This window comes from Microbulbifer maximicatervae (SeqCode), assembly GCF_052467385.1.
Genome location: NZ_CP174311.1, coordinates 4,382,501 through 4,440,171 on the forward strand (window position 1 = coordinate 4,382,501; position 57,671 = coordinate 4,440,171).

The 57,671-nt window shown below is 51.0% G+C and carries 48 protein-coding genes (2 of these 48 running past the window's edge); 15 read left to right on the forward strand and 33 right to left on the reverse strand.

The genetic code is table 11. The features are described 5' to 3' along the window. The 3 genes in view from ilvC to ACJJIR_RS18715 are tightly spaced (at most 22 nt apart) and all read right to left on the reverse strand, a layout consistent with a single transcriptional unit that may run on beyond the window. Positions 1 to 284, reverse strand: the beginning of a protein-coding gene (gene ilvC / locus ACJJIR_RS18705; protein ID WP_444906452.1) for a ketol-acid reductoisomerase. Its footprint begins 742 nt before the window's first position; only the first 284 of its 1,026 coding nucleotides appear in the window; its start codon is at positions 282 to 284; its stop codon lies off the left edge, out of view. Positions 285 to 306: 22 nt separating this feature from the next. Beyond that, positions 307 to 798 carry an acetolactate synthase small subunit gene (gene ilvN, locus ACJJIR_RS18710; RefSeq protein ID WP_282934340.1) on the reverse strand — a complete coding sequence of 164 codons (492 nt, stop codon included), beginning with the start codon at positions 796 to 798 and terminating at the stop codon, positions 307 to 309. An 11-nt stretch (positions 799 to 809) separates the two neighbouring features. Next, positions 810 to 2,546 carry an acetolactate synthase 3 large subunit gene (locus tag ACJJIR_RS18715; RefSeq protein WP_413664326.1) on the reverse strand — a complete coding sequence of 579 codons (1,737 nt, stop codon included), beginning with the start codon at positions 2,544 to 2,546 and terminating at the stop codon, positions 810 to 812. A 451-nt stretch (positions 2,547 to 2,997) separates the two neighbouring features. Between ACJJIR_RS18715 and ACJJIR_RS18720 the strand changes: the two genes are divergently transcribed. Continuing rightward, entirely contained in the window at positions 2,998 to 3,471 is a 474-nt protein-coding gene (locus ACJJIR_RS18720; RefSeq protein WP_444906453.1) for a DUF4124 domain-containing protein, read from the forward strand. A gap of 24 nt (positions 3,472 to 3,495) precedes the next feature. Here ACJJIR_RS18720 and ACJJIR_RS18725 read toward each other — a convergent pair whose 3' ends face one another. Both ACJJIR_RS18725 and ACJJIR_RS18730 read right to left on the reverse strand, forming a co-directional pair. Next, positions 3,496 to 4,575: a DUF4785 family immunoglobulin-like domain-containing protein gene (locus tag ACJJIR_RS18725; protein ID WP_444906454.1), complete on the reverse strand. Its 1,080-nt coding sequence runs from the start codon at positions 4,573 to 4,575 to the stop codon at positions 3,496 to 3,498. Between the two features lie 30 nt (positions 4,576 to 4,605). Beyond that, positions 4,606 to 5,823 (reverse strand): hypothetical protein, encoded by a 1,218-nt coding sequence (locus tag ACJJIR_RS18730; protein WP_413664323.1) that lies wholly within the window; start codon positions 5,821 to 5,823, stop codon positions 4,606 to 4,608. Positions 5,824 to 6,078: 255 nt separating this feature from the next. Here ACJJIR_RS18730 and ACJJIR_RS18735 point away from each other — a divergent pair, with 255 nt between their 5' ends. Further along, positions 6,079 to 7,143, forward strand: coding sequence for a helix-turn-helix domain-containing protein (locus ACJJIR_RS18735; RefSeq protein WP_444906455.1), 1,065 nt, complete (start codon positions 6,079 to 6,081; stop codon positions 7,141 to 7,143). Between the two features lie 16 nt (positions 7,144 to 7,159). Here ACJJIR_RS18735 and ACJJIR_RS18740 read toward each other — a convergent pair whose 3' ends face one another. The 5 genes from ACJJIR_RS18740 to rluD all read right to left on the reverse strand — a co-directional run bounded on the left by ACJJIR_RS18740 (position 7,160) and on the right by rluD (position 16,243). Further along, on the reverse strand, positions 7,160 to 10,225 hold the full coding sequence (locus ACJJIR_RS18740) for an efflux RND transporter permease subunit (RefSeq protein WP_444906456.1): 3,066 nt from the start codon (positions 10,223 to 10,225) through the stop codon (positions 7,160 to 7,162). A gap of 18 nt (positions 10,226 to 10,243) precedes the next feature. Beyond that, positions 10,244 to 11,350 carry an efflux RND transporter periplasmic adaptor subunit gene (locus tag ACJJIR_RS18745; protein WP_444895247.1) on the reverse strand — a complete coding sequence of 369 codons (1,107 nt, stop codon included), beginning with the start codon at positions 11,348 to 11,350 and terminating at the stop codon, positions 10,244 to 10,246. A 207-nt stretch (positions 11,351 to 11,557) separates the two neighbouring features. Next, the gene (gene clpB / locus ACJJIR_RS18750; RefSeq protein WP_413664319.1) at positions 11,558 to 14,161 is read right to left on the reverse strand and encodes an ATP-dependent chaperone ClpB; all 2,604 of its coding nucleotides are present in this window, start codon (positions 14,159 to 14,161) and stop codon (positions 11,558 to 11,560) included. A 285-nt stretch (positions 14,162 to 14,446) separates the two neighbouring features. Continuing rightward, a complete protein-coding gene (pgeF, locus tag ACJJIR_RS18755; RefSeq protein ID WP_444892744.1) occupies positions 14,447 to 15,214 on the reverse strand; it encodes a peptidoglycan editing factor PgeF in 768 nt (255 codons plus the stop codon). A 75-nt stretch (positions 15,215 to 15,289) separates the two neighbouring features. Beyond that, complete coding sequence (rluD, locus tag ACJJIR_RS18760; protein WP_444906457.1) at positions 15,290 to 16,243, reverse strand: 23S rRNA pseudouridine(1911/1915/1917) synthase RluD; 954 nt, start codon at positions 16,241 to 16,243, stop codon at positions 15,290 to 15,292. 100 nt (positions 16,244 to 16,343) lie between these two features. Here rluD and ACJJIR_RS18765 point away from each other — a divergent pair, with 100 nt between their 5' ends. Continuing rightward, positions 16,344 to 17,294 carry an outer membrane protein assembly factor BamD gene (locus ACJJIR_RS18765; protein WP_444906458.1) on the forward strand — a complete coding sequence of 317 codons (951 nt, stop codon included), beginning with the start codon at positions 16,344 to 16,346 and terminating at the stop codon, positions 17,292 to 17,294. Between the two features lie 57 nt (positions 17,295 to 17,351). Here the strand turns inward: ACJJIR_RS18765 and ACJJIR_RS18770 are convergent, their stop codons facing one another. Then, a complete protein-coding gene (locus ACJJIR_RS18770; protein ID WP_444906459.1) occupies positions 17,352 to 18,980 on the reverse strand; it encodes an NAD+ synthase in 1,629 nt (542 codons plus the stop codon). Positions 18,981 to 19,072: 92 nt separating this feature from the next. Between ACJJIR_RS18770 and ACJJIR_RS18775 the strand changes: the two genes are divergently transcribed. Continuing rightward, positions 19,073 to 20,653, forward strand: coding sequence for a sensor histidine kinase (locus ACJJIR_RS18775; RefSeq protein ID WP_444906460.1), 1,581 nt, complete (start codon positions 19,073 to 19,075; stop codon positions 20,651 to 20,653). Between the two features lie 116 nt (positions 20,654 to 20,769). Next, the gene (locus tag ACJJIR_RS18780) at positions 20,770 to 22,164 is read left to right on the forward strand and encodes a sigma-54-dependent transcriptional regulator (RefSeq protein WP_444906461.1); all 1,395 of its coding nucleotides are present in this window, start codon (positions 20,770 to 20,772) and stop codon (positions 22,162 to 22,164) included. Positions 22,165 to 22,239: 75 nt separating this feature from the next. On the opposite strand, the gene ACJJIR_RS18785 is transcribed toward ACJJIR_RS18780, so the two are convergent. The 6 genes from ACJJIR_RS18785 to ACJJIR_RS18810 are packed head-to-tail and all read right to left on the reverse strand — an operon-like array spanning position 22,240 to position 28,847. Then, a complete protein-coding gene (locus ACJJIR_RS18785; protein WP_444906462.1) occupies positions 22,240 to 22,671 on the reverse strand; it encodes a type IV pilin protein in 432 nt (143 codons plus the stop codon). Between the two features lie 13 nt (positions 22,672 to 22,684). Beyond that, the gene (locus tag ACJJIR_RS18790; RefSeq protein ID WP_444906463.1) at positions 22,685 to 26,173 is read right to left on the reverse strand and encodes a pilus assembly protein; all 3,489 of its coding nucleotides are present in this window, start codon (positions 26,171 to 26,173) and stop codon (positions 22,685 to 22,687) included. Positions 26,174 to 26,197: 24 nt separating this feature from the next. Next, positions 26,198 to 26,752 carry a pilus assembly PilX family protein gene (locus ACJJIR_RS18795; RefSeq protein WP_444906464.1) on the reverse strand — a complete coding sequence of 185 codons (555 nt, stop codon included), beginning with the start codon at positions 26,750 to 26,752 and terminating at the stop codon, positions 26,198 to 26,200. A gap of 14 nt (positions 26,753 to 26,766) precedes the next feature. Further along, positions 26,767 to 27,828, reverse strand: coding sequence for a PilW family protein (locus tag ACJJIR_RS18800; RefSeq protein ID WP_444906465.1), 1,062 nt, complete (start codon positions 27,826 to 27,828; stop codon positions 26,767 to 26,769). An 11-nt stretch (positions 27,829 to 27,839) separates the two neighbouring features. Then, the gene (gene pilV / locus ACJJIR_RS18805; protein WP_444906466.1) at positions 27,840 to 28,277 is read right to left on the reverse strand and encodes a type IV pilus modification protein PilV; all 438 of its coding nucleotides are present in this window, start codon (positions 28,275 to 28,277) and stop codon (positions 27,840 to 27,842) included. Positions 28,278 to 28,286: 9 nt separating this feature from the next. After that, complete coding sequence (locus ACJJIR_RS18810; RefSeq protein WP_444906467.1) at positions 28,287 to 28,847, reverse strand: GspH/FimT family pseudopilin; 561 nt, start codon at positions 28,845 to 28,847, stop codon at positions 28,287 to 28,289. Positions 28,848 to 29,045: 198 nt separating this feature from the next. Here ACJJIR_RS18810 and ACJJIR_RS18815 point away from each other — a divergent pair, with 198 nt between their 5' ends. Then, a complete protein-coding gene (locus ACJJIR_RS18815) occupies positions 29,046 to 29,558 on the forward strand; it encodes a GspH/FimT family pseudopilin (protein WP_444906468.1) in 513 nt (170 codons plus the stop codon). Between the two features lie 43 nt (positions 29,559 to 29,601). Here the strand turns inward: ACJJIR_RS18815 and ispH are convergent, their stop codons facing one another. The 6 genes from ispH to murJ form a co-directional block, all read right to left on the reverse strand. Further along, positions 29,602 to 30,534: a 4-hydroxy-3-methylbut-2-enyl diphosphate reductase gene (ispH, locus tag ACJJIR_RS18820; RefSeq protein WP_444906469.1), complete on the reverse strand. Its 933-nt coding sequence runs from the start codon at positions 30,532 to 30,534 to the stop codon at positions 29,602 to 29,604. Positions 30,535 to 30,577: 43 nt separating this feature from the next. Next, positions 30,578 to 31,018 carry an FKBP-type peptidyl-prolyl cis-trans isomerase gene (locus tag ACJJIR_RS18825; RefSeq protein ID WP_282934364.1) on the reverse strand — a complete coding sequence of 147 codons (441 nt, stop codon included), beginning with the start codon at positions 31,016 to 31,018 and terminating at the stop codon, positions 30,578 to 30,580. A gap of 6 nt (positions 31,019 to 31,024) precedes the next feature. After that, positions 31,025 to 31,552, reverse strand: a complete 528-nt coding sequence (gene lspA / locus ACJJIR_RS18830) for a signal peptidase II (protein WP_444892732.1) — start codon at positions 31,550 to 31,552, stop codon at positions 31,025 to 31,027. Then, the gene (gene ileS, locus ACJJIR_RS18835) at positions 31,545 to 34,349 is read right to left on the reverse strand and encodes an isoleucine--tRNA ligase (protein WP_444906470.1); all 2,805 of its coding nucleotides are present in this window, start codon (positions 34,347 to 34,349) and stop codon (positions 31,545 to 31,547) included. Before ileS ends, lspA begins: the two co-directional genes overlap by 8 nt. 51 nt (positions 34,350 to 34,400) lie before the next feature. Further along, entirely contained in the window at positions 34,401 to 35,381 is a 981-nt protein-coding gene (gene ribF, locus ACJJIR_RS18840; RefSeq protein WP_444906471.1) for a bifunctional riboflavin kinase/FAD synthetase, read from the reverse strand. A 99-nt stretch (positions 35,382 to 35,480) separates the two neighbouring features. Beyond that, positions 35,481 to 37,091 (reverse strand): murein biosynthesis integral membrane protein MurJ, encoded by a 1,611-nt coding sequence (gene murJ, locus ACJJIR_RS18845; protein WP_444906472.1) that lies wholly within the window; start codon positions 37,089 to 37,091, stop codon positions 35,481 to 35,483. 468 nt (positions 37,092 to 37,559) lie between these two features. On the opposite strand from murJ, the gene ACJJIR_RS18850 reads away from it, so the two are divergent. From ACJJIR_RS18850 to rpsT, 4 genes are all read left to right on the forward strand, one after another. Continuing rightward, positions 37,560 to 38,246 carry an OmpA family protein gene (locus ACJJIR_RS18850; RefSeq protein ID WP_108731695.1) on the forward strand — a complete coding sequence of 229 codons (687 nt, stop codon included), beginning with the start codon at positions 37,560 to 37,562 and terminating at the stop codon, positions 38,244 to 38,246. 211 nt (positions 38,247 to 38,457) lie between these two features. Then, entirely contained in the window at positions 38,458 to 39,147 is a 690-nt protein-coding gene (gene pdsR / locus ACJJIR_RS18855; RefSeq protein WP_108735148.1) for a proteobacterial dedicated sortase system response regulator, read from the forward strand. Between the two features lie 35 nt (positions 39,148 to 39,182). Continuing rightward, positions 39,183 to 41,207, forward strand: a complete 2,025-nt coding sequence (locus ACJJIR_RS18860; RefSeq protein WP_444906473.1) for an ATP-binding protein — start codon at positions 39,183 to 39,185, stop codon at positions 41,205 to 41,207. 143 nt (positions 41,208 to 41,350) lie between these two features. Then, a complete protein-coding gene (gene rpsT, locus ACJJIR_RS18865) occupies positions 41,351 to 41,617 on the forward strand; it encodes a 30S ribosomal protein S20 (RefSeq protein ID WP_108731693.1) in 267 nt (88 codons plus the stop codon). Between the two features lie 67 nt (positions 41,618 to 41,684). On the opposite strand, the gene proB is transcribed toward rpsT, so the two are convergent. The 4 genes from proB to rplU form a co-directional block, all read right to left on the reverse strand. Beyond that, complete coding sequence (gene proB / locus ACJJIR_RS18870; RefSeq protein WP_444906474.1) at positions 41,685 to 42,821, reverse strand: glutamate 5-kinase; 1,137 nt, start codon at positions 42,819 to 42,821, stop codon at positions 41,685 to 41,687. A 70-nt stretch (positions 42,822 to 42,891) separates the two neighbouring features. Continuing rightward, positions 42,892 to 44,100: an Obg family GTPase CgtA gene (gene cgtA, locus ACJJIR_RS18875; RefSeq protein ID WP_413664300.1), complete on the reverse strand. Its 1,209-nt coding sequence runs from the start codon at positions 44,098 to 44,100 to the stop codon at positions 42,892 to 42,894. 189 nt (positions 44,101 to 44,289) lie between these two features. Continuing rightward, complete coding sequence (gene rpmA, locus ACJJIR_RS18880) at positions 44,290 to 44,547, reverse strand: 50S ribosomal protein L27 (protein WP_073277572.1); 258 nt, start codon at positions 44,545 to 44,547, stop codon at positions 44,290 to 44,292. Between the two features lie 17 nt (positions 44,548 to 44,564). Beyond that, positions 44,565 to 44,876, reverse strand: a complete 312-nt coding sequence (rplU, locus tag ACJJIR_RS18885; RefSeq protein WP_413664299.1) for a 50S ribosomal protein L21 — start codon at positions 44,874 to 44,876, stop codon at positions 44,565 to 44,567. Positions 44,877 to 45,125: 249 nt separating this feature from the next. On the opposite strand from rplU, the gene ACJJIR_RS18890 reads away from it, so the two are divergent. Together ACJJIR_RS18890 and ACJJIR_RS18895 are read left to right on the forward strand one after the other, a co-directional pair. Then, complete coding sequence (locus ACJJIR_RS18890) at positions 45,126 to 46,088, forward strand: polyprenyl synthetase family protein (protein WP_444906475.1); 963 nt, start codon at positions 45,126 to 45,128, stop codon at positions 46,086 to 46,088. Between the two features lie 256 nt (positions 46,089 to 46,344). Next, positions 46,345 to 46,974, forward strand: coding sequence for a hypothetical protein (locus ACJJIR_RS18895; protein WP_444906476.1), 630 nt, complete (start codon positions 46,345 to 46,347; stop codon positions 46,972 to 46,974). 91 nt (positions 46,975 to 47,065) lie between these two features. Here the strand turns inward: ACJJIR_RS18895 and ACJJIR_RS18900 are convergent, their stop codons facing one another. Next, positions 47,066 to 48,412, reverse strand: coding sequence for a phosphohexomutase domain-containing protein (locus ACJJIR_RS18900; RefSeq protein ID WP_444906477.1), 1,347 nt, complete (start codon positions 48,410 to 48,412; stop codon positions 47,066 to 47,068). Then, positions 48,409 to 49,260 carry a UTP--glucose-1-phosphate uridylyltransferase GalU gene (gene galU / locus ACJJIR_RS18905; protein WP_413664295.1) on the reverse strand — a complete coding sequence of 284 codons (852 nt, stop codon included), beginning with the start codon at positions 49,258 to 49,260 and terminating at the stop codon, positions 48,409 to 48,411. The genes ACJJIR_RS18900 and galU overlap by 4 nt, the downstream gene beginning before the upstream one ends. 317 nt (positions 49,261 to 49,577) lie before the next feature. Between galU and fabA the strand changes: the two genes are divergently transcribed. Together fabA and fabB are read left to right on the forward strand one after the other, a co-directional pair. After that, positions 49,578 to 50,102, forward strand: coding sequence for a 3-hydroxyacyl-[acyl-carrier-protein] dehydratase FabA (gene fabA, locus ACJJIR_RS18910; RefSeq protein ID WP_444906478.1), 525 nt, complete (start codon positions 49,578 to 49,580; stop codon positions 50,100 to 50,102). Positions 50,103 to 50,169: 67 nt separating this feature from the next. Continuing rightward, positions 50,170 to 51,393, forward strand: a complete 1,224-nt coding sequence (gene fabB, locus ACJJIR_RS18915) for a beta-ketoacyl-ACP synthase I (protein WP_413664294.1) — start codon at positions 50,170 to 50,172, stop codon at positions 51,391 to 51,393. Between the two features lie 59 nt (positions 51,394 to 51,452). Here the strand turns inward: fabB and ACJJIR_RS18920 are convergent, their stop codons facing one another. The 4 genes from ACJJIR_RS18920 to ACJJIR_RS18935 form a co-directional block, all read right to left on the reverse strand. Next, positions 51,453 to 52,301: a sugar nucleotide-binding protein gene (locus ACJJIR_RS18920; protein WP_444906479.1), complete on the reverse strand. Its 849-nt coding sequence runs from the start codon at positions 52,299 to 52,301 to the stop codon at positions 51,453 to 51,455. Positions 52,302 to 52,316: 15 nt separating this feature from the next. After that, positions 52,317 to 52,940 (reverse strand): single-stranded DNA-binding protein, encoded by a 624-nt coding sequence (gene ssb, locus ACJJIR_RS18925; protein ID WP_444906480.1) that lies wholly within the window; start codon positions 52,938 to 52,940, stop codon positions 52,317 to 52,319. A 172-nt stretch (positions 52,941 to 53,112) separates the two neighbouring features. Next, positions 53,113 to 54,264, reverse strand: coding sequence for an MFS transporter (locus ACJJIR_RS18930; RefSeq protein WP_444906482.1), 1,152 nt, complete (start codon positions 54,262 to 54,264; stop codon positions 53,113 to 53,115). Between the two features lie 90 nt (positions 54,265 to 54,354). Further along, positions 54,355 to 55,761: a mannose-1-phosphate guanylyltransferase/mannose-6-phosphate isomerase gene (locus tag ACJJIR_RS18935; protein ID WP_444906483.1), complete on the reverse strand. Its 1,407-nt coding sequence runs from the start codon at positions 55,759 to 55,761 to the stop codon at positions 54,355 to 54,357. A 159-nt stretch (positions 55,762 to 55,920) separates the two neighbouring features. Between ACJJIR_RS18935 and uvrA the strand changes: the two genes are divergently transcribed. Next, positions 55,921 to 57,671 carry the 5' portion of an excinuclease ABC subunit UvrA gene (gene uvrA / locus ACJJIR_RS18940; protein ID WP_444906484.1) on the forward strand. The gene runs 1,075 nt beyond the window's last position, so the window shows 1,751 of its 2,826 coding nt (coding positions 1–1,751); its start codon is at positions 55,921 to 55,923; the stop codon falls past the right edge of the window.

Sequence of the window (57,671 nt, forward strand, 5' to 3'; positions counted from 1 at the left end):
GCAACTTGCTCTTTGTAAATGTTCGCCTGGTATTCATCCGGAGCGAGAATCATAACCACGTCGGCATCTTTCACCGCATCGACAACTTCAGCTACCTTCAAGCCCGCGCCTTCAGCCTTTTTCCAGGAAGCAGACCCCTCGCGTAACCCAACAACAACATTTGCTACACCAGAGTCTTTCAGGTTATTGGCATGGGCATGACCTTGAGATCCATAACCAATAATGGCTACTGTTTTTCCCTGAATTAAAGAAAGGTCACAATCTTTGTCGTAATAAACTTGCATCGCTCAATTCCTGCTTTTTGCTCTATACACTTAATACTTTTTCACCGCGGGCAATCCCGGAAACTCCGGATCGCACCACTTCCATAATTGTGTGCTCCCCCAGCGCCTGGAGGAACGCATCGAGTTTTTCGCCAGTTCCTGCCACCTGTACCGTGTACATACTGCTGGTGACATCGACGATCTGCCCGCGAAAAATATCGACACTGCGCTTCACCTCATCGCGTTGGGCACCATTGGCTCGCACTTTCACCAATAGCAGCTCCCGCTCGATATGAGAGCCTTCAGTGAGGTCCACCAATTTCACAACGTCAATAAGCTTGTTTAGGTTCTTGGTAATTTGCTCAATCTTGTGATCGTCACCAATCGTCACCAAAGTGAGACGCGATAAAGTCGCATCCTCAGTAGGCGCCACGGTGAGGCTTTCAATGTTGTAGCCACGCTGGGAAAACAAGCCAACAACACGGGACAATGCCCCAGGTTCATTCTCCATCAGAACCGAAATTATTCTACGCATCGCCCTACCCTTTAAGTTCTCTCAGTTTTGCTCAGCCACATGTCACGCATGGAGCCATTTGGTAGCACTTGCATGGGATAGACATGCTCAGATGGGTCGACGTATACGTCGATAAATACAGTGCGATCCTTAATTGCAAAAGCTTCTTGCAACTTGTTGTGCAGGTCTTCACGACGCTCCACTTTCACCCCGACGTGACCGTATGCCTCGGCGAGTTTCACAAAGTCAGGCAGCGATTCCTCGTAAACACTATTGGAAAGCCTTCCTTCATATTGCATCTCCTGCCACTGCTTCACCATCCCCAGAGCCTGGTTGTTAAGGCAGAGGATTTTTACTGGCAGATGATATTGGGTAGCCGTAGAAAGCTCCTGAATACACATCTGGATACTTCCCTCGCCAGTTACGCACACAACCTCTTTATCCGGGTGGGCTATTTTCACCCCCAAGGCTGCCGGTAAGCCGAAACCCATAGTCCCCAGCCCACCGGAGTTAATCCAGCGGCGCGGCTTATCAAACAGGTAATATTGCGCAGCAAACATCTGGTGTTGCCCTACATCGGATGTCACAAAAGCATCACCCTCAGTAATGTCATACACCGCCTTGATCACATCCTGCGGCATTATCAGAGCACCATTAGTCTGATAACGAGGAGCCGTGTAGAGCCCGTGACGCTCACGCCAATCATCGATTTGGCGCCACCAGTCAACTATCGCGGAGTGATCCGGCTGCTCATCGTTGGCTTTCAACGCTTCGAGCATCTCCCGAAGGACAGCCTGGACCGTGCCAACAATCGGGATATCGGCAACAATCGTTTTAGAGATCGAAGCCGGATCGACGTCGATATGAATAATTTTGGCACCCGGGCAGAATTTGCCTGGAGTATTAGTCACCCGGTCATCAAAGCGTGCACCTACAGCCAGAATAACGTCGGCGTGATGCATGGCTGTATTTGCCTCGAAAGTGCCGTGCATACCGAGCATTCCCAAGAAACGCCTGTCACTTCCAGGAAATGCTCCGAGCCCCATCAAGGTATTAGTCACCGGGTAGTTCAACTTTCTAGCCAGCTCGGTGAGAAGCTCGGCGCCGCCACCCTGCACCACTCCCCCGCCGGCATAAATCACCGGGCGGCGAGCTGATAGCAACATAGCAATCGCTTTGCGAATCTGGCCGCTATGCCCCTTACCTGCTGGGGTATAGGAGCGCATCCGCAATTTTTCAGGGTAGTGGTAGGGGAATCTCTCCGCCGGGTTGGTTACATCCTTTGGAACATCGATCACTACGGGACCGGGACGGCCAGTATTGGCGATAAAAAATGCCTTTTTGACGATCGTAGGAATATCTTCAGCATTTTTTACCAAAAAGCTGTGCTTCACGATCGGTCGCGAGCAACCGACCATATCTGTTTCCTGAAACGCATCCTCACCGATCTTATCCCTGGGTACCTGGCCAGATATCACCACCATAGGGATAGAATCCATATAGGCCGTTGCGATGCCAGTAATCGCGTTCGTAGCACCGGGACCAGACGTCACCAGTACCACACCCGCCTTACCAGTAGACCGTGCATAGCCATCGGCAGCATGGGTCGCACCCTGCTCGTGACGCACGAGAATATGCTTTATCGACTTCTGCCGAAAAATAGCATCATAGATATGTAACGCTGAGCCGCCCGGGTATCCAAAAATCAGATCCACCCCTTCATCCTGCAGCGCGCGAACCAACATATCGCCGCCGGAAAGTAATTCCACTTGAGTCTCCTCAATTTTCCTGTTTTATAGGATAGCCATCACCGAAAACGTATAAAACGCCTACTAGCAAGAATGCCAGGCAGCAATTATAGGGGAAAATGGTGACAAATATCAGCCTGTTGCGTGTTTAGCTGCCGATTTTTAGGATGAACTGATCGCGCATAAACACCCAACCCCAAGTAAATCTACAAAGGTTCACTACGGGGTTAGCAGGCCTCCAGGGGTGGGGAGGGCCACTCAGTGGAATTTCGATGGAGGATGTTCCACCAGGGTTAGACTCAAAACCACGGGTTTGCGGTGAAATCTAGTCACTGAGTAAACCCCCGATTTTGCCAATTGAGTCCTAGCTGTCAATAGGTGTCTGCGAAAGTGTTAAGACAGTTACAGGAAAACCCGCCAGTACCGGTACAATAAGGGGACGGAAGGAACATCAACACAAGGGGTAAGCACCATGCGCATCTTACTGGCGCTATTGATTGCAGTAACAGCTACGACCACTCAAGCCGACGGCATCTATAAATGGGTAGATGAGAATGGTGTTGTCCACTTCGGTGAGCAACCTCCAGGAGACGCTCAAGTGGACGTGATCAAAAAGCCCAAGTCAGAGCGCTATAAGAAATGGGAAGCTGAACAAAATGCGATAGCCGCACGTGAAGCACAGAAAAATGCACCTCAAGTACCTCAACAGTCAAAGGAAGAACAGCTGCCCGACGCTGAGCACCAGAGACAACAAGAGGCCAGAGCTAAAGAAGAGGCAGCAAAACGAGCAGAGCTCTGTGTCGCGTACCAAAAGAACCTTAAGAGCCTGACCACACACGCGAGAGTGCGCGAAAAAGATAAAGATGGAAACTATCGCAGGCTCGGAGAAGATGAGCGGCAAGAACGCATTACCAAAGCCCGGGAGCAAATCAAGAAAAACTGCTAGTCGCCCCTCTGACGATACCTATTCCTAAGGCTCACGGTAGGGACTATCAGTAAATTGATCCAGGCTATAGCGTTCAGTGTAATAGCCTGGTTCAAAAGCACTATCCCTGGCCATAGGTACCGTCACCCTGGCAATACTCAATTGCTTCACCAGATAGGGGCCGTCCTGCCCGGCATCGCGAATTAAGAGCCCGTAAAACTCCAGGGGAACCCAGTGCCGCCCCGCCGTTAACTCAAGAGCATTTTGCGTTGTGCCTATCGGGGATTGCTCATCGTTATAAAGGGAGCCCTGAAAATAGTAGCGCCCCTCTCTGCTGATATCGACTTCCGCCTCAATTAATAAATTGCCATCGGCGGTAACGGAATCCCGCAACGAGCCCGTATAGCTTCCCGTATCTTCAGATAGGGTGAATGCTGCCGCATCTCGGAGACCATCAATATCCGTATCCACAATGACCTTAAAAATGCCCGCTTCCAGCACCTGGCTATTAAAGGAGCCCGCCTCCATCAATACTTCGTAGACTAAGTCTCCATCCGAATCACTAAAAGCCAAGGTACCCACGACTTGTTGGTCTTCGTAAACCAACAGCGCAGTCAGGTCAGCACTGACCCGATCTCCATCACTATCGGCCTGATAGGCAAAAACCCGAATAGTATCCCCACGCAAATAAAACTTTTCATCTGTCCATATAGTCAGAGAATCCCCTTCCTCACTGTGAGTGGTTCTTTCATCCACCGCAAATGTCTGAGTAATCGGGTCCTGTTCAGGAGTTTTAATTGCTCGGTTTTCTGGCGGATAGCGATGAAAGCGGGCCAGATCCGAGAGAATGGATTCGTGTAACTCAGTCTTGTTGGGCAGGGACTGAATTCCCTTCCATAGTTTTACAGACTGATCCTCTTCCTCTTGCTCCAGTTCCGCCGGCTTAACGTTATCAGGCTTGCGGCTTCGGATAGATTGCTCTTCAGCTTTTGCTTTGGCTACAACAGCGGGCGTCGCCTCTTCACCACCAGCCAGGGCCCAGTAACCCACCAATCCAGTAACTACGGCCAGTACACCCCAGCCTGCCAGCCGGGCCTTTGAGCGATCTTTGCTTGATGTGGACATCAATACCTCCGAAGCCTTTTATTTTTTTAGTTAATTTGTGCAGGCTGAGATTCTACCCGCGCTGTTCTTTCCTGAACCACAGTCCAGTCCATCGGGAATAGAATCATAATCGGGGGATAGAATACCACCGTTACGCTGCGCATCATGATCTGTATAGATACTGGCCAAATTGTAAGATCGAGCAGTGCCTTTACTGTCGTTATCACAAGAGAAAATCGCGCTGCCGTAAGCTACGCCAAACAGGGTTTCATATTCTTTGAGATTCGACCACAGGTTGCGCTTGGCAGATCCGGAACAGTTCATTTGCGAAGCCAAATTAATGTAACCGTCATCCTCACCATTCAGCAGCATGGAGGTAGCACTTTCCACACCTGGGAAGCCCGCATAACCCCCAATGGTGTACACCGGCGCACCGAGATTAGTCCCTACATAATTTCTCACAGTGTAAACATCATTAGTCTGCATATAGCGAACCGCCGAACACTCACGCCCAAGAAATAGTGCATTGACCAAATCGTCATACCAGCTTCCATTACATATCCGATCAACGCCTTCAGTACCGGTAATTGCACCTCCTGTGGTGAATATTGCAGCAACACCGCTGATAGCCGCATCAAAATCAACGCTCACTGCGTAGCTCTCGTTAAGCCCGGCAACTCGAACTTCTTCTTCAACCGTTTTACAGGATTTACTGCCATACCAAGTCGTGGAACATTTTTTTACTTCTTGAATTTCTGTATTGCTATCGAACTGGTTGTAGGCGCGATTGTAGTATGGAGATCCTTCAACAGCGTTACCCGCGATATACATCATTTGAGCGGCACCCTGGCTGTGGGAAATAATCCAGAAAGTGTCCTCTGCTGAGCACTGGTTTTCGTGTTCAAACCGATCTCCCTGGCCAGAGCGGATCTCTATAATTTGACGAGCAATTTCACCCGCAGTCTCATCATGCCAATAGGGAAATTCACCTTCATCAGTTGAGTTATAACCGACAACGCCGTAATTGCCGCCATCAACTAACAATTGCTCAATAAAATCACTGCTAGAATATTCGTCGAAAACCGCCTCACTCCAATAGTCCAGTGCTGGCTGCACTAAACTCCCATCATTACTTTCACTTGTAGTGTGTCCTTCGACTCCGTGTCCATGAACCAGGATATAGCAGTTTTCCGCTACCGCTGATGAAGCTCCAATTATCGCCGAGAAAAAAATAGACAGGCTTGTACCCAGCCTTTTAGACAGTGCCATTGTTATTTTCCTTTATTGTTTTAGTAAGTGGTAACTCTTGTGACTGAAGAGTTTTAAAAAATCTGAATAACGCAATGTACAGCAGACGACTAAAACTTATCCTTTACGCTCTATTAGGGAATAGGATTAAAGGCGCCAGAGGGGGGTCGAATCCGCCACGCGAAGCGACCAATTCGTCATATTCCTCAATTTATACTCGTGCTTTGAGGCGCCTTTGCTATGATGCCGGCAACGCCACCCGGACGGCAGTAAGTCATGAGAGACCAAAATAAAAATATGTCCGGCCATGCCGGCGTGCCCAAGATATTTGCGCCTTACTTTGTGGTTGCCGCCGCCAGGCTCGGCATCCCCACCGAGACGCTAATTGAACGATTGCCATTCTCATTTAGCTGGAATCCAGGAGAGAGTGAATGGCTCAATTACAGTGAATTCAATGCTCTAATTGAAAGCATACTGGCGCTATCCCCTGTTACCTCACCAGGCCTCAGCTTTAGTCGCTTCCCAATTATGCTTTGGCTTGAAGAAACTATTATCGAAGCTCAGCCCTCCTTGAGACGGCCGAGGGAGATCTTTCGCCCTGCAGAAATTGTGCTCTCACAAACTCTGGCCCCCCTCCTGCGGTTCCAGACTTACCAGGAAGCCGATGCGGAAGTGCTCACACTCAACTGGCAGCAGGAACTCTTTAGCGCTCCGGTCAATCATTTTATTGCTGAAATGCTGATGAGTCGTGGAGTAGATCTCTTGCGCACTCTTAACCCCAGGTTTCCCGAGGTCCAGGGATTAAAGTTACGCAGTGAAAAACCAGAAGATGACTCTATCCACAAGAGGATTTTCCAGTGCCCAATTGAGTTTTCCGCTGATGAAAATGCGATTATCCTGGGCTCCCAGATACTGGACTTCCCTATACCCAGTTACCATAAAATCATTCGCAGCCAAAGCCGAAATATATTAAAAGCAGTTCTACACAACACTTTAACCAGCTATAACCTGGCAGCCAGTTTGCGAGCCTGGCTCGAGAAGCACTTGCTCAGTGAAGAAATCACTATCAAACAAGCCGCAGCCCACTTCCGCACCAGCGGCCGCACTTTACAGCGCAGATTGAGAGAACAGGGAGTAACATTCCAGCAGCTTAAAGACAGTGTTACGCTATCTCTGACCAAGAAACTCCTTCTCTCAACCAAGGATTCCGTAGAAAGTATTGCGGTACAACTTCATTTTGCCGAACGAGCGGTATTTACTCGCTTCTTTAAAAAACATGAGGGAGTCACCCCTTCCGAGTTCCGTCGCAGCAATGTCGACAGAGATATTTTCGAAGCGTAAATAAGTGTAAAGAAACTCAGGAGGCCGCTACAGCCTCCGCCTCAAAATTCCGCCCAAGATACATATACATCGCCGGCACGACAAATAAAGTAAATAACGTTCCAATTGTCATACCGGTCGCCACTACCAAGCCCATTGCAAACCTTGCTCCTCCTCCTGGCCCCGACGCTATTAACAATGGAACCATCGCCAAAACCAGAGATGCGGTAGTCATTAAAATCGGTCGCAAACGGATTGAAGTGGCCTGCTCAATCGCTGATCGCTTATCAAGCCCTGAGAGCTGTAACTTATTGGCAAACTCCACTATCAGAATGCCGTGTTTGGAAATAACCCCAATCAGGGTAACCAGGCCCACTTGCGTGTAAATATTGAGAGTCGTCAATCCTAGACTGACAAAAATCATCGCTCCGCAAACACTCATCGGTACGGTGACCAACATAATCAAGGGATCGCGCCATGATTCAAATTGAGCAGCCAGCACCAAATAAATTACTATCAAGGCAAAGAAAAAGGTAACCACCAAATCTGATCCTTCAGTTTTGAATTGTCTGGACTGCCCCGAGTAGTCCACAGAATACTCGACCGGTAAGATTTCTTTTGCCGCATTATCCAACACCATCAGTGCTTCACCCAACGTAATTCCAGGGCGTGGCACACCCGAAATAGTGACGGCATTTAACTGTTGAAATCGCTTTAGTTGCTGTGGTTCAACAGTTTCCGTGAGCCTTATCAAAGTACTCACAGGAACCAACTTGTCGTTTACCGCCCGAATATAATATTGCTCCAACTGATCAGGGGTTAGGCGGTCAACTCTCTCGACTTGAGGGATAACTTTATAACTGCGATTATCCAGGGAAAAACGGTTGACATAAGCTCCGGATAACATCGCACCTAAGTCACGACTCAAGTCCACCATTTCCACACCCATACTGGCCGCTTTATCACGATCAATTTCTATTACAATTTTTGGTTTATCAATTTTCAGATCAGAATCGAGAAAAATAAATTTTCGACTCTCAAGAGCTCGGGTCATAATATCGCTTGCCACCGATGCCAGATTCTCCATGGGCTCTGTAGAACCGATAACAAATTCAACCGGAAGCTGCCCTCCCGCAGTTGGCAGACTTGGTGGCACCACTACAGCTATTTTTAGCCCGGCTATTTGCTGCACATCACTGCTAATCAACTCCTGCATCTTTTCCGTATCTCGGTCTCTCCCTTCCCAGGGAGCCAAAACAAACCCGGCTACCGCATTATTAACACCACTACTGAAGGTGCCCGCCCCATTAAGCAGAAAAAGATTTTCAACCTCAGTAAATCTCTCAGCAATGACATTAAGTTCACCACTGTACTGTTCAACATAATCTAAAGTTGCGTAAGCATCGGCAGTAGAAATTGTAAGAACAAGCCCCCTATCCTCTGTAGGTTCAAGCTCTTGAGGGGACGTCACAAATAAGAAGTAACAACTTATCAATACAATTAAGCCGAAAACCAAAATAACTCGGCGCTCATCAAGAGAAGAATGGAGCGATTTTTCAAATCTCGTCTGAAGTCGATTAAATTGGCGTTCCAGCCAAATTTCAAACCGGGTACTTCCACCATCGCGAGGCTTTAATATTTTCGAGGCCATCATGGGGGATAAAGTAAGAGCGACCACTCCAGACAGTAATACGGCGCCAGCTAGGGAGAATGCAAACTCTATGAATAGGGTCCCGGTTAAACCACCGAGAAAACCAATAGGAATATACACTGCAATTAGCGTCGTAGTCATAGCCACTACAGGCCATGCCAACTCTCGAGCCCCTACGATCGCAGCCTCTTTTGGAGGCAAGCCCTCTTCTATATGTCGATGGACATTTTCCAAAACAATGATGGCATCATCAACAACAATTCCGATAGCCAGAACCATGCTTAGCAATGTGAGTAAATTGATGGAAAATCCCATTAAAAACATTAAAAAGAATGCACCGACGAGAGAAAGCGGCAGTGCAATTGCTGGAATCAATACGCTGCGAACTGACCCCAGAAACAAATAAATCACCAAAATTACTATAAATACTGCTTCAACAATTGTTTTGACGACTTCTTCAATGGAGTCCTGAATATATTCAGTACTGTCGTAAGGAATCTCGCCTAGCATACCCTCTGGCAACTGTGGAAAAATTTTCTGCTCCAACTCCTCGCGTACTTTTTTAATAACATCAAGGGAGTTCGCATCGGGTGCCACCTCAATAGCAATAAAAGTGGCCGATTGTCCGTTAAAAGTCACAGAGCTGTCATAGGATTCAGCTCCTAACTCTATCTCCGCCACTTCACCTAGACGAACCAACTTATCCCCATCGGCTCTAACCACTAGCTTGCGGAAATCCAATTGACGTGCAATATCTGTATCCGCACGTATTTCCAGTGCCACACGGGTTCCCTTTGTCGAACCAACTGCCGACAGAATATTATTATCCCTAAGCGCATCAGAAATATCTGCAGGTGTGACTTCCAATGCCGCCATCTCTGTCGGCTTTAACCAGACTCTCATTGCAAAAGTACTGTCACCCAAAAGGCGAGCTCGCTGCACACCAGCTATAGTCGCCAATTTAGGTTGAACAACGCGTGTCAGATAATCCGTAATTTGATTATTAGCGAGAATATTTGAGGAAAAAGAAAGGTACATTGCAGCAGTGGTTTCTCCCTGCTGCATTTCCACGCTGGAATCCTCTGATTCATCAGGCAATTCACTGCGCAGCTTATTTACCTTGGCAACGACCTGAGTTAACACTTCATTTGGATCGTAATCAAAACGTACATAAACGTTTATCGTCGAGAGACCTTGCACGCTGGTGGAGACCATGTAATCGATACCATCTGCAGTAGCAATCTCTTGCTCAAGCGGCGTAGTAATAAACCCCTGCACTAGATCTGAGTCGGCACCGACATAAACGGTGGTTACTGTAATAACTGCATTTTCAAGTTCCGGGTACTGCCTGACATTTAATTCCGTTAGCGACCTTAAACCCAATAGAAAAATAAATAGGCTGACTACGCAGGCCAACACTGGCTTTCGAATGAAAATCTCTGTGAAATTCACAACCTATAAATTCCAGGTTTAACTATTTTCCGGTGTGGGGTCTGCGCTTTCTGGGGGTTGATTCTGATTATTGATAACCGCTTTCTCTCCATTGCGAAGTTTGAGTAGTCCGCTGCTAGCCACTATGTCCCCCACCAAAAGTCCTTGTGTAATTTCAACTAGATCCCCACGCTCCTCACCAGTTTTCACAAACCGTTTAACTGCGATCATATGCTCGCCATCTTTATCGGGCTCCAACACAAAAACCGCCACCCCATAGGGAGCAAAAGCCAATGCGGTTCTGGGAATAACGAGCACTTTTCGCTGTGCACTTATCTTTACGGATACCTGGGCAAACATCCCAGGACGTAAATCGTGTTGGGGGTTTTTCAGAGTAGCTTGAATCAGAAAGTTCCTACTTGCACTATCCACCTGAGGGTCAACAGCAGTAATTCTTCCTTCGTAGGTATTTTTAGGGAAAGCATCTGTTGTCAACTGAATAGCAAGCCCAGCCTTAACCAAGGCATATTTTTGTTCAGGGAGGGAAAAATCAACAAAAATAGGATCAAGTTGCTGTAGAGAAACAACAGACTCCCCCGGGCTTACATTCTGCCCAAGATCGATTTGTCGAATTCCCAGTACTCCACTAAAAGGCGCCACGATAACTCGCTGATCCACCCTGGCCCGCTGCACTTCTATATTGGCAACCACCTGGTCCAAAGTACTGCGAGCGCTATCCAAATCTGCTTCGGTTGTTACACCTCGCCCCAGCAGAGTCTTGATCCGCACGTAATTACGACGGGCCAAGCGAAGCTCTGCATCCAACACCTGCAACTGCGCCTTTTCCGGTTCAGCAAAAATTTCCGCCAATAAATCGCCCTTCCTAACATGCTGGCCCGACTTGAAGTGAATAGCGCTGATAACCCCCTGAGCTTCGGTAGTAACCTCTACACCATTAACAGCTCGAATGGTGCCTATTCCTCTCAGGTCTTCCTTCCAATATTGAAACTGGGCGGTTGCTGAAGTCACTGTGGCCGCAGGCAGGGCTAAGTTGTCTATGAACTGATTCACCATATGCCTGCCAATTAATTTATAAGCAAAAATTCCGCCGAAGAGCAAAAGGCATCCCAGCAGCATTAGCAACATACGCTTACTGATATCAGGCCCCCGTAAGGTGTCGTCAATAAAAACTATAAACTGATACTTGCAAGGGAAACTATGCGCTACGGAGGGGTGCCCCTCTACGTAAATATCCGAACAAACGGATTAGCGCACCTGTGAGTATAGATATGGAGAGAGTGAGGAATCGGTGGGAGTTTAGGGGTGCACTATATGGCACCCCCAAGTGATTTTTTATCGGAATACGGCTTTATCGCCTTCAACATCCGCGTGGATCGTTGCTCCAGGGGAAAACTTACCGGCGAGAACATCTTGCGCCAGCGGGTTCTCCAGCCATACCTGAATAGCACGCTTTAATGGCCGTGCACCATAAACGGGATCGAACCCAACTTCTGCTAATTTATCCAGCAGACTTTCAGATACCTCTAATTTCAGGTCCCTCTCTGTCAGTCGACGGCAAAGTTGTTGCAACTGAATTTCGGCAATAGAGCGTACTTCTGCCTTATCCAGTGGATGGAAAACAACCACTTCGTCAATACGATTTATGAACTCTGGCCTGAAATGGTTCCCCACCACTTCCATCACCGCACTTTTCATCTGTCGATAACGAATTTCAGCGTCCAGGTCATCACCATTTTCAGCTGTGGCGTATTTTTGAATTAAATCTGAGCCAAGGTTTGAAGTCATTACGACAACGGTATTACGAAAGTCTACCGTGCGCCCCTGGCCGTCGGTCAGGCGGCCATCATCAAGAACCTGTAAAAGAATATTGAATACATCGGGATGCGCTTTCTCCACTTCGTCTAATAGCACAACAGAATAGGGTTTTCTCCGCACCGCTTCAGTCAGGTATCCCCCTTCTTCATAACCTACATATCCGGGAGGTGCGCCAATCAGTCGGGCCACAGAGTGCTTCTCCATAAATTCCGACATATCGATACGCACCATGGCGTCTTCTGTGTCAAACAAGAACTGAGCCAATGCCTTGCATAATTCCGTCTTACCCACACCGGTTGGGCCGAGGAACAAGAATGAGCCATTGGGTCGGTTGGGATCAGCTAGCCCCGCCCTCGAGCGGCGTACGGCATTAGCAACCGCTTCCACCGCTTCCCCCTGTCCGATGACCCGCTTGTGTAACTCATCTTCCATTCGCAGTAGCTTTTCACGCTCACCTTCGAGCATCTTAGATACAGGAATACCCGTCCAGCGAGATACCACTTCAGCCACCTCTTCATCGGTAACCCGATTGCGCAGCAGGCGGGGTTCTTCAGAAGCTTCAGCGGTAGCGGCACTTTTAAGCTGTTGTTCAAGTTGTGGAATTACACCGTACTGTAATTCAGACATTCTATTGAGATCACCTGCACGCCGTGCGGACTCCATATCGAGCTTGGCCTGCTCGAGCTTTTCCTTGAGGTCATGGCTGCCGGCAAGCTGTGCCTTCTCCGCCTTCCAAACCTCTTCAAGGTCGGAGTATTCCCGCTCCAGTTGTAGAATCTCTTCTTCCAGTTTCGACAGGCGTTTTTTAGTCGCCTCATCATCCGTATCCTTTTTTACTGCCTCACGTTCAATCTTTAATTGAATTAAACGGCGCTCCAATTTATCCATGGATTCCGGTTTAGAGTCGATCTCCATGCGTATCCGGCTGGCGGCCTCATCAATAAGATCAATCGCTTTATCTGGTAATTGACGATCAGTGATGTAACGCTGCGATAATTTTGTCGCCGCAATAATTGCAGAGTCGGTAATATCAACACCGTGGTGTACTTCGTAGCGTTCTTTTAATCCGCGCAGAATCGCAACCGTATCCTCTTCAGTTGGTTCATCAACCAGCACTTTTTGGAAACGCCGCTCAAGCGCTGCATCTTTTTCAATATATTGCCGATACTCATCCAGAGTGGTTGCACCGACACAATGTAATTCCCCGCGGGCCAAAGCGGGCTTCAGCATATTTCCCGCATCCATGGCCCCCTCAGCTTTACCGGCACCCACCATCGTGTGGATCTCATCGATAAAGAGAATAATGCGACCTTCCTGTTTGGATAATTCGTTGAGTACCGCTTTTAATCGCTCTTCAAATTCTCCACGAAATTTTGCGCCCGCCAACAATGCCCCCAAATCCAGGGAAAGAAGACGTTTGTCCTTTAACCCTTCCGGCACTTCACCATTGACGATACGTTGAGCGAGCCCTTCAACAATGGCAGTTTTACCAACACCCGGCTCACCAATTAGCACAGGGTTATTCTTGGTACGCCGCTGTAAGACTTGAATCGTCCGCCGTATTTCATCATCGCGGCCGATCACCGGGTCAAGCTTGCCGGCCAGAGCCCTCTCGGTCAGGTCGAGAGTATATTTATCCAGCGCCTGGCGCGCTTCTTCCGCATTGGGGTCATCCACTTTTTCGTCGCCACGCACTTTTTGAATTGCCGCCTCTAATTGTTTAATGTCGCCGTTGGCATTTAGGATTTTGGAAATCTCTCCCGCCGCAGAGTCGAAAGCCGCCAGTAATACAGTTTCACTGGAAATAAAACTGTCACCATTTTGTTGGGCTCGCTTGTCCGTGAGATTCATTAAGCGCATTAATTCCTGGGACATCCCCACATCACCCGTGGGGGAAGTCACCCGCGGCAGGCTATCCAACCGCTTGGCAAGGTCATTGCGCAACCCGTTTAGGTTAAATCCCGCCTGTGACAGGAATGCGGGTACGCTTCCGTTGTTCTGGTTAAGCAGTGCCAGAATCAAGTGCTCGGGATAAATCTGGTTGTGGTCGCGCCCTACCGCTAGGGATTGCGCATCAGCAAATGCCGCCTGTAGCGGGTTTGTCATTCGGTCAATTCGCATGAACGAAACCTCTTTTACTCGATTTTTTCAGAAGCGCTGCAATAGTGGCACTAATTTGCCTTTTACATTCGCTATGGTACTGACAAGTAAAATAGGGGCGCAGGAAGGGTTTTCAATGATTTAAATCAATAGCGGCATTTATTCTATGCAAAGTGGTTTTGCGGCAAATCTATCTCTTATAATTTTTTACAGCCCAGTCAACGCCCAGCCTTGTAATTGCCCAAGCTGCCCCAATATTATCGAATGGCTTACACAGAAAAAAAATAAGCCATCTAGAAATTCAGTTCAGTCTTTATCTCGCCATATCAAAGTTGCCATACGACCGGTTTCAGACTCCCTGCGGTAGGAAAAAAACTTCTCAGGTTCTGACATTGTGCAGAGCCCCCCACCGTACACCTCGCCAATCCCCAGCTCTGCCAACTCCGCGCGAGCCAGGGCGTAGATATCTGTTAAAAAGTGCAGTGGTTTCTTAGTGTGTGGGCGGAAACAGCTAGCGATTTTTTCTGTGTGTCGACTGCTAATTGCATTTTCAAAGAATGCCTCGAGGACATCGATTCCGGTTTCAAAGGCCTCCGGACCAATCGCTGGACCCAACCAAACCATCAACTCCTCAGGATCACACTTCATCGCGCGTACGGTGTTGCGCAATATACCACCGGCCAATCCGCGCCACCCGGCATGGGCTGCTGCTACGCGGTTACCACTCTTATCGCTTAGCAAAACAGGCAAACAGTCTGCGGTTAGCACGGCACAGACAACACCTCTTTTCATACTAAAGCAGGCATCTGCGGTTCGAACTAAGGCGTCATCACTTGCCTCGACTACTTTGTCGCTATGGATCTGCTCCAGCCACTGCGGTTCTGAGGGCAACTCAAGCTCCTCCCTCAACTGTTGGCGATTGGCAGTAACAGCTGACTCCTTGTCCCCCACGTGAGCAGCCAGATTAAAGGAGGAGAAATGGCCACAACTTTGGCCCCCAGTGCGTAGCGTCGTCGCCGCCCTCACCCCTGCGGGTGCGGGCCAATCGGGTATCAGGTAGTGGTTACTTGGCATTGAGATATCTTGCTTTGCGAAATTGTCCTTTCGAGAACCGGCGATAGGTGCCCAGGCGAATTTATAACCGGTACTTCAGGGCTCATCAGCGCGCAACTGATCGAGCAGTGCTTGCATGTCAGCAGGCATTGGCGCACACCAATGCATGTCCTGTCCACTGGTGGGATGTACTAGAGCTAGTTCAGCCGCATGCAGAGCCTGCCGAGGGAAGCTCTGGAGAGCTTCAACAAGGTCTGCCGAGGCCTCTGGAGGCAACTTTGGGCGGCCTCCGTAGAGTGGATCTCCCACGAGCGGGTGCCTGATATGGGCCATGTGTACCCGAATCTGATGAGTACGACCGGTTTCCAGCTTGCAGCGTAAGAGCGTGTAAGCGCTGTAACGCTCCTGTACACGATAATGAGTGATCGCCTCTTTGCCGCCAAAGTCCAAAACAGCCATCTTGAGACGATTTTGACGATGCCGACCGATGGGCGCATCAACACGACCCGCAGTGGTGATATATCCTTGGACCAAGGCATCATACTGTCGACTCACCGTTCTCTGCTTTAATTGATCCACGAGATGGGTCTGAGCGGCCAAAGTCTTAGCCACAACCATCAGGCCACTGGTGTCCTTATCCAGCCGGTGAACAATACCGGCTCGGGGTATCAGCTCCTGGGCTGGATTGTGATGAAGCAGGCCATTGAGCAGAGTGCCGTCGGGGTTACCGGCAGCGGGGTGGACTACGAGGCCCGCGGGCTTATTGACCACCATCAGGCAGTCATCTTCGTACATAATATTGAGGTCGAGGTCCTGGGCAGCCCAGCTACCTTGGGGTTCCAGCTCTGCGCGAAGCTGGATAAGCTCGCCGCCAAAGAGCTTTTCCTTGGCCTTAGCTGGGGCTCCGTTTAAGGTGAGCTGGCCGCCTTTGATCCACGATTGGAGGCGCGCGCGCGAAAAATCGGGAATTAATTCGGCTGCGGCCTGGTCTAAGCGTCGACCAGCCATATTGGCAGGAATTTGGATATCTAGTTTTAGGTGTTCAATCATCAATCAATTGCAAATACTTTGGGCAGCTCCGCGACTGTGGTTAAATGTCCGACGCGCCAGGTTAATACTGGTGGGTAGTTTAATAAGGTAGAGTGTAAGAATGATAGAGCGAGGGGCTATGCAGACCTGGAAAATGCTGTGGCTGGCCTTGGTGTCCGCAATATTGGTTGCCTGCGCCAACACAGATGATTCGGAAGTGGGCCTACCCACAGGTTCACGTACAGAGCAGGCATACTACGAGATGGCCCAGCGACAGCTGCGAACCAGCCAGTGGGATCTTGCCATCAGAAACCTGCGAGCCCTGGAAGACAACTTCCCATTCGGCAACTACGCGGAACAGGCTCAGCTTGAGCTGATCTATGCCTACTACCGCAACTATGAAAACGATGCTGCTATCGCCGCTGCAGACCGCTTTATCCGCCTACACCCCCAGCACCGCAATGTCGACTACGCCTACTACATGAAGGGCCTCTCCTCCTTTACTGAGGGCACAGGCCTGTTCGAGCGCTTTATGCCTACCGACTTGACCAGTCGCGATCCAGGATCGGCTCGAGAGTCATTCGCTTATTTCTCCCAGTTAATGGCCCGCTACCCTGAAAGCCGCTACGCTCCAGACGCGCAAAAGCGCATGATCCACTTGCGTAACCTGCTGGCCCGCTATGAAGTTCATGTGGCTAACTACTACTTTAAGCGCGGCGCCTACCTCGCAGCAGCCAATCGCGGTCGCTACATTGTGGAAAACTTCCAGCAGACACCCGCAATCCCCGATGCCCTGGCAGTTATGGTTCAAGGTTACCATTTGATGGAAATGCAAGATCTCGAGGCTAATGCCCTGGATGTACTGCGCAATAACTATCCAAAGCACCCCGCTTTTAACGAAGATGGCACTTTCAACTACGACTTTTACAAAGGTCCGAGCGGCCGCAGTCTAGTGCACAGGGTTACCCTGGGCCTGTTTGAAAAATCTGACCCGCGGGGCTTTGACAGCCGGGAACTCTATAATCCCGAATACAACCGGGACGAGACTCCCCTGCCTCCAGAGCTTCTGTAACTTATCACTTAAAAATAGAAACGGCGCCATTCGGCGCCGTTTCTATTTTCAGGATGGCTAGTCACCCAGCTTCCAGCCATTGGTGATGGGATAGCGGCGATCCCTTCCAAATCCGCGCTCAGAAATACGTACCCCGATGGCTGCCTGGCGCCTCTTGTACTCATTGCGTCCCACTAACCTGACCACACGCTCTACATCCTCTTTCTGGAAGCCACGCTGAATGATTTCCTCAGCGCTGTGGTCTTGATCGACATAGAAATTGAGAATTTGATCCAGGATCTCATAAGGTGGAAGGCTGTCAGAATCCACCTGGTCCGGGGCCAGCTCAGCACTGGGGGGGCGGGTAATGACCGTTTCAGGAATCACTTCAGAAATTGTGTTGCGGTAACGGGCCAGCTCGAATACCAATACTTTGGGAACATCCTTCAGGGCATTGAATCCGCCTACCATATCCCCGTATAAGGTTGCGTAACCAACGGCCATCTCACTCTTGTTACCGGTGGTCAGGACCATCGCGCCCTTCTTATTGGAGATAGCCATCAAAAGAACACCACGAGAGCGGGCCTGCAGGTTCTCTTCAGTGGTATCCCTCTCACTGCCAGCAAATTCTTCAGCGAGAGCTCCCATAAACGAATCAAAGATGGGCTCGATACTAATTTCCCGATAGTGAACCCCCATTCTTTCCGCCTGATCGGCCGCATCGCCTTTACTCAGATCCGAGGTATAGCGAAACGGCATCATTACAGCCTCAACACGCTCTTTACCCAACGCATCGACCGCAACTGCCAATGTCAGAGCAGAGTCGATTCCACCCGACAACCCCAGCACAACGCCGTTGAAACCATTCTTATTAACGTAGTCGCGCACCCCGAGTACCAGGGCTTGGTACACAGAAGCCAAATCGCCTTGAGGAGAAGCAATTTCCCCAGGGACTAACGTCAAATTCTGTCCCTGCAGAGTTATGGAAGCTGGCAGCAACTGCTCTATAAACTCTTCAGCCCTGGCACATACCTCTCCCTCAGCGTCAACAACGATTGAGCCGCCGTCAAAAACCAGCTCGTCCTGACCACCGCACCAGTTTACATAGGCAATGGGAACCCCGGCATTCTTTGCCTGCCTGGAAACCAATTCCAGCCTCTGCTGAGCCTTGCCCCGATGGAAAGGTGATGCATTGATGTTGAGAATCAACTTGGCCCCAGCATCGACTGACTGCTTGATGGGCTCTGGAAACCAAATGTCCTCACAAACACTCAGCCCCACAGGAACTCCCTTGATATGCACTACACAAGGAGATTTACCCGGTTTGAAGTAACGCTTTTCATCAAAGACCTGATAGTTAGGCAGCTTCTGTTTGGCATATTCTGCGATTAACTCTCCCTCAACTACTACCCCCGCCATATTGAACATGACGCCATCAAGCAACTTGGGGTAACCCACAACAATGGCACAGGGCAGTTCTGCAGCTTTGAGCTGATCCAATGCCGCATCAATGCGAATCTGCATACTGGGTCGCAACAACAAGTCTTCAGGAGAGTAGCCGCACAGGGTCAGCTCCGGAAAAAGTACCAAGTCAGCACCCAGTTCCTGGTACGCTCGGCGCGTAATTTCTATCACCTGCTTGGTATTCCCTGGAATATCTCCCACCAGGGAATTGATTTGTGCCAGCACTAACTGCAAAGTAGACATCGTTGAACCTCGGACAAGACAGGCCGCTATTGTAACCTTATCGGGGTAACAACAGCAGCGGCTCACCACTACAAGAATACCGGGCATCTACAGTGAGCAGTTCCCAAACATCCCCCCAACAGCACCATGAGCTTTTGCGCATAAGCGCAATCTACCGAGTAGCAATAGCCCTAGTTCTGCTAGGAGTATTCTACTCCGACATAGGTGGAGGCTCACTTGGCACGTACTTGCCAACACTATTTATATATACAACATCTTCCTATGCCCTTCTGAATGTGGCGTGGTTACTATTTTTACGCCAGAAGGCTTACCAGACAAATAGCAGCCAAGTTGGGATTATTTTGGGCTGTGACATTCTGGTTTTCTTGTTATTGATCGAGGCTAGTGGAGGGCTAAACTCTGGACTCGGTTACTTACTGCTTATCAGTTGTTCAATCGGTGCCATCCTACTTGATAAGCGCCTCAGTGCATTTTTTGCGGCCATTGCTAGTTTGGGTGTTATCGCGCTCCAGCTTTACCATTTACTAACTGAATCGGGTTCTAGCCAGGAGATTGTGTCTGCTGGCGGGCTAGGTTTACTACTATTTGTAACCGTAAGTGCCATCCAGTACCTATCGGAACGTATTCGCAAAGCTAATATTCGCGCAGACAAACAAAGCCGCCAGGCTGCACACCTTCAACGCCTGGCTCAAGAAATCATTGAAAGAATGAATACCGGTGTATTAGTTTTAGGCCCTACTTACAAGCCAGAACTGATCAATAAATCAGCAAGAAGATTACTAGAAAACCAAATCGATACAGCACATGACTACCATGCAGAGCTGAGGCAAAAGGTTAAGGAATGGCGCAGTCATAAGAGTCAAAATAATGTCCTTATCCCCGCAAAAAATGGAGACGAGCTTCATGCAAACTTTTCAGAATTGCACCATGATGCAGGTCATAGCACGTTAATTTTTGTCGAAGATAACCGTAAGCTGGCAGAAGCTGCCCAAAAGCTCAAGCTCGCATCCCTCGGCCAACTAACAGCCTCTATTGCGCATGAGATACGTAATCCTTTAGCCGCTATCAAGCACGCTGCACAGCTGTTGTCGGAGTCTCCGCAATTGAAAGAGGAAGACAAAGAATTAACTGACATAATATGCCGCCAAAGCCAACGCATTAATCAGATTGTTGAAAATGTTATGCAGCTTTCGCGGAGACGTGCCAACTCAGCCCAGAAATACGATCTTAAAACCTGGCTCAAACAGTTTTTAATAGATTTTAATACCGGTAAAACCGACAACATTATCAAGCTAGATATCACAGAACAATCATTGCCAGCATACTTTGACTCTGCACAGTTGGCTCAAGTAGTCACCAACTTAGCTGATAATGCTTTACAACACTCTCAAGTAACTACTGGAACAAACCATGCTACTATTTGTGCCTACTACAATAAGGTGCATAGGAAAACAGTTCTGGAGGTCAAAGATTTAGGCGCAGGCGTACCCGAAGAACTCCTCGATAAAATATTTGAACCATTCTTTACAACAGGTCAAAACGGGAATGGACTAGGGTTGTATATCGCACGGGAGCTTTGTGAGACCAATAACCTTAGCCTTTATCATTGCCGTAGCAACGACGACAAAAGCTGCTTTAGAATCGAGTTTGCCCACGATGAGGACGTTACTTGATCTACCGCAGGGACATTTTTTGATCTACAAGCCATTATGGTTTTCAGATTTCTGACATAATTACAATTGATATACTACTTACTAATTTCAACACAACAAGAAAAGACAGAGAAATAATGCGACCTCTGGCACTGGTTGTTGACGACGAACCAGATATTTGTAACTTAATTAGCCTAACACTCAAGCGTATGAATGTGGACTGCCACAGTGCAGGTACACTCTCACAAGCGAAGGAGTTACTACACAACAATAACTATCAATTTTGCTTAACGGATTTACGCCTACCTGACGGCGATGGATTGCAACTGGTTGAACATATTCAAGAAAGTGTCGAGTCACACTTACCTATAGCTGTTATTACTGCTCATGGGAATATGGATAGTGCAATTAAAGCCTTAAAATTAGGCGCGTTTGACTTTGTCAGTAAACCCGTAGATTTGGAGCGGTTGAGAAATTTATCCCAGCTTGCTCTCCGGTTGAATCACCAGCAAATCAGCGAATTAGCCCAAAGTGACACAGAACTACTACTGGGCGACGCTGACAACATGCAGATTTTAAGAAGTCAACTGACAAAAGTCGCACGTAGTGATGCCCCTATATATATCAGTGGCGAATCCGGGTCCGGAAAAGAGCTAGCGGCTCGATCTATTCACCAACAAGGAGCTAGAGCCGAAAAACCTTTTGTTCCTATTAATTGTGGCGCTATCCCAAATGAACTGGTGGAAAGTGAACTTTTTGGACATCGAAAAGGTAGCTTTACCGGGGCCTACAAAGATAAAACTGGATTGTTACAAAGTGCTGAAGGGGGAACTTTATTCCTCGATGAAGTTGCAGACCTTCCCTTAGACATCCAAGTTAAGTTACTTAGGACTATTCAGGAGAAAACGATCCGACCAATTGGCTCAAATCAGGAGGTCTCCATTGATGTCCGAATTTTAAGTGCCACCCATAAGGACTTAGCTAAGGAGGTGGCAGAGGGGCGCTTCCGTAGCGACCTTTATTATCGAATCAATGTTATAGAAATCTCAATCCCACCACTGCGCGATCGTATTGACGATATTCCGATTCTTGCACATGTAATAATGCAAAGAATAGCGCGGAAATCTGGCTCTTCCAGGCCTAAAATAGACTTCCAAGCTATGTCAGCGCTCAAAAAATTTCGTTTCCCTGGCAACGTTCGGCAGCTGGAAAATATTCTAGAAAGAGCTTTCACTTTATGTGACAAAGGGGTGATAAAAGAGTCAGACCTCAAGCTTGAGCCAAATACAATATCAGCCAAAGAGACACGCAACTTACCCCAGAGTTCTTCGCCAATCAATATTCCCGCTAGAGAGTTATTTGAATCCTCTGCACACGAAACGATTGATGATTTTCTACAGGAAATTGAAAAAGAAGTGATACAAAACGCTCTTAGTAAAACCAGATGGAACAGAACTGCAGCTGCAGAGCGACTTGGAATCAGCTTTCGTTCGCTTCGCTACAGGTTAAAGAAGCTAGGCCTAGAAACTTAGATATACAATAAGAGTAGCCCTGTATAAATTCAGGGCCACTCAGCAATCAATTTACTGCAACAAACTCAAAAGTTCTTACCAACAGTCGGCAGTATCAGAGCCAGTGGCTCCTCTAACACCGGCATGAGTGAGCGTAAAACTTGTGCAATCACTATCCTTAATTTGTGTAGAGCCCGATTGAGGAGAAGCAGTTAATGTATATGTTGTCGCCGTAAGAACACCTGAAATTGAGTAATGATTATTCTCTGAGGAAATGGTACTTCCACCAGAAATATCATTTGCTGCTGCGCAATTTCCATCGTTGTAAGCGCTATAAGCAGTAAAACAGCGTTGTAATCGGTGAGCTATATCGTTCATCTCGACCTTTGCTTCTGTACGATTACTGGTGCGAACATACTCCATATAAGATGGAAAAACTATCGCTGCAAGTATGCCCACAATCACAACAACAATCATGACTTCTATTAAAGTGAAACCATAATATTTGCTAGTACTTAAATTTTTCAAGAGGCTCTTCCTTTTAGAATTTCCGCCAAGAAAGTCGTTGACTTCCCCTTGTCAGTTCACCAGGCATATTCCCATATTCTCCTGAAGTATCTGAATATGGAATATATACTTTCCGACCCGCCTGGATGACATCCGAATAACCCGTAGTAGCACTATCCTGCTCTGTGTTGGGCTCGTCCAAAATACTTTCATTTACATATCGAGGATCACCTAACCCAACAAGCTCCATGGTCCAGCCTGTAGCACCATAAGCACAGGGGTCTTCTGACGGAGTTATGGTCGGGAAAATCAGGCGATCTCGAATCAACAATGGCTTGCTAATAATTCTCTCGCCAGTTGTATCAGCAGTGGAGCCAGTTTCAGCAGGGATTTCTCCAAAATCTAAATACCACCCCTTTTTGGTATCCCACCAAGAAGTGTCACTGTCCCCTTCAATAGTTCTCACACCCCCAGACTCTGAAATAGTCTTTTCGAACAGATCTGATCTATCTGTAGATGCAATACTTGTTCCATTATCGATAATGCCATAGAAGCTATGAATCACATCACCTTCATCATCATCAGCTGATGACAAGTAGCTACCTGTACCAAAGTACACCATGATAGCTTCATCGACCTTTGAGTTGGCCCCCAGAGTTGGCGCTGCCGTTATAGGCTGAGAGCTTCCATTAACGTCCTTTGCGATAAATAAGGGGGTCGGCGATGAATCTGTGCCAAATGCAATCTCCCAGCTAGTCTCAGAGTTGCCACTCAAATCAAATTTCCACATATTGCCATAAATATCTCCGGCATACGCAGTTTGTACGACGCCATAAATATTGGGTAATAGCGACGGGCCTGCAAGGCCATTACCGATTGAGCTACCGGCCTCTAATACTACGATGTCACTAGGGTCAGCCAAGTCAACAATTACTAAAGCAGCAGTATCGTTTGTAGAGTTATATCCATTTCCGAAGATCAACTTCCATCCTGCGGGTGTTGGAGCAATAACTGGCTGACCAATTATGTGGCCAATACTGTCATTATCTGAACTATCTAGCTCAAACAAAACCTTCGGATTTGAGGGGGCAGTAACATCCAAAACAAACAACCCTTCAGAGCCAGCACCATAAGTACCAACTAAAATATTCCTCCACGACTCACTGCCGCCCTTTTTAAAGTAAGCATCACTCACATATAACGGCCCATCCACAATATATTCATGTGGATTTGACTCAGTACCATAGTCAGTAGCTGTTAAATCAGCGAGTTTTTCATACGCACCTGATGGGATGTATGCAAATTCCTCGACTCCTGAAGAGGAGTTAAATCCATGCAGCATTCCATCATTTGCACTCACATAGAGAATTTCTTTTGAACGAACCTGCTTAGTATCAGATAGGTAAGTAGCATAGGTATCACCTCCAAGGTTAGAAGGAAGATACGAAAAGTTCATATCACTATTATCCGCTAATGCTGGGCTGCTATTGACAACATCACCCAACAAATAAGTACGGCTACGCATCCCGGTGACGCCCTCTCCCCACAACCAATCCAAACGCTCCTCTCCAACAGAGTCATCGTCGGTACCTTTTAGAGCTGACTTCTGTTCGTCCGTCAAATTACTCCAAACAAAACTAACCGTATCGGTACCATTGTAAGTAAGCATCGTACGACCAGAAGTTGGTATTTTTCCCGAAGAGGAAGTACTCCACTTAGAGGTATTACTTAAGCTTCCATCCGCATCCATCTCAATGGCTTTAACTTCACCACTCCAGTCATTTGAGTCAAATAAAGCTTGGAAAATTAATGTATCAGTTCCGAGGCGGGTAGAGTTAGCTGCAACAGCTGATGCCGATCCGGATCGACCGCTAATATCACTTAACACTGCCGTTAACTGATCTGCGAAAGTTGTAGAATCGCCAGCGCTATAGAAGCCTCCGCGACTATTAAGTGAGGCATGCAGTAGATCATCTAGTTTATTCGAATCGCTAGAATCGGGGTTGCCCCAGGAAATAGCGGTAGCCGTATCAATAGCATCAAAGGCTGTAGTCGAATCGACGTTACCAGTCACTCCCAGTGCGACACCAAAAGTCACCATATGCTGCCAAGTAGCAGTATCAATACTATCTTCCGCTTGGTTTACATCGTCTGATAAATTTGTATTTAAATCCGTTTTCCAATAGTGCATAGCAATATCTGCCAGCGTATTGGAGTACGAATCAGAAAAAGGTGAGCCATAGGCCCCATCTACATTTCCGTAGCTGCTAAAATCATCATAATCATTACCATAACCATCTGTCATCAAAATGGTATAGCTGGATCGGCATGCAATATCAGAGCTAGTACTGCCGCTATTACCGGGGGTCGAAGACCAAGGACCCTTACTATCGGTCCTGCTATAATATTCACCCGAGGCCTGTAATGCTCCTAACAATGGCGTACTATTTCTCGATATAGTGGTATCATATAAATTACTAAAGAAACCTTCTCTGTCAGTATCTTTAAAGGTACGTACTCCTGTAAGAATTACATCAGTACTAATTCCATCCAGAGATCCATAACCAGTATTCAGTGTACCAAAGCCTACGCGCAGCCCTTCACCCTGAGCCGAGAAAGCATGTCCAATTCCCGCTCGAGACATAAGTACTCGGGAGCGATGGTAACTATACCAGTTGGCAAAATTCTGTATTTCTTCTTCATAGGTACACGCACTTGTATCTTCACAGTCAGTTCGCGCACTACCACCTACATAGGTACTTCCATCATCCCTGATTTCGACTCGAGTATAGCTACTGGAGAAATAAACGTCGCCAGTACCATTGTAGTTAAAATAAGTTGCGGGATAAAAGCTTAGGCTCCCGTTATCACATAGATTATTTTTTGAGTTGACAGAATCTTTTGTGGCGCTGTCTCTTATCCAGCATTTCGCACTTTGCGTATTATTGACCGTAAGGTTCCTCCACCCCTTAGAAGTGTCATAAGGATTATGGTAAGCCTTCTCGGGATCTGCATCTTTAAAAGTGTTACCGCTTTCATCTTCTTCGGCCCATGGAAGATAAAGAACCTTAGGATCATAATAGGATTTATTATTATCAGAGGAGCGAAAATAGGCTGCCCATTTATTATCACTATCAAATTTTGCTATAACCTGCCTATCACTATTATTATTCCAGTAGTCACAGCCAGATGTTGAAGAGCCACTATACGGACAAGGAGTTAATTGGACATCAGTATTACTACTACCGGCTTCAGTCTGGGGATATACATAATAAACGGGATAACTTCTAGAGCCATTATTATGAGCGGCATAGAAGTATCCAGCTATTTCTGAAGGAGTCACCTCCCATTGCATTGACCCAGAATCATCCAAAACAAACATAATATTTGGATCGACAGAGGTGCTTAGAAACAGTGGCTGCTGAGAAAGATCAAGGGAAAATGCGCTATGCGCTACCCCCAAGCTAAGTAGTGCGGCCGTAAGTGTCGAGGCGCTTTTAAAATTTCTTAAAAAACTAATCATAATCATTATTCCAAGCGCAGGTTATCAAGGATCCGAGGTTGAATGAAGGATTACTACGGCGCTATCGGTACCGCCAACACCGCGACTGGTAATACGATAATATTGGGGTGCTTCATCATCAGCGGATGAAGCAAAATCGATAGCACCACCATCATTAGCATTCCATGCCGTTCCCTCAATTCTTTCGACTACATAGACCGGTTGGCTCGCAACTCCTTTTAAACCAAGAGCGGTCGAAACTGAAGCACCCTCCCAGTCATAGACCAGCCAAAATTCACTCGCAGAAGAACCATCCATCTGCTCACCAACTCCAGTTGTACTGCCGTCAAAGAGTGTAGTTATCTCGTCTTCGGATTCCGAGGCGCTATCAAGCCGAGCCTCTGCAACCCGTAAAGCGGCTTCAGCAGCCTGAAGCGCAAGCTGGCGATCGCGCATGTTACCAGCCATTAATTCCTGCATTCCACTACCGCGAATTGCCGCTAATCCAATAAAAGTCATTAGCAATAAAATAACAAGCCCAACAAGAAGTGTTGCCCCGCCTTGCTTTTGTAGGCTTTTAACATAAAGCCTTTTTTTCATCTTTCTCTCTCCAATTACGGCATTCGATTTCGGATAGCCATAGTGCTACTGAAAACTTGCCTCAGGCGCTTATCCCCAGGATTCTGATCAACCTCGCCATTGAAAGTGTATAGCTGTGTATCTTCAAGAACATTGTCATCATCGGAAGATACCAACAACTCAACTCTAATACTGGTTAAAATCCCCCAATCTGTAACATCTTTTGCTGCTTTATAATCCTCTGGAACAGCATCACCATCAGCATCCAATCCATATGTGATTTGCATTTTTTCAACTCCAGTAAGGAGTTCTTGAGACTCGCCATTAATCTCTCTGAATAAGCTCGGGCGGCCAGAAATACCATTATCAATGTAATAAAAGGTGCTGGTAGTCACAAACACTTGCGCATCACTAAAAAAAAAGTTATCTCTTTCCGTCGCATCATCATCAAAGGTTACTTCCCCTTTTTGGTTTCCCGGTGTGAAACCATCAGCATCAGAATGCAATAGCCCGATTCTCTCTGAAGTACTATCACCCTCAAATCCCGTGACTTGAAAAGCTCGCGCTTTTGTACAATCAGCAATGACTACAATATCTTCTAGGCAGATGCCACTGTATTCATCCTTACCCTCATCACAGCCATCATCTTCCACTCCAGTATTTTCGATATAGACACGGTCAGACGCACTGTAACCACTTGCAGCCACAGAAGTACCATTGGCACTTCTCAACAACAAAACATCCGACTCACCGGAGTGGCTAGGGTAACTTGCATTGATTTCGTCATTATCGATCCCCTCTGCGGGAAGGGCAAAATTGTAAAGGGGAGTCTCACTATTATTTAACAAGTTTTTAAACGCACCGTCATCCGAGACGTTGGCGACACTCATACAGCCAACATAACCAGCCATACGTACATCCTCACTTATAAAATCAATAGCAAGACGCCCCGTTTCTTGTACCCTTGCCATAGCCTGCTGAGTCGTAAATGTGACTGCGCTCGATAAAAAAAGCTGCGATACCCCTGCCATCAATACCAAACCAACAGTCATAGACACCATAAGTTCTACAAGAGAGATTCCTCGCTGATTAAACATTACGACCCCCACTAAATTCTTGTCATATATTGAAAGCTACTGGTACCCGCATCATTTCCCGTGCCAGTCGAATCTTCTTCTCCCCACTGAACGGTAACTGTGCACAAATTATCGGCATCACAGGCTATTTGGCCTGTTCCTTCCGGAAGTCGTTGCGATAACAACCCCCTCCACTCTGCCAAATCAGTCTGGGCATGACTTGAACCACCAGTCGGTGTGTCGTCATCAAGAGCTATTTCATACTCAGATAATTTTTCACGATTTGCTCTTAAGCGCTCGAAAATATCCTGAGCTAAGATATTTGCTTGGGAACGCATATAAGCACTGTGGTTATACTGCAGCGCTTGGCTTTGTAGTGCAGCCAAACCAAGCAGAGATGTGGAAAGAATTAAAACGGTTACCATAACTTCGATTAACCCCACCCCACGCTGGGAATTTAGTAATTTCACCTCGCCCCCTTAGCAATCTGTTTTAGCAATTGTTATTAGTCCAGCTGCGCCAACTGTCATTGTCCTTTCACTGCTACCAGTACAATTAGAGTTTTTCAAAACTATGGTGGTATCAGTAAAACGCCCTAGTGTGCCTAGATCGGTATAACGGATGAAATTTGTTACTGCCGCTTGAGCAACTACAACAGAAGCATCCGCATCATCAATATCCCAAGCCCTAAGAACCTGGGTAATAATGGGGGCACCGGCGTTATCGGTAGCGGCGCCATCAACAAATACTATCCACCCTTGATCCCAAGTATCAGCCGCTCCACAGCTAGCCCCATCCGTACTCGCACATATTGAAACTCTTCCACCACGTCTGATAGCCTCCGCACGAGTGTAATTAAGGGCTCCTGCAAAATCCTCAGCCAATGCCACTGATCGGTTGTTGTTGATCATATCTGTAAAACTTGGGACTGCAATGCCAACAAGTAAAGCCAATACAACAAGACTGACCATCATCTCTATCAGGGTAAACCCACCCTGTCGCCAACCCCTGCGGCCCTGACCAGTATTCCTAATTTGCATCTATTTCTAACGCCTGTGCCAATAATTCAGTGTTCACTTTACCGCCAAACACCTAGAAAGAGAAAAAGACTGTAGATATATTCACGAAAGTAGCATTTCACTGAGCTTACTCACCAGATCAAACCGACTAGTGGCCATTTCAGCAGATTCAATGGTCAACAAAATGAGACCTGCGTCTAAAAACCCCAGGAGGGGACCATGACTCAACGGGGCTTAACACTACTCGAGTTGCTAATCAGTCTTTGTATTTTATCGATTCTCTTATTTATTGGTCTGCCAAGCTTTACGCAAATCATTGAAAAGACACAGCTGGAACTTGTGGGGGATGATTTCTTTAGCGCTATACAGCTAACAAGAAATACAGCTGTCGGGAAAAATCAGCGTGTCACTATGCGTAACTTTGGAACCTGGGATCTAGGATGGGAAATTTTTATCGATACCGATCATGACGGTATACGCGATGACAATGACTCTTTAATAATGTCCGGGTCTAGGGTAGAGAAAGTACAGATTCTATCCAACTCTCCAGTTAAAGATTACATATCTTTTATTGGAACTGGTGAGAGTCGTAAGACAGGTTCCCCCCAAGGAGCATTACAAATGGGGAGCCTCTATGTTTGTAACCTTGATGGATCACAGGGCCTGGCCCTGATATTGTTTCACAGCGGTCGTTTGAGGGTCGAAGAGGCGGACCAAAACCAGTGTTCTTAGCCCCCAAAACCAAGGCTCAAGGGGCACAAAAGAATCTAATTGATTACCTCAACTCTTTAGGCAGGGAGAAGCGTATATTTTCAGCCCTTCCATCCATTTCTTCAGGAAGGCTCGCACCAAGTTGTTGCAGTCGGTCAATCACTCCTTGCACCAAAACTTCCGGCGCCGAGGCTCCTGCAGTTATTCCAATGGACGACTTCCCCTGAAGCCAATCTGCATTGATATCATCCGCACCATCGATCAATTTAGCAGCAGCTCCACAGCGTTCAGCGAGTTCACGCAGGCGGTTAGAGTTAGAACTATTCGGGCTACCAACAACAAGAACCAGGTCACTTTCCAGAGCCAGCTGCTTTACCGCATCCTGGCGATTCTGGGTCGCGTAACAGATATCATCTTTTCGAGGCCCACGGATTTCAGGGAAACGCACTCTCAGGGCATCAATGACTCGAGCGGTATCATCCATGGATAGTGTTGTCTGGGTAACATAGGCGAGATTACTCTCGTCTTTAACAGTTAACTTCGCAACATCCTCTTCGTCTTCAACCAGGTAAATGGCACCGCCAGCAGAGTTGTCATACTGCCCCATTGTGCCCTCCACTTCCGGGTGCCCGGCGTGGCCGATAAGTATGCACTCAGCACCGTCGGTGCTGAACTTACTCACTTCAATATGCACCTTGGTAACCAGCGGGCAAGTAGCATCGAATACACGCAGGCCGCGCTCTTCAGCTTCGCGCTGCACAGCTTTTGAAACACCGTGAGCACTGAAGATAACGATAACATCATCGGGCACTTCATCGAGTTCATCGACAAAGACCGCACCGCGCTCTTTCAGGCTCTCCACCACAAACTTATTATGCACCACTTCATGGCGGACATAGATCGGCGCACCAAATACATCCAGGGCGCGATTCACAATATCAATTGCCCGGTCAACACCGGCACAAAAGCCCCGGGGGTTAGCCATTCGGATTTGCATGTCTACTTCAGTACCCTACTTGCTACAAAGAGGGAACCCGACCCTATTGGATCGAATCCACCGCAATAATTTTCACATGGAAATTTAAGGTTTGACCGGCCAATGGATGATTAAAGTCGACGGTAACATCGTCCTCACCAATCTCACTGATTACTCCGGGGAGTTCGCCGCTGCCATTGTCAAAAGAGACTACCAATCCGCGCTCCAGCTCCATATCGGGAGAAAAGGTATCCCGGCGCACCTTTTGCAGGTTTTCCGGGTTGCGCTGACCAAATCCTATCTCCGGCGGTATCTCGATCTCGGCTTCATCCCCCGCTTTTAAACCAAAAAGCGCTTTTTCAAAGCCCGGCAGCAAACTGCCATCGCCAACACTGAAAGAGGCTGGGTCACCTTTGAAGGTTGAATCCACCTCAGTGCCATCGTCCAATTTCAGGCTAAAGTGCAGTGTCACCCGGCAGTGTTCACCGATAACGGCATTACTCATAGTTCGTTAGACTTCCACGTTATTTTTTGCTTTGCCACTTTCTTTTTCTGCAAAAAAAAGTAGCTCAATAACCAGCATTGCAGCGCCGATACTAATTCCCATATCCGCAACATTGAATACCGGGAAGTGCCAGTTGCCGTAATAGACCGAAATAAAATCCCTTACGTAACCCAGCAGCACTCGATCCCAAAGGTTGCCCAAGGCCCCCCCCAGAATTAGCGCCAGGGCACAGGGTTCCCAGCGCTTTGTTGTCGGCAGGCGCCATAGCCAAACACTGACAACAACGCTAAATACAAAGGCAATAATTCCGAAAAACCACCGCTGCCATCCCCCAGCATCAGACAGGAAGCTAAAGGCAGCACCGTAGTTTTCGGCATAAGTAAATTGCAGCAAGCCGGGAATAATTTGCATTGAAGGGCCGTGCATAAACATATCCACGGCCCAGACTTTGCTGGCGATATCGAGGACAACCACCACCAGCGCCAGCCAGTACCAGCGCCATGGATGCCCCCAAACAGGGTTGGAACTAGGCATAGTGCCTCACTTCTCCTTCACCAGAAACGTTTTCCACGCAGCGCTCACAAATGTCTGGATACTCTGCTGATACACCCACATCGGCACGGTAATGCCAACAGCGCGCACACTTGGGGTGATCCACTTTGCTTACGCTGACTTTCAATCCTTCCAGCTCTGTGGACTCTGCACCGGCAGCATCGCTGAGCGGCTGCACAGAAGTGGAGGAGCAAATCAAAACAAAGCGCAACTCGTCTTCGAGCTCCAGAAGCTTTTCGCGCAAGTCATCTTCGGCGAACAGAGTCACCGCTGCTTGCAGGGAGCCGCCAATAGCACCAGCTCCACGCTGCTCTTCAAGCACCTTGTTTACCGCAGTTTTTACTTCGGCGATGGCGGCCCAATAGTCCGCACCTTTAACCGAGTCTGCTGGCAGCTTCGGCAGCGAATACCACTCTTCAATAAAGATGCTGTCCGCTTTGGCACCGGGAATAAACTGCCACAGTTCTTCTGCGGTAAAGCTCAGGATAGGTGCAATCCAGCGAACAAATGCCTGAACAATATGATAGAGGGCCGTTTGCGCAGAGCGGCGTGCAGTACTGTCCTCTTTAGTGGTGTACTGGCGATCTTTGATGATATCCAGGTAGAAGCCACCCATTTCCACGACACAGAAGTTATGTAACTTCTGGTAGATTTGGTGGAACTGGTAGTTATCGTAAGCCGCGATAATTTCATCCTGTAGACGCGCAGCCTTATCCAGCGCCCAGCGATCCAGCGCCAGAAGTTCACTCTCCGGCAACAAATCTTTTTCCGGGTCAAACCCAGCCAGGTTGGACAGGAAGAAACGAGCCGTATTGCGCAAGCGACGGTAAGAGTCCGCTGTGCGTTTCAGGATCTCATCGGAAACCGCCATTTCACCACTGAAGTCTGTGGCGGAAACCCAAAGGCGCAATACATCTGCACCCAACTTGTTGATTACATCCAGTGGTGCAACGGTATTGCCGATGGACTTGGACATTTTCCGTCCCTGTGCATCTACCGTGAAACCGTGGGTCAATACTTGCTTATAAGGGGCACAATCGTTGATGGCGATGGAGGTCTTCAGTGAAGACTGGAACCAGCCTCGGTGCTGATCAGAGCCCTCAAGGTACAGATCTGCCGGGAAACGCAGGCCGTTGCGGCGCTCCAGTACGGCGTAATGAGTCACACCTGAATCGAACCAGACATCCAGGGTGTCGGTAACCTTTTGATATTGGTCTGCCTCATCTTCCAGAAGCTCCTGCGGGTCCAAGTCAAACCAAACGTCCATACCCTCGGCGTCGACCTTTTCAGCCACTTTGTCCATCAAAGCGGGTGTGTCCGGGTGGATTTCATGGGTCTCTTTGTGAACAAACAAAGCGATGGGCACGCCCCAGGTGCGCTGGCGGGAAATACACCAATCCGGGCTGCCGTCGAGCATGGCATCGATACGAGCCTTGCCCCAACCGGGGATCCACTGAACTTCATCCGCTGCCTTCTGTGCATTCTCCAGAAGGTCATTCTGCTGCATGCTCACAAACCACTGCGGAGTTGCGCGGTAAATAAGCGGCGTCTTGGTGCGCCAGCAGTGAGGGTAGCTGTGCTCCATCTTACCCTGGTGCAGAAGTACTCCGCGCTCCTGTAACAGGGCCACGATTTTGTCGTCCACCTTGTAGACGTGCTCACCGGCAAACAGCGGTACCATATCGCGGTACACGCCATTGTCATCGATATAGTTCAGGGTATCGATGCCGTAGCGCTTGCCCACCTGGAAGTCATCGGGACCATGGTCCGGCGCAGTGTGTACACAGCCTGTACCTGCATCAGTGGTGACATGGTCGCCGAGGATCATCGGCAATTGCTTCTCGTAGAAAGGATGGTTTAGCTTCAGGTGCTCCAAGGCGGCACCGCGAATACGGCCTACCACTTCACCTTCGAGCCCCGCCTTCTCCAATACGGCATCCTTGAGTGCTTCGGCAACGAGCAATCGGCGCTCAGCCGTTTGCACCACAACATATTCCAGCTCAGCATTGACAGAAACCGCTTGGCTGGAAGGAAGCGTCCAGGGGGTTGTGGTCCAGATAACAACGGATAGGGGGCCTTCACCCGCGTGCCCACCTGCCGCATCGGCGATAGCCAGGGATGTCTCTTCCGTCGCCGGATAGCAAACGTAAATGGAGTAGGAGGTTTTATCCTGATACTCCACTTCCGCTTCCGCCAGAGCTGATCCGCCCACAACGCTCCAGTACACGGGCTTGAAACCCCGTGCCAAATGGCCATTTTTGACCACTCGCCCAAGCGCTCGGATGATATCGCCTTCAAATTGGAAATCCATGGTGCGGTAGGGGTTGTCCCACTCACCGAACACCCCCAGGCGAATAAAGTCTTTCTTCTGTCCGTCCACCTGCTTGGCTGCGTACTCGCGGCACTTCTGGCGGAAAGTTTTGTGATCCACCTTTGCGCCAGCCTTGCCAATCTTTTTCTCGACGCGGTGCTCAATCGGCAGGCCGTGGCAGTCCCAGCCAGGCACATAGGGAGCGTCAAAACCGCTCAGGGTTTTCGACTTGATAATAATATCTTTGAGAATCTTGTTGACCGAGTGACCTATGTGAATATCCCCGTTGGCATAGGGAGGACCGTCGTGCAGGATAAACTGCTCGCGCCCCGCCCGCGCTTCGCGGATTTTTTCGTAGAGCTTGGTTTCCTGCCACTTCTTTAAAATAGCCGGCTCGCGCTGGGGCAGATTGCCGCGCATAGGAAAGTCGGTCTCAGGCAGGTTTAAGGTCACTTTATAATCAGTCATTGGATGTCTACTTCAGCTCTAGTAGAGAAAAATTCATCGTCTATACACCAGTTAGTGCCCCTTGGGGTTTTGCACAAACCAGTCTTTAGCATCGTCAATATCCTGAGCGATGCGGGCTTTGAGGATTTCCAGGGAGGCAAACTTCTCTTCATTGCGAAGTTTGTGGCAAAACTCTACCGCTAGTTCTTTCCCGTAGAGGTTGCTATCAAAATCAAACAAGTTGACTTCCAGTAGTGGCCGGGCGCCCTCTCCCTCAACTGTCGGGCGAAACCCCACATTGGCAACACCGTCAATTTCCGGCCGCCCAGCTGCGAGTTCACTTCCATTCGCGGCTTTGGTGCGAACGGTGTAAACACCAACCAGCGGGGAGCGGTAGCGGTGCAAACGCACATTGGCTGTGGGAGCACCCAGTTGCCGGCCCAAGGCGCGGCCGGGGGCAACCCGTCCGGTAATACTGTAAGGGCGCCCGAGTAAGGCCTCGGCCAACTCAAACTCGCCCCGCTGCAACGCTTCGCGAATGCGGGTGCTGCTCACCCGGGCTCCGCGAATCTCAAGCGTAGCTGTGTCTTCCACCGTGAATCCATTTTCGGCCCCGGCGCCCTGAAGGAATTGATAATCGCCACTGCGATCACAGCCGAAGCGGAAATCGTCTCCCACCACCAAATGGCGGATTCCAAGGCCGTCCACCAGAATACGGCGCACAAAGGCATCGGCACTCAGGTTGCGCAGTTTCTCGTTAAACTGCAGGCACAGCACCCGGTCGGCACCAGCATCAAATAGCGCCAATACCTTCTCTTTAAAGCGCATCAGACGCGCGGGCGCCCTTTCCCCAGAGAAGAACTCATGTGGCTGGGGCTCAAAGATAATCGCCACCGAGGGCAGATCATGTTCCTGCGCGCGTTGCTTGAGCTGCGCAATAATCGCCTGGTGACCGAGGTGTACACCATCGAACGAGCCGATTGTCGCCACGCTTCCCCGGTGGCGGGGGCGCAGGTTGTGCAACCCGCGAATTAGTTCGCGCTCCTGGGCCAAAGCGATTTTCCCATCCTCATAAAATCGAGCCGCACAGTATAGCGGATTCCCACTGGGCGGCCAGAGGCCATATTTATCCAGATATACCCACTTAATAAACTAACTTGTGGCGCGGAAGTGGCGGGGGCGCAATCCTGAAACCAGTAAAACCGACATATAGGTCGCTCCCCCCGCAGCTACGATCAGCCCCATACGCCAGGCGCGGTCATACCAGGCCCATTCACTCCACTGTGACCACAGGTGCAGGGCCCCGAGCAAAATCGCAACCATCGCCAAATTCGCCAGAAGCAACCTTACCAGGTAAGTGCCCCACCCAGCCTCAGGTTTATAGACATCATCTCGACGCAGGCCTTTATAGAGGAGCCAGGCGTTAATAGCGGCCTGACAAGCCGTAGCCAGTGCCAGACCCATATGGCCGAGCTTGAAGTAGTAGTTAAGCGGTATCACAAACAGCAGGCTCAACACCATTTTGGCCGAGATAGCGATTAAGCCAAAGCGCACTGGGGTGTAGGTATCCTGGCGGGCAAAATAGCCCGGCGCCAGCACTTTAATCAGCATAAACGCCAACAACCCCATGGCATAAGCGCGCAGGGACCAGGCGGCCATTTGCATATCGCGCGGCTGCATCTGCCCATACTGAAAAAGGGTTGTCAGGAGCGGCTCAGCCAGTACCACCAAGGCTACAGAAGCGGGCAGAGAAATTAGTGTGACACTGCGCAAAGCCCAGTCGAGGGTATGACGGAACCGGCGAGGATCTCCGTCAGTGTGCTGACGCGACAAGCTCGGCAGAATTACCGTGGCCACTGCAACCCCAAACACCCCCAAGGGCAGCTCGGTGAGCCGGTCGGAAAAATAGAGCCAGGAAACACTGCCGCTGGGCAGGAATGAAGCCAGCAGAGTGTCCATCACCAGGCTGATCTGAGTCACTGACACACCAAAAATCGCCGGCGCCATCAGGCGTAAAATTTTACGCACCCCTTTGTGCTGCCAATCCCACTTAGGGCTAGGTAACAATCCTTCACGAGCGAGAAAAGGCAGTTGAAACAGCAGCTGCACCACCCCCGCAACAAAAACGCCCCAAGCAAGCGCCATAATTTGCGGATCAAACCAGCTGGTAGCAACCGTCGCCGCAGCAATCAAAACCAGGTTGAGCATCACCGGGGTTAGCGCCGGAATCGCAAAACGATCGAAAGTATTGAGTATTGCCCCGGTAAATCCCGCCAGGGAAATCAGCATTAAATAGGGAAAGGTGATCTGCAACATATCGGTAGCGAGATCGAACTTCTCACGCTCACTGCCGTCCCACCACCAACCAAAAGCAAAAATACCCGTAACTAGTGGAGCGCAGAGAACACCAAACAGAGTAACCAACAAAAGTACGCCGCCAAGAGCGCCCGCAACCCGGTCATTTAACTCACGCGCAGCCGCTTTACCGCCCTTTTGACGGTATTCGGCCAGTACCGGTACAAAGGCCTGGGCAAATGCCCCTTCGGCAAATAGACGGCGAAAAAAGTTGGGAATCTTGAATGCGACAAAAAAGGCATCGGCAGCATCGCCCGCACCGGCAAAGCGGGCCAGCGCCACGTCGCGAACCAACCCGGCCACTCGCGACAGCATAGTGGCAGCACCGACAACGGAACTGCCCCGCAGCAATCTGGAAGCACCAGATTTTTCGACTGCCTGTTCCTGAGCTGGGGATGACTGCGACAAAACTCGGACTCCTGGCGAAAATTGAAATTTGTTGGCCGGCAAGTCTACCCCAAAACCTGGGGATATATGGGCTCCTCTACAGAGCTGAGGCCCTGCGACTGCGGGACCGCGAGCCTATACTAAGAGCGAGCTAGTCGCGCCACCCAAGGAGCTGGTGGTGCGGGGAGAGAAGGGATGACCATTAGTGCTTTGATTATTGCCCTGGTTCTGGCAATTGTGCGGTACATAGCAGCTGTTGATGGCCCCAGCCCCGTCTGTCCATCCACCCCCTGCTATAACTGCGGTCGCCCAGCCCCTTCCAGCTTCCGAGCTGGGTTTCGGAGCGATCGCCATATTTCGCCACAATTGAGCCGCAGTTGGTCATAGCTGCGCCACGCCAGCGCCTCCTTGGAGCTTTTTAATAACACTCAAACGGGCCACAACAGAACAGGCCCACACGAGTAAGAAAAGCCGCTAAGGAGCAGAACAATGAAAAAAGTAGTGATGGCCGTCGCCCTGGGTTCTCTGATTGCCACCGGAGCCCACGCTAAGGAACAAAACGAATCCAATTTGACTCCGGCCAAGCAGGCCTCAGTCTTTACCGGCTCTGCAATTGCCGGTGCAGCATTGGGTGGGCCCGTTGGCTTTATCGCCGGAGCACTCGGCGGAGCCTGGCTCGGAGAGCAGATCAAGCAAGCAGACGAGGCAGATATGCTGGCAACACAACTGACAGAGAGCCGTGCAGAGCTCAGCAACCTGGCACAGCAATTGGATGCGGCTCAACTGTCCGCGAACGACGCCAGCCAACTGGCCCTGGATTCACTGCAATTCCAAATGCTGTTTACCACTGGGGAGGACGAGCTTCAGGAGGGCCAAATGCACCAGCTGAGTGCCATGGCTGACTTCCTCAAGCGCCACCCCCACCTGCAAATTCACCTGGAGGGACACGCAGATCCTCGCGGCAGCGACGGCTACAACAATGTACTGTCCGATCAACGCGCCCTGAGTGTGGAAGAGGCTTTGGTATCGCTGGGAGTTGATGCCTCAAGAATCAGCCGCAGCGCACTCGGCTCCACCTATTCCCAGGCAGCCCGAGGCGATGTAGACGCCTACGCCATGGAGCGCCGCGTCGACATCCGCTTCTCCCTTCCGGAGTCCATGGCGGGAAACTTCTGAGTCAAAGGGGCACGGCGGACAACAAATCCGCATATCCCTTCGCCTTCAAGCCGCACTACATAAGCGTGAGTGGATCGCAAATCCACTCACGCAACTCCAAGCTGATAGAAACCCTGTTGTATTTGCGGGCGCCTTGCGCCCGCCTTTTTGCCTAACCCCTGCAACTTCGTGCATGATTCTCCGCCAGAAAGGAATTAAGTCGGGATTTGTCATGAGTGCAACCATCGCCATTGTCGAAGATGAACGCGCTATCGCAGAAAACTACCGCGATGCTCTGCGCCGCCACGGTTACCGGGTCGATTTATACAGCGCCAGGATTGAGGCCATGGATGCTTTTCGCCAGCGGCTGCCAGACCTGGCCGTGATCGATGTTGGCCTGGGCAGCGAGGTGGAGGGCGGTTTTGAGCTCTGCCGGGAATTGCGCGCTATGGCGCCGAGCCTGCCAATATTATTTCTCACCGCCAGGGACTCAGAGCTGGATATTATTTCCGGACTGCGCCTGGGGGCTGATGATTACCTCACCAAGGATATCTCCCTACCCCATATGCAGGCGCGAATTAACGCCCTACTGCGCCGCGTTAGCGTGCTGCGAGATCAAAACGATGAAGGCGAGAGCTTAACTCAGGGAAAGCTATGGCTGGATATTTCCAGGCTCCATTGCCACTGGGATGAGCAACCCGTGGACTTAACCGTGACCGAATTCTGGATTGTCCACGCCCTGGCAAAAAGGCCCGGCCACGTTAAATCCCGCAGCCAACTAATGGAAGCAGCCCGCGTAGTGCTGGATGACAACACCATCACCTCTCACGTCAAAAGAATCAGGCGCAAATTCCAGGCGCTGGACACCGAGTTTAATGCCATAGGAACCGCCTACGGCATGGGGTATCGCTGGCAGCTGTAAACCGCCATCGGGCGAACAATTTCAAAAATTTAAGTATGAACCTACGCCGCCAACTCTTGCTCGTCAGCCTTGTCGCACTCACCCTGCCCTGGGCCGGCTGCCAGTACCTCCGCCAGGTGGACGCCGCCCTAGCACAAGGCCAGATCCAGGCAATTGAAGCAACTGCGGCGGCAATTGCCGCACGCTTGGCCAGTGCCCCCCAGCTTATCGCCCCGGACCCTCAGCGCCTTTCACGCCCACCAGGGGCTCAGCTCTACCTGAATCCCCTATCTCAAGCTCCGAGAGTCGACGGCTATGGCGATGAGTGGCGAGCGCAGCAACTGGAGCCCAGAGCCCTTGAGGACGGGCAGCTATCCCCTATGGCCCAGGTGACGCTGGGGCAACTGGATAAGCAAGTCTACCTGCTTCTCACTGTTTCGGACTCAACTCCCGCCTACCGGGACCCCCGCACAGGCCTGATCGCTGGTGGTGACACTGTAGAGCTGTTTACCGCTGACCGGCACTACATCCTGCCCGTCGCCAGCCAGGGGACCGCCAGCGCCTTGTGGCACAACCCGAGAGAGGGCCGCTACGAGCGTGAGCTGCGCTTAAGGGGCCGCTGGACAACTTCTGGTGCCGGTTACCAATTGGAACTGGCTCTACCACAAACCCTAACCGGTGGAGCCCTCGCTATCCGTATTCACGACAGGGCAAACAGCAGTGGCTCCTCACCGACTCGAAGCGCCAGCACACTTCCAGCAGATGGTCACCCAGGGCGCTTGGTAAGCCCTCTGCCAGACCTTCAAAGAGAACTCGACCACTTTGCGCGCCCTGGACTGCGCCTCGCAGTAGTGGACAGCGAGGGGTTTCTTCTTGCCAGCAACGGACAACTACAGCTGGCAGATTCCGAGAGCAATTCGTGGCTGAGAGACTGGGCTTATCGCAAATTGCTTTCCAGAGAGGATTTGCCACAGCTGCCGGAAAATAGCTTGCCTCTTCCGACGCCTGACAGCCGTGGCACCCGGGAGCAATGGTATTCAGGACCGCTGCAATCCCGAATTGGTGCGGTGAGTGTGCCCGTTATCACCCGGGTCGACGAAGTGGTTGAGCGGCCACTTCTGGGGCAAGTCGTCGTCCTGCAATCTGGCGAAGCGATGCAATCAGTCACCGAGGGAGCAGCCCACCGGTTGTGGTTGATCAGCTGCGCCGCGGCCGCTATCGCCCTGCTCTTCCTTTTGGGCTACGCCAGCTGGCTTTCCTGGCGCGTGCGCAAGCTACACCAGGCCGCCCGCAACGCAGTAGATTCCAGCGGCAAACTGCGCGGCAACTTTCCCCATTCAAAGGCAAGCGATGAACTGGGAGACCTAAACCGGGCCTTCGCCAGCCTGCTCGCAGAACTGGACCAATATCACCAGTACCTGCGCACTCTCGCCAGTAAGTTGTCACACGAGCTACGCACACCGCTGGCAGTGGTTCGCTCATCCCTGGATAACCTCTCCGCCGGAGAACTCGACGACCACAGCCGCCGCTATGCAGAGCGGGCTATGGATGGCAGTGCAAGGCTGTCGGGGATTCTCAACAGTCTATCCGCAGCCAGCAATCTTGAAACCAGCATCCACCAAGCGGAGCGGGAGCCTTTCGACCTGGCAGACCTGCTTGAAGTCATGACACAGTGCTATGGCGATGCTCACAGCGAACACCAATTTACTCTGAACAAACCCACTGGGGAGCTAGCCTGCCACGGCGCACCGGAGTTGTTGGCTCAACTACTGGACAAGCTGGTGGATAACGCTTGCAGCTTCGCCCCCCAAGGCAGTGAAATTTGCCTGTCAGTAGCAACAAACAGAGATATGTACCTGATCACAGTAGGCAATGACGGCCCTCTGCTCCCGGAAGGTTACGCTCACAAGCTATTTGACTCTCTCGTTTCTGTGCGCAGTCAAGGCGATAATGCCGGCCACCTGGGGCTGGGACTGCATATCGCCAAACTGATCGCAGACTTCCACGGAGGCTCCCTAAAAGCCCGAAACCGCAGCGACGGCAGCGGTGTAGAGTTCAGCCTGGAGTTGCCGACCGGGTAACCGCCGTTGTGGATTGACAACATATCTGCACCGAGACGCCCGCTATGGTTGACAAACAACCAACTGTGGGGATAATGTCGCGTCCCGATCGGGCCCCAGGGCCTGTTAGTTACAGATTTATAGATTCCAGACAGGAGCAACCGGTGGCCAACTCACCTCAAGCGAAGAAACGCGCGCGCCAGAACGACAAGCGCCGCATGCACAACGCCAGTCTGCGCTCCATGGTGCGCACCTACATCAAGAAGGTAGTTGCGGCCATCGATGCCGGCGATGCGGAAAAAGCAAAAACTGCGTACGCAGAAGCAGTTCCCGTTATTGACCGTATGGCAGACAAAGGCATTATTCACAAGAATAAAGCCGCTCGTCATAAGAGCCGTCTGAACGCTCAGATCAAAGCTCTGGCCGCCTAATCCCTTAGGCAGCAGACACAAAAAAGCCCCGCATTGCGGGGCTTTTTTGTATTCGAAACTTGCCAAGTCAGAGCAGGATCAGGTTATCGCGATGAATTAATTCATCGTCATCCCGATACCCTAAAAGGTCGGCAAACTTCTCCGATGACTGCCCCAGAATCCGACCGCTCTCACTACTGTCATAATTAACCAGGCCCCGCGCTATCTCGCGACCTTCAGCATTCCTGCAAGACACCAGATCTCCGCGCCTGAAATGCCCTTCAACAGCGGTAACCCCCACCGGCAACAAACTGCTACCACTCCCAGTCATAGCTGCCTCGGCACCGGCATCCACTAACAGGGTTCCGCGCACCTGTAACTGTCCAGCGAGCCAGCGCTTACGCGCCGCCAGGGGATCTGCCTCTGGCAGCAACAGGGTACCCAGCTGCTCGCCGGCACAGACTTTATCTATCACCGCCTCCAAGACCCCACCAGCGATCACTGTGCGAGCTCCTGAGCGCGCTGCCAACTGCGCTGCGCGCACCTTGGTGGTCATACCACCACGACCCAGACCGCTGCGGGAATCCCCCGCCATCTCGAGCAGCCTGGGATCAAGCGCAGATGCCTCACTAATTAATTCTGCTTCGGGGTTATCGCGGGGATCTTCAGTAAACAGCCCATCCGCATCGGTCAAAATCAGCAGCGCATCTGCCTCAACCAGATTTGCAACCAGGGCCGCCAGGGTATCGTTATCGCCAAAACGTATTTCGTCAGTCACTACCGTGTCATTTTCATTCACGATAGGCACAGCCCCCAGTGACAGGAGCGTGCGCAAGGTGCTGCGAGCATTCAGGTAGCGAGTGCGATTGGAAAGGTCATCGTGATCCAACAGGATCTGAGCGCTGCGAATATCAAAACGGCTAAAAGCCTGCTCATAGACCTGCACAAGGTGGCTCTGCCCCACAGCAGCGGCCGCCTGTAACTGGTGGATAGACTCGGGCCGGCGACACCAGCCCAACCGGTCCATTCCGGCCGCAACAGCACCGGATGAAACCAGAACAACTTCGATCCCTCGACGGCGCAAATCAGCCATCTGCGCAACCCAAGCAGAAATGGCAGCGGTATTCACACCTCGACCATTATCTGTCAGAAGGGCGCTACCAATTTTTACCACCCACCGCTGGGCCTTGGTCAACGCCTGCCGGGACACTGTTGCGGAGTCCATGCTTCCCCCTCAGGACAAGATAACTATTGAGCGAGCCAGACGAACTCAGCAACTGCTCGCTCCACACAATTTAAGAGCGATACTCAACATCCACATCGTGGTCGTCGTCATCATCCCAATCCTCGTCGTCATCCACCTGCCCCTTGGCAGCTTTGCGCTTGGCGCGATGACTCTCTCTCAACTCTTCGATACGCTCGCGAGCTTCGCGCTGCATTTGACGCTGCGCTTCCAGCTCCGCAACAGCCAAGTCGGGATCTCGCGCCTCAATTTCCTGACGTTCTTCCAGGTAATCCATCAGGCGACCGCCGAGGGCATCGGTACCCTCTTTGCGAATAGCTGCCACACGGAACACAGGCCCTTCCCAGCCCAGAGCATCCACTACCGCCTGACAGCGCTCTTCCAGCTCCGCAGCGGGAACCAGGTCGGTCTTGTTCAATACCAGCCAGCGCTCACGCCCTGCCAGTGTCGGGCTAAAGGTGGACAACTCACGCTCAATGGCTCGGGCATTCTCTACCGGATCAGAGCCATCAAAGGGAGCCAGGTCAACCAGGTGCAACAAAACTCGACAGCGGGTTAAGTGCTTGAGGAAGCGAATCCCCAGGCCCGCCCCTTCGGCGGCACCTTCAATCAGGCCGGGGATATCTGCAATCACAAAGCTGCGATGCTTCTGAACTTGCACTACCCCCAAATTTGGTACCAAAGTGGTAAAGGGGTAGTTGGCCACTTTCGGTTTGGCCGCAGAGACGGCGCGAATAAACGTGGATTTACCCGCATTGGGCAGCCCCAACATGCCTACATCTGCCAGAACTTTTAGCTCGAGCTTGAGGCTGCGCATCTCACCCTCAGTACCGTGTGTGGTCTGACGCGGCGCACGGTTAGTACTGGATTTGAAGCGGGTATTACCCAGGCCGTGAAAGCCACCCTGAGCCACCAGCTGACGCTCACCAGCTTCGGTCATATCGCCGATAGTCTCGCCGGTATCCGCATCAATGATCGTGGTGCCCACCGGCACCTTGAGGACCAGGTCCTCACCCTTGGCGCCAGTACAGTTGCGCCCTCGACCCGGCTGACCACTCTCAGCGGCGTAGCGGGGCTGGTAGCGATAATCCACCAGGGTGTTCAGGGAATCATCAGCTTCCAGGTACACGGAGCCGCCATCGCCGCCGTCACCGCCATCCGGGCCACCCTTCTCAACAAATTTTTCCCGGCGAAAGCTCAGGCAGCCATTGCCGCCCTTGCCTGCCTGCACAGAGATGGGCGCCTCATCGACAAACTTCATAATCACTCCACCGTCACAGCGGTTGTCTCATCCGGTGCGCAGATGCGCGCACTATCATCATACCAGCCGACAAGCCGCCTCCTGTGGGCAACTGCCACCCTAACTTCCCGTCGCTGTCTTTTTGCGACTTTTCCAACAAAAAAGCCCCGCAATAGCGGGGCTTTTTATGAAGCTTGGGCTAATGGCCGCTTAAGCAGTTTCGATAGAAACGAACTTGCGGTTGTTGGGGCCCTTAACTTCAAACTTCACAACGCCGTCCGCAGTGGCGAACAGGGTGTGGTCTTTGCCCATACCAACGTTAACACCGGCGTGGAACTTGGTGCCACGCTGACGAACGATGATGTTGCCTGCTGCTACAGACTGGCCGCCAAAGCGCTTCACGCCCAGGCGTTTACTCTCGGAATCGCGACCATTTCGCGTACTACCGCCAGCTTTCTTATGTGCCATGAGTCGTTACTCCTCTCTTATGCCTTGATGCCAGTGATTTTAACTTCGGTGTACCACTGACGGTGGCCCTGGCGCTTCATGGAGTGCTTACGACGACGGAACTTGATGATCTTCACCTTCTCGCCGCGGCCGTGGCTTACCACTTCAGCAGTTACTTTAGCGCCATCTACAATGGGAGCGCCAATGTTGATCTTGTCGCCATCGACAACCATGAACACTTTATCAAAATCGATGGATTCGCCAGTTGCTACTTCCAGCTTCTCCAGGCGAAGTACTTCGCCTTCCTCTACACGGTGTTGCTTGCCACCGCTCTCAAAAACAGCGTACATATTTCTATGCTCCGGTAAGGACGACACGAAGCAGCGGGAGGACCAGTAAGTCACTGCTCCGCATTTCGGGAGCTTGCGCCGTGTGTTTAACATCTATTCGCCAAAAGGCCCGCAGACGACCCAATAGCCGCAAAGAGCCCGCAATTGGCGGGGCGCAGATTCTAATCAATTCGCCGGGTTGATACAATAGCGCCCCTTCGCCTTCCGGCCCCCGGGAGGCCTCTGTCTAGTCGTATAAGGAACTCTCACATGCTGCCTTTTCACCGGGTCGCCGCCGAAGACTTTGCTGCGGTTAACCAGCGCATTCTCGATCAACTGCACTCGGACGTTCCCCTGGTGGAAAATATAGGTCACTACCTGGTCGAAGCCGGGGGCAAGCGCCTGCGCCCACTACTGGTACTGCTTTGTGCCAAAGCTTGCGGCTATCGGGGTGAGAACCATATCGATCTCGCCACAATTATCGAGTTTATTCACACTGCTACCTTACTGCACGACGATGTTGTAGACACCTCTGACATGCGCCGCGGCCGCCTTACCGCCAATGCCAAGTGGGGCAATGCGCCCAGCGTACTCGTGGGAGATTTCCTCTATTCCCGCGCCTTCCAAATGATGGTTGCTCTGGAAGACATGAGCATCATGGCAATACTCTCAGAGACCACCAACACCATCGCAGAGGGTGAAGTACAGCAGCTGGTCAACGCCGGTGATCCCGCAGTAAGCGAAGAGAATTACTTCACCGTTATCCACAAAAAGACCGGCGCACTGTTTGAAGCCGCCTGTGAAACTGCGGCCGTATTAGCCAACTGCTCAAGTGAAGAACAAACTGCACTGAAACTCTACGGCCAACACCTGGGACTCGCCTTCCAGCTGGTTGATGACGCTCTCGATTATCGCGGTAATTCGGAAGAACTGGGTAAAAATGTTGGGGATGACCTGGCGGAGGGCAAGCCGACCCTGCCCTTGATCTACACCATGGCCAACGGCAGCAAGGACCAGGCACTGCTGGTAAAAACTGCAATTGAACAGCGCAGTGCGGAAAAGCTCAGTGAAATAGTAGAGGCCATTGAAGCCTGCGGTGCTCTGGACTACACCATGGATCGTGCCCGGGCCGCTGTAGAAGACGCCAAAAAGCAATTGGCCTTTATGCCCGAGAGCGAACAAAAAACCGCCCTGCAACAATTGGCGAGTTTTGCTATAGAGAGAAACGTCTAGAAGTAAATGCTGCTCGGGCTATATCGATAGCACGGGCAGCAGCGCCGCTACCTTAAGCACAATGCGAAGCAACGCAGTTCCCACCCCCTCGAACAGCTACCAACCCTGACCGGACTCCAAGATTTATTCGTATCTATTTTCCTCAGCCCCTTCAACATTGGGTACGATTGTTCCTCTTGTTATTTCAAGCGCCAACACCAATTCCTCAGGAGCAAAAATAACGAGAAAAATATAATTGGTATAGAGAGATCAGCACATGAGAAGCTCTACTGCGCTTTATCAGCTTAGAAATTACCCGGAAATGTTCTTAAAAAATAACCTGGTGAGAATTACCGGTACAAAAGATACTGGAGTCATGGATTATCAATTCGGGACCTACACCATGGGCATGGGCGCACCTGGTATTGATAGCCCCAATGAAATTTTTGCTTTCCACCGCCAAGGGGTCTTTATCGAAGATCCACAAACAATCAAGGTCCACCATATTCGCATGATCGATTGGGGTGAAGACCTTGCCCTAGATCGCCTTGAGCCCTACCAAATGCGCAGCGGTGCCGACATTATGATTACCGGGCAACTCAGTGACTGCTGTTTCTGTATTGGCGGGCGCAATGCGAATATGCCGGCCGTTGCTCATGTTCGCCCAAGGAAAAAGCAGGGACTCAATGGCAAGGCCACACACAATGAAATTATCAATCGGGGAAAATTCAGGTTTTTAGGTAACGTCACAAAATCCCTTGGGCGCTCAACCCTAAGGCCCCACCATCATCTCTACTCCGACTACGCCTATATTATTGGAGTACGGGTTAAGAACCAGTGGCAAATCTTCGCTCAACACGTAAAGACTCCCAAAGGCCCCATCCAAGCTGTCACCCGACTCTTATAATTTCTTCCATAAAACCAGATAAATAACTTTGAGTACCCCCAAACCAAAAAGCCCCGCAGTTGCGGGGCTTTTTAATAATAAAAAACGAGTATTAACCGATAAGCTGAAGCAGCTCCTCTGTTTTCTCCCGCATTAATTCCTCACTTCCCCGGGATTCAACATTCAAGCGAACAACCGGTTCAGTATTTGACATACGCAAATTAAAACGCCACTCGGGGTAAGCGATACTCAACCCATCCACGTGCTCAACGCTGTCAGCTGCAGGTCCATACTTTTCCTCTGCCGCCTTTAACAGTGCTGCAGCATCCTGAACCTTAGAGTTAATCTCTCCCGAACAGGGGAAAGCAGCCATGCGCTCACCAACAAGCTGTGACAGCGATTTACCACTGCGACTTACCAACTCAGCAACCAATAACCATGGAATCATACCGCTATCGCAGTAGGCAAAATCCCGGAAATAATGGTGCGCACTCATTTCACCGCCATAAATGGCATCTTCCTTGCGCATGCGCTCTTTAATAAAGGCATGACCGGTTTTACTCTGTACCGGCTCTCCACCAGCAGCGCGGACAATATCCTCGGTATTCCAGAGCAGGCGTGGATCATGAACAACTTTGGCACCGTTGTTTTTTGCCAGGAAAGCTTCTGCCAGCAAGCCAACAACATAGTAACCTTCAATAAAATCACCACTTTCATCGAAGAAAAAGCAGCGATCAAAATCACCATCCCAGGCTATACCAAAATCAGCACCACTTGCCCGCACTGCCTCGGCAGTAGAATTGCGGTTTTCTGGCAAAATTGGGTTGGGAATACCATTGGGAAAGTTGCCGTCGGGCTCGTGGTGAACTCGCACAAACTCAAACGGCAGGTGTGGAGCCAGCGCATCAACAACCGCCCCTGCACCACCATTACCCGCATTAACCACCAATTTTAGTGGTTTCAATGCAGTATTATCGATATACCCCAATAAGTGCTGCACAAAATCAGCGCGGTGTTCAAAGCGCTGCAAAGTGCCTCTTTGCTCAACCGGAGCAAAGTTGTTTTCTTCTGCCAAGCGCTTAATATCCAGTAGACCGGTATCACCACTGATTGGACTACTGCCTGCACGTACAAACTTCATGCCGTTGTAGTCCATAGGATTGTGACTAGCAGTAACACAAATACCTCCGTCAAAGTCCCCGTGGAAATTGGCAAAGTAGACCTCTTCTGTACCGCACTCGCCGATATGGAAAACATCGGCACCCGCATCTCGCAATCCATTGACCAGCGCATCTGTCAGCTCGCCACTGGTAAGCCGAATATCATGCCCAACAACTACTCGACGAGCATTCAGGAACTGGGCAAAGGCACGCCCCACTCGATATGCAATATCGGTATTAAGTTCATCGGGTACACGGCCGCGAAGGTCATAAGCCTTAAAGCAAGTCAGCTCACTCACTTGCTTTTCTCCTCAGCAGCTTGCTCTGGCAAATACACATTTTCGTAAACGTGGTTAGTAGCATCAATAAAGCCTTCTACAGAACCACAGTCAAAGCGGCGACCTTTGAAGGCATAGGCTAATACACAGCCCTGCTGAGCTTGCGCCATCAGTGCATCGGTAATTTGAACCTCACCATTTTTGCCTGGAGGAGTATCTCGGATCAGATCAAAGATATCCGGTGTCAGGATATAACGACCAATAATCGCCATATTACTGGGGGCATCTTCCGCTGCTGGCTTCTCGACCATGTCAGTGACTTGATACAGACCAGGCTTAATTTCATTACCACCGATCACACCAAATTTATGGATCTGCTCCTTCGGCACTTCCTCTACCGCAACAATACTGCAGCGGAATTGCTTATAAAGCTGAACCATTTGCCCCAAAACGCCCATATCTTCATTTAGACACAGGTCATCAGCCAACACGACAGCAAATGGCTCATCGCCAACCAGGCGATGTCCTTGCAAAATAGCGTCACCCAGGCCTCTCATTTCGCCCTGACGCGTATAAGAAAAGCTCGCCCTATCGATCACTTTACGCACTGAGTCCAGGTAACGCTCTTTGCCGGTACCCGCGATCTGGTGTTCCAGCTCAAAGTTAGTATCAAAGTGATCCTCAATTGCGCGCTTGCCTCGCCCTGTGACAAAACCGATCTCGGTCAGCCCCGCTTCTATAGCCTCTTCAACGCCATACTGAACCAATGGCTTATTCACCAGCGGCAACATTTCTTTCGGCATCGCCTTAGTGGCAGGAAGAAAACGAGTGCCATAACCGGCAACAGGAAATAGGCATTTCTTGAGCATTCTGCTCCCCCAATCAATTTAAAACAGCGCCCCCCGCGCAGGGCTGGCAACTTATCATAGCGTCGCTGTGCAAGCACTTACACTCGATAACGCTAAGCTTGGCCCAAAATGTTAATTCCCCCGAGGATAAACACCAAAACTATACGAATAAGATGAGGAATTAATACGCTAAATAGGGGGTATTTGTGAAGACAATTCTCACGCCAGTCACAAAAACCACCTTGACCGACTGGACAAGCGACACAGACCCCTTAGAATGCCCGCTCTTGCAAAAGTGTCCAATCTCAATTGCATAACCACCCACTAACGGGGAAATGATGAGTAATTTTGTACAAAAAAGTGAGTATACCAGAGAGGAGCTCCTGACCTGCTCCCGTGGCGAGATGTTCGGCCCAGGCAACGCCCAGTTGCCGGCTCCCAATATGTTGATGCTCGATCGTATCACCCATATATCCAAGGAAGGTGGTGCTTTCGGCAAGGGAGAGCTGATCGCTGAGCTCGACATTCACCCCAACCTATGGTTCTTCGACTGCCATTTTCCCGGCGATCCCGTAATGCCCGGCTGCCTCGGCCTGGATGCTATGTGGCAATTATTGGGTTATTTCCTGGCCTGGAAAGGCAACCCCGGCCGCGGTCGAGCACTGGGCTGTGGTGAAGTTAAATTTACAGGCCAAATTCTCCCCACCAGCAAGAAGGTGACTTACCATATTCAGATGAGCCGGATTGTTGAGCGCAGGCTTGTTATGGGTATTGGCGACGGCAGTGTCTCTGTGGATGGAAGAGAAATTTACACAGCAAAGGATCTTCGCGTAGGCTTATTTACCCGTACGGACAATTTTTAAACTCGTTTAAGACTAATACCGGTAGAAACCATCAGTCCTCTGCCGACAAGCTATGCTGGAGATCACTATGCGTCGGGTCGTCATTACCGGAATGGGTATCACTTCCTGTATCGGTACCAACACTAAAGAAGTCACCGAGTCACTGAAAACTGGTCGAAGCGGCATCCGCTTCCAAGAAGAGTATAAGGAGCTCGGCCTGCGCAGCCATGTGGCTGGGCCTGTGGACATCGATTTCAAAGAGCATATCGATCGCAAGCAACTTCGCTTTATGGGCGACGCTGCAGCCTATGCGTACATTGCCATGCGTGAGGCAATCGAGATGTCGGGCCTGCAGGAGGAGCAGATATCTAATCCGCGCACGGGTATCGTGATGGGCTCTGGCGGCACATCCACTCAGCAGATTATTGACGCTGCACATACTCTGAAGGAAAAAGGTGTTCGCCGTGTAGGCGCCTACCGCGTGCCCCAGGTAATGAACAGCACCGTTTCCGCATGCTTAGCCACTCCATTCAAAATCAAAGGGGTGAACTACAGTATTTCTTCCGCTTGCGCTACCAGTGCCCACTGTATAGGAAACGGAGCTGAGCTTATCCAGATGGGTAAGCAGGATGTAGTGTTTGCTGGCGGTGGTGAGGAACTTGCCTGGAGTTTGACTCACTTGTTTGACGCTATGGGTGCCCTCTCAAGCAAATATAACGATACTCCGACAAAAGCATCACGCCCCTACGATGCCGATCGCGATGGCTTTGTGATCGCCGGTGGTGGTGGCTGTCTGGTGCTCGAAGAAATGGAACACGCCGTGGCTCGCGGTGCGACCATCTATGCGGAGCTGACCGGTTACGGCGCAACTTCCGATGGTTACGATATGGTTGCCCCAAGCGGTGAAGGCGCCACCCGCTGTATGCAGCAGGCTCTGGCCGGTATGGACGGCAAAGGCCTGCAGGGTAGCGTGGACTATATCAACACCCACGGCACCTCTACACCCGTAGGCGATGTCGCCGAATTGAAAGCCATGCGCGAAGTCTTCGGGGATACAGTTCCGGCATTCGCCTCTACCAAATCTCTGACAGGCCACTCTCTGGGAGCTGCAGGGGTTCAGGAGGCCATTTACAGCCTGCTGATGATGCAGAATAACTTTATTGCTGCATCAGCTAATGTAGAGAACCTCGACCCCGCTGCGGAAGGCATGGACCTTGTCCGCCAGCTGCGTGAGACAGAAGTCAAACGGGCTATGTCCAATAGCTTTGGCTTTGGCGGAACTAATGCTTGCCTGATATTCGATAAAATCTAATCGAAATAAAAAGGGCGCCGCGAGGCGCCCTTTTTATTGACTGCACAACAGAAACCAAACTATTCAGGAGTTGCGTGCAAGCGCTCCAACCACAGCTCAACCTGGCGTGTCAGTCCCTGTCTCCAGCTCCGCTGCTGAACACCAAAGACATCCCGCAGCTTGCCACATGAAAGTACTATGCTGCGATCCCGCTTCTCAGCCTCATCCCCTAATGAAGTAAATTGCGCAAAGCGCTCTTCATCGTAAAAAGCCTGGGCGCGCTCGACCACCTCCAGGGCAAACTCCATCGCTGTGCAGCTATCAGAACTACCGTAGTGATAAAAGCCTCCTGCCTTGGCCCCGCTAGCGAGCTGCTGGGCAACCGCCACTGCGACACGAGCCATATCCACCACTGTTACTGGGTTGCCGCTGTTCCTTCCATCCAGAGCTAAAGGCTCCCCAGACACAAAGTTGCGTAAAATACGCCCTAACAAGGCATCCTGACCACTATCCACCATCCAACCAAAACGCAAAATCGTCAGGTTTTGCAGCCCATTAAAAGCATCTTCGCAGGCCAGCCATTCGCGTCCACTCGGGGACTGTGGTTCTGCGGGCTCATCTTCGTCATAGCGGCGGCGCTCACCGCCAGAAAAAACTTGGTAGGATGAGAGATGAATAATATGTTCACAGGGTGCAGCACAAAGCCGCTTACTCACCAGCAGTGACTCCGGCATGCCTCGATTGTCTGCACAGGCGGAGGCATTAATCACAATTGAGCCCGGTCTCAATTGATCGATTTCCCCGGGGGTCAACTGCTGTATGCGAAAGCCTGCGCGCTGCAGTCTTTTTTGCAGCGCACCATCAATCTCATTACCTGCTGTGATAATGGCGACGGTATCCGGCATATAACCTGTATTCAATTCAGACACTGGTAAATCCAGTTCTTAGAACGGGATATCGTCATCAAAGCTATTATCGAAACCACCGGCAGGACCCTGGTTCGGCTGTTGCTGGGGCTGCTGGTTAGCTGGTGCCATCGGTGAGGGAGCGGTACGCCCCTGCCCGTATGCCTCCTGGCCGCCCTGCTGCTGGTAGCCACCCTGGAAACCGCCGCCCTGTTGGTCAAAACCGCCGGAACCACCCATCGGCTGGCCGCCACCCATTTGACCACCTGCGGCTGCGCCCATTCCAGCGCCACCCATACCCTGACCAAAGCCGCCCTGCTCACCGCGACCGTCCAGCATCTGCATTTCGCTGGCAACGATTTCAGTGGTGTAGCGGTCCTGGCCGGAATTCTTATCCTGCCACTTACGGGTGCGTAGAGAGCCCTCTACATAAACTTTGGCCCCCTTGCGCAGGTACTCACCGGCGATCTCAGCCAGGCGGTTAAAAAATACTACGCGATGCCACTCAGTGCGCTCCTGCTGCTGGCCAGTCTGCTTGTCTTTCCAGCTCTCACTGGTAGCCAGGCTGATGTTGGTAACAGCACCGCCACTCGGCATATATTTGGTTTCCGGGTCATTCCCCAGATTACCGATCAGAATTACTTTATTAATACCCCTGGCCATGGCCCTCTCCTCTCGTCAACCCGGGCTCCACCCGGGGCAATAAACTATTTAAACAATCAATTAATCTATCAAGTGTTATGAAATACCGTCAGTGCTGCATTGCACCATCGGTAAATATTGTATTTTTATCCAGTAGGATACAATAGCGGCTCAGTGTTAGTAAGCGCTACCTTCACGCTCTCTCGCGCAAACCCCACCACAGCAACATCCATAGCAGCAGCACCGCCAAACCCAGGGCAGCAACTGCGGAAGCGCCCCCCAGACCGAACAGCAGGCCACCCAGGCTACCGCCGACAAAGGTGCCAAAGAACTGTAAAGTCGCGTAGAGCCCCGTAGCTGCGCCCCTCGCTTCCGCCGGAGCCTTCCTGGTTAGCTGCGCCGGCAGCAGGGCTTCAAGCAGGTTGAAACCGGTGAAGAACACTGCCAGCAAGACTACCAGCATCCAGGTGCTTACAGACAACAAGGCCGCACTGCCACCGATCAAAGCTAAACAAGCAAAATTAAGCGCAAAAGGCACCCGATCACTTTTCTCTGCCGCCCTCATCATTGGCAACATCAGCAGGAAGGTGCCGAGCATGAGTGGTCCATACAATTTCCAGTGCTCGCTCGCCGGCCAATCCAATCTATCGACTAGCACCAATGGCAGGGCGACGAACAATGCAGTGAGCAACAAGTGGGAGAAAAAGGCCCCAGAGACCAAGCGCCAAACAAGACCGCTTTTAACTACCGTACGAAAACCACTACCATAAACTGCCGGCCGCTTAGCCGCCTCCGGAGTTGGCACCAAGCGCCAAACCAATAATCCACCCAGCAGTGCTAATCCAGCAGTGACCCAGAAAATTGCCGGCAAGCCGCCCACACCGGCCAGCGCCGGCCCCAGGATCACCGCCAGCATAAATGCGACGCCAATAGACGCTCCGATAATCGCCATCGCAATACCGCGCTTTTCATCGCGGGTTAAGTCGGCGACCAGCGCCATCACAGCCGCGGCAATGGCACCACAACCCTGCAGTACCCGCCCCACAATAAGGCCGTAAACCGAATCCGTCAGTGCAGCGATGACACTGCCCAGAGCAAACAGTGCAAGGCCGGTATAGATAACCGGCTTGCGCCCCCAGCGATCGGACAGGAGCCCCAGAGGAATTTGGAGTATCGCCTGACTCAGGCCATAGGCACCCATTGCCAGCCCCAGCAGCATCGGCGTGCTATCGCGATAGCCCTCGCCGTACACAGTGAGAACCGGCAAGACCATAAACAGGCCCAGCATACGAAAGACATACAGGGAAGCCAGCCCACCCAGGGCGCGGCGCTCAATGGAATTCATGCAAATCCCGGAACAGCATCAAATAGGGCGCGCATTGTACAGTGAGCCGCCTCCCGGCTGTAGGGGAAACAGCACAACTTTTATCCACAACTAGTTACGACCGTACTCATCATCGAGGCGGACAATGTCATCCTCCCCAAGATAACTGCCGGATTGCACCTCAATCAGCTCCAAGGGAATCGTACCGGGGTTCTCCAAACGGTGGACCACCCCCAGGGGGATATAAGTCGATTGGTTCTCGGTGATCAGGACCTCTTCTTCACCCCGGGTAACCTTCGCAGTTCCCTGCACCACAACCCAGTGTTCAGCGCGGTGGTGATGCATCTGCAGGGATAGCTGCTGGCCCGGCTTCACCACAATACGCTTCACTTGAAAGCGTGGACCCGCATCAATCGAGTCGTAGTAGCCCCAGGGCCTATATACCTTGCGGTGCCTTTGGGCCTCACTGCGGCCAGTGCTCTTGAGGTTACTGACCAGTTTTTTGACTTCCTGGACCCGCTGCCGGTCTGCGATCAGAAGCGCGTCGTCAGTATCGACAACAACCAGGTCGGATACACCGAGAAGGCTGACCAAGCGGCTCTCACCACGCACCAGGCAGCGCTGGGAGTCTTCTAGCAACACATCACCCTGGAGCAAATTGTCATTGGCATCGCGTTTTGCCAACTCCCACAGCCCCTGCCAGGAGCCCACATCGCTCCAACCCGCATCCATAGGTACAACTGCCGCGGATTCAGTCGGCTCCATTACTGCATAATCCACAGACTCATCCGCGCAGGCTGCAAAAGCCTCTCTATCCACCCGGGTAAAATCCAGGTCCCTAGCAGCACTCTGATAGGCACTGCGGCAAGCTGCGAGAATATCTGCACGGTACCGCTCTAACTCCTCCAGATAGCGGGAGGCGCGGAACAGGAACATGCCACTGTTCCAGGAGTAATCCCCGGATGCCAGGTAAGATTCAGCGGTTTCAGTGTCCGGCTTTTCGACGAACTCCGCCACTTTCCAAGCAGTTTCCGCCAATTTATCCCCGCGCCGAATGTAGCCGTAGCCGGTCTCCGCCCGGGTCGGCACAATACCAAAGGTGACCAGATGCCCCTGCTCAGCCAGGGCTCGGGCCGACTCTACAGACTCCTGAAAATTTGCCTCGTCGGAAACGGCGTGGTCTGCCGGTAATACCAGCAGCAAAGGGTCAGCTCCTGACTCCAGTGCTGCCAGGGCAGCCAGGGCAATAGCCGGTGCAGTATTCCGCGCGCAGGGCTCCAGCAAAATGGACTGGGCACCGTGGCCGGTTTCCTGCAATTGCTCGGCAGCGGCAAAACGATGCTCTTCATTGCATACCAGGATCGGCGCCTGTAATGGCTCAATGCCCTCCAGGCGCCTTACGGTTGCCTGTAACATCGTTTCACCACCGATAAGGGGTAAGAACTGTTTAGGGTAGGCCTCGCGAGAGAGTGGCCACAGGCGCGAGCCAGTGCCACCACAGAGAATCACAGGAATCATCGAATGCTATCTGCCTGAATGTCGGGTATTGCGAAAGACAATTTTCGCACATCAGGTGGCGAGTTTATACTTGACTGTTTTTCCGGCACCGCAGTTGTGATCGCCCCGCGCGGAGCAAGTCCGAGGCCCGGCCCAGTATTAGCAGCATATAGGTAGAGCGTGGACACGATTTATGTAAGGGGTGCTCGCACCCACAACCTGAAGAATATCGATCTGGACATTCCCCGCGATAAACTGATCGTTATCACCGGCCTGTCAGGTTCCGGCAAATCTTCCCTGGCCTTTGACACCCTCTACGCAGAGGGGCAGCGCCGCTACGTGGAATCACTCTCCACCTACGCCCGTCAATTCCTGTCGATGATGGAAAAGCCGGATGTGGATACCGTCGAGGGGCTATCACCGGCTATTTCAATCGAGCAGAAGTCCACCTCTCACAACCCCCGCTCCACTGTGGGCACCATCACAGAGATCTATGACTACCTGCGGCTGCTGTTTGCCCGGGTTGGAGAACCCCGCTGCCCCGAGCACGACGAACCCCTGCAAGCCCAGACGATCAGCCAGATGGTGGATCAGGTACTGGCTTTACCGGAAGGCAGCAAAATTATGTTGCTGGCGCCGGTAGTTCGCGATCGAAAAGGTGAGCACCAGCACGTGTTTGAACAACTGCGCCGGGACGGGTTTGTGCGGGCACGGATCGACGGGGTTATCTGCGACCTGGACGACACCCCCAAGCTGGATAAGCGCCGCAAGCACACCATTGAGGTGGTGGTAGACCGCTTTAAGGTGCGTGAGGACCTGCAACTGCGTTTGGCGGAATCCTTCGAAACTGCCCTGAATCTCACCGACGGTATCGCCTCCATCAGTTTTATGGATGGAGACCAGGAAGATCGCCTCTTCTCTGCCCGCCACGCCTGCCCCGTCTGTGATTACTCACTGGATGAGCTGGAACCGCGCCTGTTCTCCTTCAACAACCCCGCAGGTGCCTGCCCCAGCTGTGACGGCCTGGGCGTCAAACAGTTCTTCGATGAAGACAAGGTAATTATCGATTCGGAAAGCAGTATTTCCGAGGGCGCCATTCGCGGTTGGGACAGACGCAACATTTACTATTACCACATGCTCGACTCCCTCGCCGAGCACTACGGTTTCGATCTGGGTAAGCCCTGGAAAAAATTACGCAAAGCCCACCGCAAGGTTATCCTGCAGGGCAGTGGCGACGAAGAGATAGACTTCAGCTACGTCAATGATCGCGGCGATGTCACCGTGCGCCAGCACACCTTCGAGGGCATTATCCCCAATTTCCAACGCCGCTATCGGGATACCGAGTCCCAATCGGTACGGGAGGAGTTAGCCAAGTATCTGAGTACACAAAAATGCCCAGAGTGCCACGGTACCCGCCTGCGCCGCGAGGCCCGTCATGTCTTTGTAGATAACCGCACCCTGGCGCAAATTACTGAGCTGCCTGTAGGCGATGCGTTCGAGTATTTCGACCATGAGCTGGCTTTTAAAGGCGCCCAGAAAGAGATTGCCGATAAGATTCTCAAAGAGCTTCGCGATCGATTCCGCTTCCTCGTCGATGTCGGCCTGAATTACCTAACCCTAAACCGCAGTGCAGAAACCCTCTCCGGCGGCGAAGCACAGCGCATTCGCCTCGCCAGCCAGATCGGCGCCGGCCTCGTGGGCGTAATGTATATTCTCGACGAGCCCTCTATCGGCCTACACCAGCGGGACAACGAGCGCCTGCTCAACACCCTTACCCACCTGCGCGATATCGGCAACACGGTTATTGTGGTGGAGCACGATGAGGATGCCATTCGCAGTGCCGACTTTATCGTCGATATTGGCCCCGGTGCCGGAGTCCATGGTGGAGAAGTCGTGGCAGCGGGTACCGCCGATAAAATTACCAAATGCAA

Excerpts from the sequence above, each read along its gene's own strand:
- ilvN (WP_282934340.1), bottom strand. The coding sequence starts at position 798 with ATGCGTAGAATAATTTCGGTTCTGATGGAGAATGAACCTGGGGCATTG.
- ACJJIR_RS18720 (WP_444906453.1), top strand. The coding sequence starts at position 2,998 with ATGCGCATCTTACTGGCGCTATTGATTGCAGTAACAGCTACGACCACT.
- ACJJIR_RS18725 (WP_444906454.1), bottom strand. The coding sequence starts at position 4,575 with ATGTCCACATCAAGCAAAGATCGCTCAAAGGCCCGGCTGGCAGGCTGG.
- ACJJIR_RS18730 (WP_413664323.1), bottom strand. The coding sequence starts at position 5,823 with ATGGCACTGTCTAAAAGGCTGGGTACAAGCCTGTCTATTTTTTTCTCG.
- ACJJIR_RS18735 (WP_444906455.1), top strand. The coding sequence starts at position 6,079 with ATGAGAGACCAAAATAAAAATATGTCCGGCCATGCCGGCGTGCCCAAG.
- ACJJIR_RS18745 (WP_444895247.1), bottom strand. The coding sequence starts at position 11,350 with ATGTTGCTAATGCTGCTGGGATGCCTTTTGCTCTTCGGCGGAATTTTT.
- clpB (WP_413664319.1), bottom strand. The coding sequence starts at position 14,161 with ATGCGAATTGACCGAATGACAAACCCGCTACAGGCGGCATTTGCTGAT.
- pgeF (WP_444892744.1), bottom strand. The coding sequence starts at position 15,214 with ATGCCAAGTAACCACTACCTGATACCCGATTGGCCCGCACCCGCAGGG.
- rluD (WP_444906457.1), bottom strand. The coding sequence starts at position 16,243 with ATGATTGAACACCTAAAACTAGATATCCAAATTCCTGCCAATATGGCT.
- ACJJIR_RS18765 (WP_444906458.1), top strand. The coding sequence starts at position 16,344 with ATGATAGAGCGAGGGGCTATGCAGACCTGGAAAATGCTGTGGCTGGCC.
- ACJJIR_RS18770 (WP_444906459.1), bottom strand. The coding sequence starts at position 18,980 with ATGTCTACTTTGCAGTTAGTGCTGGCACAAATCAATTCCCTGGTGGGA.
- ACJJIR_RS18780 (WP_444906461.1), top strand. The coding sequence starts at position 20,770 with ATGCGACCTCTGGCACTGGTTGTTGACGACGAACCAGATATTTGTAAC.
- ACJJIR_RS18790 (WP_444906463.1), bottom strand. The coding sequence starts at position 26,173 with ATGATTAGTTTTTTAAGAAATTTTAAAAGCGCCTCGACACTTACGGCC.
- ACJJIR_RS18795 (WP_444906464.1), bottom strand. The coding sequence starts at position 26,752 with ATGAAAAAAAGGCTTTATGTTAAAAGCCTACAAAAGCAAGGCGGGGCA.
- ACJJIR_RS18800 (WP_444906465.1), bottom strand. The coding sequence starts at position 27,828 with ATGTTTAATCAGCGAGGAATCTCTCTTGTAGAACTTATGGTGTCTATG.
- ACJJIR_RS18810 (WP_444906467.1), bottom strand. The coding sequence starts at position 28,847 with ATGCAAATTAGGAATACTGGTCAGGGCCGCAGGGGTTGGCGACAGGGT.
- ACJJIR_RS18815 (WP_444906468.1), top strand. The coding sequence starts at position 29,046 with ATGACTCAACGGGGCTTAACACTACTCGAGTTGCTAATCAGTCTTTGT.
- ispH (WP_444906469.1), bottom strand. The coding sequence starts at position 30,534 with ATGCAAATCCGAATGGCTAACCCCCGGGGCTTTTGTGCCGGTGTTGAC.
- ACJJIR_RS18825 (WP_282934364.1), bottom strand. The coding sequence starts at position 31,018 with ATGAGTAATGCCGTTATCGGTGAACACTGCCGGGTGACACTGCACTTT.
- lspA (WP_444892732.1), bottom strand. The coding sequence starts at position 31,552 with ATGCCTAGTTCCAACCCTGTTTGGGGGCATCCATGGCGCTGGTACTGG.
- ileS (WP_444906470.1), bottom strand. The coding sequence starts at position 34,349 with ATGACTGATTATAAAGTGACCTTAAACCTGCCTGAGACCGACTTTCCT.
- ACJJIR_RS18850 (WP_108731695.1), top strand. The coding sequence starts at position 37,560 with ATGAAAAAAGTAGTGATGGCCGTCGCCCTGGGTTCTCTGATTGCCACC.
- pdsR (WP_108735148.1), top strand. The coding sequence starts at position 38,458 with ATGAGTGCAACCATCGCCATTGTCGAAGATGAACGCGCTATCGCAGAA.
- ACJJIR_RS18860 (WP_444906473.1), top strand. The coding sequence starts at position 39,183 with ATGAACCTACGCCGCCAACTCTTGCTCGTCAGCCTTGTCGCACTCACC.
- proB (WP_444906474.1), bottom strand. The coding sequence starts at position 42,821 with ATGGACTCCGCAACAGTGTCCCGGCAGGCGTTGACCAAGGCCCAGCGG.
- cgtA (WP_413664300.1), bottom strand. The coding sequence starts at position 44,100 with ATGAAGTTTGTCGATGAGGCGCCCATCTCTGTGCAGGCAGGCAAGGGC.
- rpmA (WP_073277572.1), bottom strand. The coding sequence starts at position 44,547 with ATGGCACATAAGAAAGCTGGCGGTAGTACGCGAAATGGTCGCGATTCC.
- rplU (WP_413664299.1), bottom strand. The coding sequence starts at position 44,876 with ATGTACGCTGTTTTTGAGAGCGGTGGCAAGCAACACCGTGTAGAGGAA.
- ACJJIR_RS18890 (WP_444906475.1), top strand. The coding sequence starts at position 45,126 with ATGCTGCCTTTTCACCGGGTCGCCGCCGAAGACTTTGCTGCGGTTAAC.
- ACJJIR_RS18895 (WP_444906476.1), top strand. The coding sequence starts at position 46,345 with ATGAGAAGCTCTACTGCGCTTTATCAGCTTAGAAATTACCCGGAAATG.
- galU (WP_413664295.1), bottom strand. The coding sequence starts at position 49,260 with ATGCTCAAGAAATGCCTATTTCCTGTTGCCGGTTATGGCACTCGTTTT.
- fabA (WP_444906478.1), top strand. The coding sequence starts at position 49,578 with ATGAGTAATTTTGTACAAAAAAGTGAGTATACCAGAGAGGAGCTCCTG.
- fabB (WP_413664294.1), top strand. The coding sequence starts at position 50,170 with ATGCGTCGGGTCGTCATTACCGGAATGGGTATCACTTCCTGTATCGGT.
- ssb (WP_444906480.1), bottom strand. The coding sequence starts at position 52,940 with ATGGCCAGGGGTATTAATAAAGTAATTCTGATCGGTAATCTGGGGAAT.
- ACJJIR_RS18930 (WP_444906482.1), bottom strand. The coding sequence starts at position 54,264 with ATGAATTCCATTGAGCGCCGCGCCCTGGGTGGGCTGGCTTCCCTGTAT.
- ACJJIR_RS18935 (WP_444906483.1), bottom strand. The coding sequence starts at position 55,761 with ATGATTCCTGTGATTCTCTGTGGTGGCACTGGCTCGCGCCTGTGGCCA.